The organism is Ruegeria sp. CE12 (assembly GCF_056537525.1).
This window is the reverse complement of the sequence record NZ_JBQFRS010000015.1, coordinates 1-57,671: the sequence shown is the minus strand read 5'-3', so window position 1 is coordinate 57,671 and position 57,671 is coordinate 1. Positions and strand designations below refer to the sequence as shown.

Annotated in this window: 44 protein-coding genes and 2 tRNA genes (1 of these 46 running past the window's edge); 21 read left to right on the top strand and 25 right to left on the bottom strand. The window is 57.2% G+C overall.

Annotation, left to right across the window (positions count from 1 at the left end; all coding sequences use genetic code 11):
* A protein-coding gene (locus ACR0IO_RS21645) for an HU family DNA-binding protein (protein WP_050605937.1) crosses the window boundary here: on the top strand, positions 1-210 show its 3' portion. It extends 78 nt beyond the left edge of the window; 210 of the gene's 288 nt are visible here — the last part of the coding sequence; its start codon lies off the left edge, out of view; the stop codon is at positions 208-210.
* A 97-nt stretch (positions 211-307) separates the two neighbouring features.
* Here the strand turns inward: ACR0IO_RS21645 and ACR0IO_RS21640 are convergent, their stop codons facing one another.
* Positions 308-2,203 (bottom strand): amidohydrolase, encoded by a 1,896-nt coding sequence (locus ACR0IO_RS21640; RefSeq protein WP_480744681.1) that lies wholly within the window; start codon positions 2,201-2,203, stop codon positions 308-310.
* A gap of 180 nt (positions 2,204-2,383) precedes the next feature.
* Complete coding sequence (locus tag ACR0IO_RS21635) at positions 2,384-3,580, bottom strand: BCCT family transporter (RefSeq protein ID WP_480744717.1); 1,197 nt, start codon at positions 3,578-3,580, stop codon at positions 2,384-2,386.
* Between the two features lie 192 nt (positions 3,581-3,772).
* Between ACR0IO_RS21635 and ACR0IO_RS21630 the strand changes: the two genes are divergently transcribed.
* The 3 genes from ACR0IO_RS21630 to msrA all read left to right on the top strand — a co-directional run bounded on the left by ACR0IO_RS21630 (position 3,773) and on the right by msrA (position 5,707).
* On the top strand, positions 3,773-4,651 hold the full coding sequence (locus ACR0IO_RS21630; RefSeq protein WP_155143083.1) for a DMT family transporter: 879 nt from the start codon (positions 3,773-3,775) through the stop codon (positions 4,649-4,651).
* Between the two features lie 97 nt (positions 4,652-4,748).
* On the top strand, positions 4,749-5,198 hold the full coding sequence (gene msrB / locus ACR0IO_RS21625) for a peptide-methionine (R)-S-oxide reductase MsrB (RefSeq protein ID WP_170335875.1): 450 nt from the start codon (positions 4,749-4,751) through the stop codon (positions 5,196-5,198).
* Entirely contained in the window at positions 5,195-5,707 is a 513-nt protein-coding gene (gene msrA, locus ACR0IO_RS21620; RefSeq protein ID WP_480744680.1) for a peptide-methionine (S)-S-oxide reductase MsrA, read from the top strand. Before msrB ends, msrA begins: the two co-directional genes overlap by 4 nt.
* A 30-nt stretch (positions 5,708-5,737) precedes the next feature.
* Here the strand turns inward: msrA and ACR0IO_RS21615 are convergent, their stop codons facing one another.
* From ACR0IO_RS21615 to ACR0IO_RS21575, 9 genes are all read right to left on the bottom strand, one after another.
* On the bottom strand, positions 5,738-7,741 hold the full coding sequence (locus tag ACR0IO_RS21615) for a hydantoinase/oxoprolinase family protein (RefSeq protein ID WP_480744678.1): 2,004 nt from the start codon (positions 7,739-7,741) through the stop codon (positions 5,738-5,740).
* Positions 7,742-7,813: 72 nt separating this feature from the next.
* Positions 7,814-8,845, bottom strand: coding sequence for a tRNA epoxyqueuosine(34) reductase QueG (gene queG / locus ACR0IO_RS21610; RefSeq protein ID WP_480744676.1), 1,032 nt, complete (start codon positions 8,843-8,845; stop codon positions 7,814-7,816).
* Positions 8,846-8,911: 66 nt separating this feature from the next.
* The gene (gene fzlA, locus ACR0IO_RS21605) at positions 8,912-9,577 is read right to left on the bottom strand and encodes an FtsZ-binding protein FzlA (RefSeq protein WP_155143088.1); all 666 of its coding nucleotides are present in this window, start codon (positions 9,575-9,577) and stop codon (positions 8,912-8,914) included.
* Between the two features lie 58 nt (positions 9,578-9,635).
* Positions 9,636-10,376 carry a monofunctional biosynthetic peptidoglycan transglycosylase gene (gene mtgA / locus ACR0IO_RS21600; RefSeq protein ID WP_155143089.1) on the bottom strand — a complete coding sequence of 247 codons (741 nt, stop codon included), beginning with the start codon at positions 10,374-10,376 and terminating at the stop codon, positions 9,636-9,638.
* A gap of 38 nt (positions 10,377-10,414) precedes the next feature.
* Entirely contained in the window at positions 10,415-11,332 is a 918-nt protein-coding gene (locus ACR0IO_RS21595) for a Hint domain-containing protein (RefSeq protein WP_155143090.1), read from the bottom strand.
* A 185-nt stretch (positions 11,333-11,517) separates the two neighbouring features.
* Positions 11,518-16,050 (bottom strand): glutamate synthase large subunit, encoded by a 4,533-nt coding sequence (gene gltB, locus ACR0IO_RS21590; RefSeq protein WP_155143091.1) that lies wholly within the window; start codon positions 16,048-16,050, stop codon positions 11,518-11,520.
* Between the two features lie 2 nt (positions 16,051-16,052).
* Complete coding sequence (locus tag ACR0IO_RS21585) at positions 16,053-16,493, bottom strand: GFA family protein (RefSeq protein WP_209015967.1); 441 nt, start codon at positions 16,491-16,493, stop codon at positions 16,053-16,055.
* Positions 16,490-16,924 carry a GFA family protein gene (locus tag ACR0IO_RS21580; RefSeq protein WP_480744669.1) on the bottom strand — a complete coding sequence of 145 codons (435 nt, stop codon included), beginning with the start codon at positions 16,922-16,924 and terminating at the stop codon, positions 16,490-16,492. Before ACR0IO_RS21580 ends, ACR0IO_RS21585 begins: the two co-directional genes overlap by 4 nt.
* 53 nt (positions 16,925-16,977) lie before the next feature.
* Positions 16,978-18,411, bottom strand: coding sequence for an NAD(P)-dependent oxidoreductase (locus ACR0IO_RS21575; RefSeq protein ID WP_480744666.1), 1,434 nt, complete (start codon positions 18,409-18,411; stop codon positions 16,978-16,980).
* Between the two features lie 231 nt (positions 18,412-18,642).
* On the opposite strand from ACR0IO_RS21575, the gene ACR0IO_RS21570 reads away from it, so the two are divergent.
* On the top strand, positions 18,643-19,446 hold the full coding sequence (locus ACR0IO_RS21570; RefSeq protein ID WP_480744715.1) for an undecaprenyl-diphosphate phosphatase: 804 nt from the start codon (positions 18,643-18,645) through the stop codon (positions 19,444-19,446).
* On the opposite strand, the gene ACR0IO_RS21565 is transcribed toward ACR0IO_RS21570, so the two are convergent.
* Positions 19,437-20,429: a complex I NDUFA9 subunit family protein gene (locus ACR0IO_RS21565; RefSeq protein ID WP_480744664.1), complete on the bottom strand. Its 993-nt coding sequence runs from the start codon at positions 20,427-20,429 to the stop codon at positions 19,437-19,439. The two genes, ACR0IO_RS21570 and ACR0IO_RS21565, sit on opposite strands and share 10 nt — an antisense overlap.
* 210 nt (positions 20,430-20,639) lie before the next feature.
* Between ACR0IO_RS21565 and ACR0IO_RS21560 the strand changes: the two genes are divergently transcribed.
* Positions 20,640-20,726: transfer RNA gene (locus tag ACR0IO_RS21560), tRNA-Leu, on the top strand.
* 126 nt (positions 20,727-20,852) lie between these two features.
* Here ACR0IO_RS21560 and ACR0IO_RS21555 read toward each other — a convergent pair.
* The 4 genes from ACR0IO_RS21555 to ACR0IO_RS21540 all read right to left on the bottom strand — a co-directional run bounded on the left by ACR0IO_RS21555 (position 20,853) and on the right by ACR0IO_RS21540 (position 25,961).
* Complete coding sequence (locus ACR0IO_RS21555) at positions 20,853-22,475, bottom strand: DUF4139 domain-containing protein (protein ID WP_480744662.1); 1,623 nt, start codon at positions 22,473-22,475, stop codon at positions 20,853-20,855.
* 131 nt (positions 22,476-22,606) lie between these two features.
* Complete coding sequence (locus tag ACR0IO_RS21550; protein ID WP_155143096.1) at positions 22,607-23,629, bottom strand: aspartate-semialdehyde dehydrogenase; 1,023 nt, start codon at positions 23,627-23,629, stop codon at positions 22,607-22,609.
* A 103-nt stretch (positions 23,630-23,732) separates the two neighbouring features.
* Positions 23,733-24,785, bottom strand: coding sequence for a glycosyltransferase family 4 protein (locus tag ACR0IO_RS21545; RefSeq protein WP_480744660.1), 1,053 nt, complete (start codon positions 24,783-24,785; stop codon positions 23,733-23,735).
* Between the two features lie 3 nt (positions 24,786-24,788).
* Positions 24,789-25,961: an MFS transporter gene (locus tag ACR0IO_RS21540; protein ID WP_170335899.1), complete on the bottom strand. Its 1,173-nt coding sequence runs from the start codon at positions 25,959-25,961 to the stop codon at positions 24,789-24,791.
* Positions 25,962-26,104: 143 nt separating this feature from the next.
* On the opposite strand from ACR0IO_RS21540, the gene ACR0IO_RS21535 reads away from it, so the two are divergent.
* Complete coding sequence (locus tag ACR0IO_RS21535; protein ID WP_480744657.1) at positions 26,105-27,247, top strand: DUF3095 domain-containing protein; 1,143 nt, start codon at positions 26,105-26,107, stop codon at positions 27,245-27,247.
* Positions 27,248-27,251: 4 nt separating this feature from the next.
* On the opposite strand, the gene ACR0IO_RS21530 is transcribed toward ACR0IO_RS21535, so the two are convergent.
* Together ACR0IO_RS21530 and ACR0IO_RS21525 are read right to left on the bottom strand one after the other, a co-directional pair.
* The gene (locus ACR0IO_RS21530) at positions 27,252-28,022 is read right to left on the bottom strand and encodes an HpcH/HpaI aldolase family protein (protein ID WP_480744655.1); all 771 of its coding nucleotides are present in this window, start codon (positions 28,020-28,022) and stop codon (positions 27,252-27,254) included.
* Positions 28,023-28,039: 17 nt separating this feature from the next.
* Entirely contained in the window at positions 28,040-29,455 is a 1,416-nt protein-coding gene (locus ACR0IO_RS21525) for a pyridoxal phosphate-dependent decarboxylase family protein (protein ID WP_480744652.1), read from the bottom strand.
* Between the two features lie 248 nt (positions 29,456-29,703).
* Between ACR0IO_RS21525 and hpaR the strand changes: the two genes are divergently transcribed.
* The 3 genes from hpaR to ACR0IO_RS21510 all read left to right on the top strand — a co-directional run bounded on the left by hpaR (position 29,704) and on the right by ACR0IO_RS21510 (position 32,651).
* On the top strand, positions 29,704-30,138 hold the full coding sequence (gene hpaR, locus ACR0IO_RS21520) for a homoprotocatechuate degradation operon regulator HpaR (RefSeq protein WP_480744650.1): 435 nt from the start codon (positions 29,704-29,706) through the stop codon (positions 30,136-30,138).
* Between the two features lie 762 nt (positions 30,139-30,900).
* Positions 30,901-31,599 carry a fumarylacetoacetate hydrolase family protein gene (locus ACR0IO_RS21515; protein ID WP_480744646.1) on the top strand — a complete coding sequence of 233 codons (699 nt, stop codon included), beginning with the start codon at positions 30,901-30,903 and terminating at the stop codon, positions 31,597-31,599.
* A gap of 131 nt (positions 31,600-31,730) precedes the next feature.
* Positions 31,731-32,651 (top strand): helix-turn-helix transcriptional regulator, encoded by a 921-nt coding sequence (locus ACR0IO_RS21510; RefSeq protein WP_480744644.1) that lies wholly within the window; start codon positions 31,731-31,733, stop codon positions 32,649-32,651.
* 3 nt (positions 32,652-32,654) lie between these two features.
* Here the strand turns inward: ACR0IO_RS21510 and ACR0IO_RS21505 are convergent, their stop codons facing one another.
* A complete protein-coding gene (locus tag ACR0IO_RS21505) occupies positions 32,655-33,869 on the bottom strand; it encodes a winged helix-turn-helix domain-containing protein (protein ID WP_480744641.1) in 1,215 nt (404 codons plus the stop codon).
* Positions 33,870-33,873: 4 nt separating this feature from the next.
* Positions 33,874-34,899: a LacI family DNA-binding transcriptional regulator gene (locus ACR0IO_RS21500; protein WP_209015968.1), complete on the bottom strand. Its 1,026-nt coding sequence runs from the start codon at positions 34,897-34,899 to the stop codon at positions 33,874-33,876.
* Positions 34,900-35,014: 115 nt separating this feature from the next.
* Between ACR0IO_RS21500 and ACR0IO_RS21495 the strand changes: the two genes are divergently transcribed.
* The 3 genes from ACR0IO_RS21495 (at position 35,015) to ACR0IO_RS21485 (ending at position 39,005) form a co-directional block, all read left to right on the top strand.
* Positions 35,015-35,091, top strand: a tRNA-Arg gene (locus ACR0IO_RS21495).
* Between the two features lie 220 nt (positions 35,092-35,311).
* Positions 35,312-36,562, top strand: a complete 1,251-nt coding sequence (locus tag ACR0IO_RS21490; protein ID WP_480744639.1) for an aminotransferase class V-fold PLP-dependent enzyme — start codon at positions 35,312-35,314, stop codon at positions 36,560-36,562.
* Between the two features lie 25 nt (positions 36,563-36,587).
* Entirely contained in the window at positions 36,588-39,005 is a 2,418-nt protein-coding gene (locus tag ACR0IO_RS21485; protein ID WP_480744637.1) for a GcvT family protein, read from the top strand.
* A gap of 50 nt (positions 39,006-39,055) precedes the next feature.
* On the opposite strand, the gene ACR0IO_RS21480 is transcribed toward ACR0IO_RS21485, so the two are convergent.
* Positions 39,056-39,940 (bottom strand): LysR substrate-binding domain-containing protein, encoded by an 885-nt coding sequence (locus ACR0IO_RS21480; RefSeq protein ID WP_254436913.1) that lies wholly within the window; start codon positions 39,938-39,940, stop codon positions 39,056-39,058.
* A 227-nt stretch (positions 39,941-40,167) separates the two neighbouring features.
* Between ACR0IO_RS21480 and ACR0IO_RS21475 the strand changes: the two genes are divergently transcribed.
* Genes ACR0IO_RS21475 through ACR0IO_RS21445 form a run of 7 tightly spaced genes read left to right on the top strand, consistent with a single transcriptional unit; the run spans position 40,168 to position 48,955 of the window.
* Positions 40,168-41,523 (top strand): MmgE/PrpD family protein, encoded by a 1,356-nt coding sequence (locus ACR0IO_RS21475; protein ID WP_480744635.1) that lies wholly within the window; start codon positions 40,168-40,170, stop codon positions 41,521-41,523.
* Between the two features lie 16 nt (positions 41,524-41,539).
* Positions 41,540-42,781, top strand: a complete 1,242-nt coding sequence (locus tag ACR0IO_RS21470; RefSeq protein WP_480744632.1) for an FAD-dependent oxidoreductase — start codon at positions 41,540-41,542, stop codon at positions 42,779-42,781.
* Position 42,782: 1 nt separating this feature from the next.
* Positions 42,783-43,046 carry a sarcosine oxidase subunit delta gene (locus ACR0IO_RS21465; protein ID WP_480744630.1) on the top strand — a complete coding sequence of 88 codons (264 nt, stop codon included), beginning with the start codon at positions 42,783-42,785 and terminating at the stop codon, positions 43,044-43,046.
* The gene (locus ACR0IO_RS21460) at positions 43,046-45,898 is read left to right on the top strand and encodes an FAD-dependent oxidoreductase (protein WP_480744628.1); all 2,853 of its coding nucleotides are present in this window, start codon (positions 43,046-43,048) and stop codon (positions 45,896-45,898) included. The genes ACR0IO_RS21465 and ACR0IO_RS21460 overlap by 1 nt, the downstream gene beginning before the upstream one ends.
* Positions 45,899-45,901: 3 nt before the next feature.
* Positions 45,902-46,450: a hypothetical protein gene (locus ACR0IO_RS21455; protein WP_480744626.1), complete on the top strand. Its 549-nt coding sequence runs from the start codon at positions 45,902-45,904 to the stop codon at positions 46,448-46,450.
* On the top strand, positions 46,447-47,412 hold the full coding sequence (locus ACR0IO_RS21450; protein WP_480744624.1) for a D-2-hydroxyacid dehydrogenase: 966 nt from the start codon (positions 46,447-46,449) through the stop codon (positions 47,410-47,412). Before ACR0IO_RS21455 ends, ACR0IO_RS21450 begins: the two co-directional genes overlap by 4 nt.
* Before the next feature lie 4 nt (positions 47,413-47,416).
* Positions 47,417-48,955: a trimethylamine methyltransferase family protein gene (locus ACR0IO_RS21445; RefSeq protein ID WP_480744621.1), complete on the top strand. Its 1,539-nt coding sequence runs from the start codon at positions 47,417-47,419 to the stop codon at positions 48,953-48,955.
* 40 nt (positions 48,956-48,995) lie between these two features.
* Here the strand turns inward: ACR0IO_RS21445 and ACR0IO_RS21440 are convergent, their stop codons facing one another.
* Genes ACR0IO_RS21440 through ACR0IO_RS21425 form a run of 4 tightly spaced genes read right to left on the bottom strand, consistent with a single transcriptional unit; the run spans position 48,996 to position 54,545 of the window.
* On the bottom strand, positions 48,996-49,733 hold the full coding sequence (locus ACR0IO_RS21440; protein WP_480744618.1) for a maleate cis-trans isomerase family protein: 738 nt from the start codon (positions 49,731-49,733) through the stop codon (positions 48,996-48,998).
* The gene (locus ACR0IO_RS21435; RefSeq protein ID WP_480744616.1) at positions 49,730-50,797 is read right to left on the bottom strand and encodes a pyridoxal phosphate-dependent aminotransferase; all 1,068 of its coding nucleotides are present in this window, start codon (positions 50,795-50,797) and stop codon (positions 49,730-49,732) included. The genes ACR0IO_RS21440 and ACR0IO_RS21435 overlap by 4 nt, the downstream gene beginning before the upstream one ends.
* Positions 50,794-52,446, bottom strand: coding sequence for a hydantoinase B/oxoprolinase family protein (locus tag ACR0IO_RS21430; protein WP_480744614.1), 1,653 nt, complete (start codon positions 52,444-52,446; stop codon positions 50,794-50,796). The genes ACR0IO_RS21435 and ACR0IO_RS21430 overlap by 4 nt, the downstream gene beginning before the upstream one ends.
* On the bottom strand, positions 52,446-54,545 hold the full coding sequence (locus tag ACR0IO_RS21425; RefSeq protein WP_480744612.1) for a hydantoinase/oxoprolinase family protein: 2,100 nt from the start codon (positions 54,543-54,545) through the stop codon (positions 52,446-52,448). The genes ACR0IO_RS21430 and ACR0IO_RS21425 overlap by 1 nt, the downstream gene beginning before the upstream one ends.
* Before the next feature lie 537 nt (positions 54,546-55,082).
* Between ACR0IO_RS21425 and katG the strand changes: the two genes are divergently transcribed.
* On the top strand, positions 55,083-57,290 hold the full coding sequence (gene katG, locus ACR0IO_RS21420) for a catalase/peroxidase HPI (protein WP_480744610.1): 2,208 nt from the start codon (positions 55,083-55,085) through the stop codon (positions 57,288-57,290).
* Positions 57,291-57,671 lie beyond the last annotated feature (381 nt).

Below are 57,671 nucleotides of genomic sequence, written 5' to 3'. Positions count from 1 at the left end.
GCGGCACTTGAGGCTGTAACCGGCCTGATCACCCGCGAAGTTTCCGCCGGTGGTGCAGTGACCCTGCCCGGCGTCGGCAAAATCTACTGCCGTGAGCGCCCCGAGCGTCAGGTCCGCAACCCGGCCACTGGTGAAACCTTCACCAAAGAAGCCGACAAGGTTGTGAAAATGACCATCGCAAAAGCACTGAAGGACAGCGTGAACGGCTAATCCCAGCCTTCACAACTTCAATAGAAGGGTCGCGATTTCGCGGCCCTTTTTCTTTGATGGAACTCATTCATTCGAACCCAAGGCGCCGGTAGGCCGCTTAGAGATGGGTATGAACAACCTTAAGCGCGTGATTCAGCATCGCGCGATTGATCTCTTCGTCTGCCGGGGGCTTCGGATTCTGAGATGGTGAAAGCGAGGCTTTTCGCTCAGCCTCACCAACCGGTAAAACCCGCCCTTCCATAACTGTGCCCCAGACATTGATGTCGCGGATCGATGTCGGGTCTACGCTCAGGGGGTTTTCATCCAGAATAGTCAGGTTGGCCCGTTTGCCCGGTTCGATGCTCCCGATCTCATCACTCATCCTGAGGGCCTGAGCCGCCTCGATCGTAACCCCGCGAAGAGCCATCTCGGCCGGTACTCTCTGATCCGTGCCAGCGGTACGACCGGAAGAAGTTATCCGATTGACCGCACACCACATCAGAAACAGGGGATCAGCAGGTGCCATTGGCATATCTGAATGCAGTGACCACGGGATACCAGCGAGCGACAAGTCACCCAGGCGAACCATCGAATCCGCGCGTTGCGGGCCAAGACCAACTTTCGAGTACTGATCTGCAAGAGCCGTCACATAGTAGGGATTTCCACTGACGATAGCGCCAAGCGCGCGAATCCGCTCGACCTGATCCGGGGCGCTGACCGCAAAATGCACCAGAACGGTGCGGTGATCATATCGAGGGTTGCGGCGCAGATTGGCCTCGAGCGTATCAAGAACCCGATCAAGCCCGGCGTCGCCATTGACGTGAATATGGATTTGATATCCTGCATCCCAGTAAACGCGGAATGCACGCTCAAACAGATCGCGGTCCATCATCCATTCGCCATCATGATCATCCAGATAAGGATCACGTACCTGCATCAGCAGCGAATAAATTGCGCCATCTGCAAAAAGCTTTGCCTGCTTTGGCGCAAGACTTGTCATGCCACCATACCAAGAGGCCAGCTTTTCGGTTTCAGCAATGACTTGCACATCATCCGAGTAGGTCGCGACCATCGACTTTGCATCCACGATAAATGACCAGCGAAATGGCATATCCGGGTTCGAGAAAACTTCGTTAACGCCATCCTGTACCGGTTTAGACAGAATCCCACCCGGCTCATTGCCGAAGGTAATGCCTTTGGCGTGCATATAGTCGCGCGTGATTTCCAGACCGGAACGCAGGCGTTCGGGGGTTGCGACCATATTCGCGATGTTAGGCAAAACTCCGAACAGACCCTGTTCCCAAAACCGCGCCTCTTCAAAATTGCTTTGCTCTTTTGCCGACGGGCTGAACGTTTCGAACTTGTCCCGGGTAACACCGCCACGTTCCATTGCCGCCGAGTTCAGTACCATCTCGTGACATGAGCGCGCCCAAACAAGAATTGGTCGTGTTTTGCTGATTGTGTCGAGATCGGCACGTGTTAATGGGCCATAGAAGGCGGGGTGATAACCCCAGCTGAGCAGAGGTTCATCCGGATCTGACTTCTCGGCTTCGGCCTTGGCCAGGCGTGTCATGAAGTCTTGCTTGTCTTTAACGCGAGGAACAGTTCCGCTCGGCAGGACCCAATCCTCGATTGCCAGGATTTCAGATGACATCGTAAGCGCGGCAAGCACAGGATGGTCATGCTGGGCGATAAAGCCGGGTACGATTACGTGATCGGCAAAAGTCGTATCGATTTCGTAGGGCTGATCGCCCAAAACACGCTGCACATCTTCCAGCGTTCCGGCCCAGAGGATTCTGTCGCCAACCACTGCAACCGCCTCGGCGGTTGGCCGTGCATCATTGAGCGTGATGATTTCGCGGGCAGTGTAGATCGTCGCCTGAGGTGCTGAGACAATTGATCCACCAATATCCTGCAGTGACCCAGTTTCTGCCAAAGCATGTCTCAATGGTGTCAGTGCTGCAGCAGAAGCTAATCCAGTTCTCACAAATCGCCGGCGATCGATATCTTTCATAATCGAGTTTCCTCAGACAGTTGGGTGGCAATGGTATTCGATTTCAAAAGAGTAATTCCCATCACAATATCTGAATTTTGCACGGTGTCTTGCCCAAGGCCTAAAAAAAACCCCGCAGAACGCGCTGCGGGGTTTGATTTGTCCAAGGCAGAAGGTGCCTGTGGTGTTTTGGTCTCCGGCTTAGTGAACCGTTTCAACCTTGTGGAAATCCAGATCGCGCCCTTCGGGCATGGAGTCGATGCTCAGCACCTCTTTGCGCTTGGCAATCAGGATGTAGACAACGCAGGCCAGATACAGGCCAACCACAACCGCGCCGATCCACTGGATTTGCAGCCACTGGCTCTGGAACAACAGGGTCAGGACAAACAGCAGGACAACGTTTCCTGCGACATATGCCGCCTTGCCGAACCGTTCGACTGTCATGTTCAGGTTGTCGGTGTACAGGCGGATAAGCGAGTCCAGCGAGTTGATCACAAAGGTCACGCCCACGATCACCATCGCGATGTTGGTGATGCCTGCAGTGCTGATGCCGTTCAGGTGATAGTAATAGAGAACGGTGAACCAGATCGCCAGCGGGATCGATGGGAAGATCAACAGCGCGGCCAGCAGTTGCCATGTTTTCAGGCCGCCGACAAAACGCGAGGTGAACTGGCCAATCATGATCGACCATGCAAACCACCAGAACAGATAGAAGGCATGATAGTCAGTCAGCGGCAGGACAAACTTGTGCAGGTTTGCGAAGTACGCGCTGATATTGCTGCCCGTTTCTGCAAATCCGGTCAGACCCATACCAGCTGCAGCCCACATGCCCAGAATCAGAGCAAGGAACAGGAAGGTGGAGCCCACCGACAGGATGCGCACGTATTTCAGATCTGTCGACGAATAAGCCGCCGCCAAGATAACCACGAACACGATGATGTAGAATGTGGTGACAACGGATTCACCGTCTCCGACCTCGGGCAGGTAGCCGGGCAGGTAGATCAGGAACAGGCTGGCGGTAAAGGCACAGGTGCCGATGATCACTACGTTGTTGATCAGCTTGACCAGCGGGATCTCAAAGAACTTCACACGTGGTTCGATGACGCAGAAGTAGAACGCGGTCAGGAAGTAGAACGCCCAGATCAAAAAGCCCCAGAAACCGAACTCGATCGCCAAGGGGTTGGCGAATGCGTAAGCCGGTTCTTCGGCATAGCCGCCGAACTCGGTCAGCGGGAACATGATCAGGCCAACGTCCAAGCCGGATGTGAACAGGATCGCAATGAATGTGAACAGATGGACAGGCGTTACACCAACGCAGCGAAGATTCCACCATTTCACGACGAAGAAAGCGACCAGGCCCAATGCCAACAGGACGCCAAAAGACAGGATGTATTCCAGAAGCACCGACAAACCTCCCTTGATGTGTCAGATCGGGCAGCGGATATCTTTAATTGGCCGGTCAATCAATAAAAACATGCGTAATGACTTTCTTGTATGGCGCATGTGTCTTTTTTGACGAAGTGATGACCTCGCGCTTGAAGCTTTTTACAAAATCGGAAACAGTCCTGCCGATTTGAAAAGGGGATCGTGATGGACCTGCGCGCCATAGCCATGGGGCTGATATTTGCCTTCATCTGGTCATCCGCTTTTACATCGGCACGGATCATAGTTTCCGATGCCTCGCCTCTGTTTTCGTTGGCACTTCGATTTCTGATTTCCGGTGTGATCGGCGTCACGATTGCCAGGGCAATGGGGCAGAGCTGGAGGCTCACCAGATCTCAGTGGTACGCTACCTTCCTATTCGGAATTTGCCAGAATGCCCTTTATTTGGGTCTGAATTTTTATGCGATGCAAACGGTCGAGGCATCGGTCGCCGCCATTATAGCGTCGACTATGCCATTGCTGGTCGCTTTGGCAGGATGGCTGTTGTTTGGCGAAAAACTCCGTCCCTTGGGCGTCATCGGCCTGCTCGCCGGCTTTGCCGGTGTCGCCCTGATCATGAGCAGCCGGATCAGCGCTGGCATTGATATGTTCGGTGTCATGCTCTGCGGTTTGGGTGCTTTGGCGCTCACGCTGGCAACGCTGGCGGTTCGGGGTGCCACCTCGGGGGGCAACTTCATGATGGTTGTCGGACTGCAGATGCTTGTGGGTTCAGCTATTCTCTTCGTCGCTGCACCGCTGTTTGAAACCATCTATATTCATCTGACCGTGCCCTTTGCGCTGGCTTTCACCTATACAACCCTGTTCCCCGGCCTGCTGGCGACATTGATCTGGTTCTTGCTTCTGAACCGCATCGGTGCCACCCGGGCCGCGACATTCCATTTTCTAAATCCTGTGTTTGGCGTCGCCATTGCCGCCATCTTGTTGGGTGAAAGGCTTGGTGCGCTTGATGTGATCGGTGTGCTTGTGACGACAATTGGTATTCTGGCCGTGCAGTTGTCGCGCCAACCCGAGGTTAAAACTGCCTGATCCAACGCACGAGCGCGCGAGGCATCTGAAATATGGCTTTGATTTCCTCTATGATGTGCCCAAATAGTGCATCACGAAAGACAACACCGGAGGAGCCATGACTCGTTACACCAAAGACCCCGAGGCCATCGCCGCCCTCTCTCCCGAAGAGTTTCACGTGACTCAGCGCAGCGGTACCGAACGGCCGGGTACTGGAAAACACCTGAACAACAAAGAGCCGGGTATCTATGTCGATATCGTCTCGGGTGAGCCGCTGTTTGCCTCGACCCATAAATACGAATCCGGCTGTGGCTGGCCTAGTTTTACCAAGCCCATCATCCACGAGCATGTCGAAGAGCTCGAAGATCGCACCCTGGGCATGATCCGCACCGAGGTACGTTCGAAACATGGCGACAGCCATCTGGGCCATGTGTTTCCGGACGGTCCGCGCGAGCATGGCGGGCTGCGCTATTGCATAAACTCTGCCGCGCTTCGGTTTATCCATCGTGACGATATGGAAACCGAAGGTTACGGCGAATTCCTGATCCATGTGGAGGAAATCCAATGACCGAACAACGCGCTGTTCTTGCCGGGGGCTGTTTCTGGGGCATGCAGGATCTGATCCGCAAGTTGCCCGGCGTTTCTCGCACTCGTGTCGGATACACTGGCGGAGACGTACCAAACGCAACCTATCGCAACCATGGTACCCACGCAGAAGGGATTGAGATCTGGTTTGATCCTACCAGGATCACCTATCGCGAGTTGCTGGAGTTCTTCTTTCAGATTCACGACCCGACCACAGTGAACCGCCAAGGCAACGACGTCGGGATGAGCTATCGCTCTGCCATCTACCACGTCGATGAGGCGCAGAAACAGGTCGCAGTGGACACAATCGCCGATGTGGATGCCAGCGGAATTTGGCCGGGTAAGGTCGTGACCGAGGTGGAACCTGTGAGTGACTTCTGGGAAGCCGAGCCCGAGCATCAGGACTACCTGGAGCGTATCCCAAACGGGTATACCTGCCACTTCCCGCGTCAGGACTGGGTGCTGCCAAAGCGCACCGACGCCGCAGAATAGTAAACCCGCCTCCTCCGTTCGCGGAGGAGGCTAGCCCACGGCAACCCTAGGTCGGCCGCTGGCCTCGACGGTCACAAGCGCCTCGACAAACACGTCCCTGCCTTCGACCTGCGCAGTGCGAATATCGCGATCTATAATCACTCGGATATCTTCTGCTCCGGCCTCGCGTACTGATTTTTCGGTTTCGTCCCGTAGAACCGATTCCAACAGGCCCAGCGCCGCATCCGGTTCTGAGAAATCCTGTGGCCCATCCTCGAGATGCACGCGAAAGAGCCCTTCGGAAGGTGACGTCACCGTACCGGCACGCCGCAATGTAAGGCGACCAACCACTGCACCAATGGCATTGGCGACGCCGGCATGTTCTGGCAGGACCATCGCGCAATGTAGCCGCTCACCAACCGCCGGATAATAGCTGGGGGCCGAAGCGCCCAGCCCGACCACATCCACATTCAGCGCGGCATCCAGAGCCATCAGACCCCGGTGTCGAGACAATCCGCGCTGCGTCAGAACATGCCGCGCCAAGTCTTGTGCTGGTAGGCCCAATCCATCGGTCTCTTCTGCAAATGCAGTCTCTAACAAGGTCAAAGCTGTCTGTTCCGTCAGTTGATCAATGATCATCTGGGCAAGCGCCTCGGGGGATTTTGCCAACAGGTCACCAGACCCAACCCGCCTGCGCGCGATCAGCTCCAACGCTTTACAGGCAGCCTCGCCGTCCCAATCCGTAAGCCTGCCAAGTACATGGCTGGCATCTGATGGAGTAATGCCAGATACCTGCACAACGCCGCGGTCCACCAGACGGTTCAGCGCACCGTTTTCCATCCGGGTTCGCAGCAGTGAAGACAGGGGTAATACGGTGTCGCCAAGCCGATCCAGCAGAACCTCTTCGCGTTCACCAACACCATCCGCGCGGATACCCGGCACGCGGCGGGCAAAACGTGTGTCATGCTCTCCGACCGTCGTGGCCCGTAGTTGTTCATCCAGAACCGCATGGACGATTTCTGGCGCTTCTGCTGCGATCAGTGAAACTGGCAAGACACGTCTTGGTCCAAGAAACACACCGCCGCCCAGGCCTTCGGTCACGACATGCACCTGGCTGTCCCCACCCAGACCATGGGTTCGCATTGCAACGGCTTCGACCATGGTTCGGAATCCACCAACTTGCGCACCGGCTGGATCGATCGCTGGCTTGCCATCGCGGATCAACGCCACATCCGTCGTCGTGCCGCCTATATCCGAGACCAAAGCGTTTTCGGCCCCGGTTAACCAGCGTGCACCCACGATCGAGGCAGCAGGTCCGCTGAGGATTGTTTCGATCGGCCGTTCACGGGCCTGCTCTGCGCTCATCAAGGCACCATCACCACGCACGACCATCATTGGGGCGTGGATGTCGAGTTCGCGCAATCGGTCCTGAGCACGTCCGATCAACCGGTCTATCATCCCGATCAAACGGGCGTTCAGCACTGCTGTTACTGCCCGTTTCGGACCGTTCAGCTTGGCTGACAACTGATGTGAGCAGGTGACAGGGGCGCCCGTCTTTTCGGTAATGGTCTGCGCTGCCTTTAACTCATGTGCCGGGTTACGCGTGGCGAATTGTGCTGCGACCGCAAAGCCCGAAATGCCTTTGTGAGAGTCTAGAAATGCCTCAAGCGCTTGGATGTCCAGCGGTGCAACCTCGCCTCCGGCATGGCTGTGGCCGCCCGAAATCACCAACGCAGGGTCACCCTTCAGGGCATCCTTCAACCCATGCTTTTCCAGATCGCTTTCCCGAAAGCCGATATAGATCAGAGCGACACGGCCACCTTGCCCTTCAACCAGCGCGTTGGTGGCAAGCGTTGTCGACAACGAGGCAAGTGAGATCTGATCCGGTGACACCTGCGCCTCGTCCAGAACGGCCGAGATTGCCTTGCCCACACCAATCGCCAAATCTGCGCGAGTGGTCAGGGATTTGGCCGAGGCGATGACCTCTTTCTCATCCCGGATCAATACCGCATCAGTATAGGTTCCGCCCGTATCGACACCCAAAGCCAAGGCCATCGGGTCCTCCTTATTGTTCGCTGGTGACGGGTGTAGCGAATTGAAACGACGCGTCCAGCCTGTTTGCGGCACTTATGACAATCGTTTCACCGCCCATCGCGCCGCATCAGCGACGGTGGCATCCGGATCATGAATCAATGCCTGTGCTGCAGACCGCAGCGAAGCGGTGCCAGAGTTTCCGATGGCATAGAGGACATTGCGCACAAAGCGATCACGACCAATCCGCTTGATCGGTGAGCCAGAGAATTTCTGACGGAAACCCGCATCGTTCAACGCAACAAGCTCGGCCAGCTTTGGTGCCTTGAGGTCCTCGCGCGCCGCATAGCGTATGTCGCTTGCTGCCACAGCAAACTTGTTCCAGGGGCAGGCCGCCAGGCAATCATCGCAGCCGTAGATGCGGTTGCCCAGTTTCTGGCGCAGCTCTTCGTCTACAGGCCCTTTGTGTTCAATCGTCAGGTACGAAATGCAGCGACGTGCATCCAGTTGATAGGGGGCGGGAAACGCATCGGTCGGACAGCTGTCCAGACAGGCTCGGCAGGATCCGCAATGGTCCACTTCGGCTGGGTCAGCCGGTAGCTCAATGGTGGTAAAAACAGACCCTATGAAGGACCAATTACCCCAATCCCGACTGACCAGATTGGTGTGCTTGCCTTGCCATCCAAGCCCGGCTGCATGGCCCAGCGCCTTTTCAGGAACCGGCGCTGTATCGACAAATACCTTCACCTCTCCGCCGGCCTCGGCAATCAGCCAGCGTGCAAGGCGTTTTAGCCGTTTCTTGACGAGATCGTGGTAATCCTTGTTCTGGGCGTAAACCGAGATCGCACCCCGGTCCGGGTGGTTCAGAACTTCGGTCGGATCATGATCGGGCGTGTAGCTTTCGGCCAGCATGATGACCGAGCGAGCCTCGGGCCACAAAGCGGACGGATCGCCCCGCCATTGAGTCCGTTCGGCCATCCAAGCCATCTGACCGTGATATCCGGCTTGCAGAAAGGCATCCAGCCGAGCCGGAACTTCGGGAATGTCCCACGGTCGGCAGATGCGACAGGATACAAACCCTTCGGAAAGAGCTTGCGATATCAACCGCTCTTTGAGTGTTTGAGTCATCGTTATTGAGCCGAGCCGTTCCCTGAGCCTTTGGGGTTGGATGCGTCCCACCCCTTGTTCTGGATATCAGAAATCCAGATCGGCGTAATGGGCTGGTGGCCGGAAACCCGGGACCTGATCCGCAAGGATCGAGCGGAAGGCCGGTCTGGATTTGATCTTTGCATACCAATCCTTGACCACCTGACTGCGGTTCCAGTCCACGTCCGAGATGTAGTCCAAAGCTGACAAATGCGCAGCAGCGGCAAAATCAGCCAATGTCATCTGATCCCCCGCCAGCCAGCGGCGGTGATCCAGCAACCAGGTCATGTAGTCCAGGTGATACTTGATCGCCCGCGCACCTTCCTTGACGTTTTTACTGTCCGGATACCCCTGACCTGTCACCTTCTTGTTCACGCGCTCATAAAGAAGTTTCGAAGTCACTTCGTGGTGAAACTTGTCATCGAACCAGCCAACAATTCGCCGGACTTCGTAACGGGCCTCGGGCTTTTTGGGCATCAGAGGCGGTTCAGGGCGGGTTTCTTCGATGTATTCACAGATCGCAGCGCTTTCGGCCAACACCAATCCGTCCAGCCGTAGCACTGGTACCTTGCCCGCTGGATTACGCCGAAGAAAATCTGGATCCTGTTCCCAATATCGTTCTTCGACCAGTTCGACTTCGATCTTCTTTTCCGCCAGCGACAGACGGACCTTGCGACAGTAGGGGGACAGGGGAACGTGAAACAAACGCGCCATGGACTTCCAATCGAACCAGTGAATACTTCCAAGCTTTAGCCTTGGCAGGGTAGTGGTTTCAATCCTCGAAACAATCTGCGCGACCATCTGCGCGGATGGTAGCCGCCCCATCAAGGATCGAAGCCGCCCGGCGACGTGTCCGAACCGAAGGGTCTGTAACCGACCTGTTGCGGGGAGAGGGCAGGATTGCCGCCAGTCGGGCAGCCTGTACCGGCGACAGCTTGGCGGCGCTGACACCGTAGTAACGTTGTGCAGCCGCTTCGACCCCAAAGACCCCTTGTCCGGTCTCAGCGACGTTCAGATAAACCTCAAGAATCCTCTGCTTGCTCCAGAAGATCTCGACAACAGGTGTCATCGACGTTTCCAGCGCCTTGCGGACCCAGCTGCGGCCCTGCCAAAGGAAGACGTTCTTGACCACCTGCTGGGTGATGGTTGATGCGCCACGTGATCCACCATCCTCAAGCGCATCGCGGATCGCTTCGACATCAAATCCCCAATGAAGGCAGAAATTCGCGTCTTCTGCAGCCACGGCTGAGCGCGCCATAATGGGCGAAATCTCTTCAATCGGAACCCATTCCCGGTCAACACGTCCCAACCGGCGCCATTCAGACCAGATTGTGTGGGTGACCGGTGGGTTCACAACCGAATAAATCAGAACAAGGGCTACAAAGAACGCAGCCAACCCCAAGGCACCCCGTATCGCCCATCGCCTGATCCGGGCGAAGAGTGAGGGCTGATTTTTGGCTTTGGTTGCCTTGTTTTTCTTACCGCCTGATTTGCGGACTGCTTGCTTTGCCATACCTCGCTATACGCTGCGCAACCGTTATTTGAAACGGTCTATATCGCGATGAGCCGACCATCGCGCGGGCGAACCACCGGGCGCACGGTCTTCTGAGCATGCAGCTCGCGGCTGGTAAGCTCAGGAAACAATGCCAGAATTTCAGCCTGTGTCTCGCGTTCGGATTGCGAGACTGCATGTCCGGGATAGTAGCTTTCGCTTTTTGCACCGTTTGCTGTCACAATTTCATGCTGACCGAACAAAAGGTGGATGTAATCTATTTCTCCACCTTCGACCCGCGTTACGGTATCGCCGTTAACCAGAGAATGTGCTGCGATCAGAACCTCTGTATGTCCAAACAGATATGGTGCCCGCCAGTCAGCAATCAGCATCCGATGTTGGGGTGACACCAGGGTCTCGCGATCCAACTCCAAAACACCGGCCTCAAATCGGATCGGCGCAGTGTCCCCGGTGGCGGCCACCGTGGTACGACCAACCCAGAGCAAGGGTTGTGGACCATTGTCCATAGTATTTACCAGATCACCCGGCTTCAGATCTTCAACTGCGCGTGGTCCATCAGGCGTTTCGATCATGGTGCCCGGTGTAAAACATGGTGGACCAAGCTGGCCGGGTACATTCAACGGTCCTTGCGTATTTACGAATGTAGTTGAAACAAGCGTCCCTTCTTCAAGGACCTTGCCGTCGGTTGGGGTAAATACCCGCGTCCCGTCAGCCAGGTAGAACGTGATGCCGGTATATGTCACCGGGCCAGTTCCGGGGACGTTTATAACAACTGTATCGCCGGGCCACGAAGAGGTTACATCCTGACCGTTTACTGTGTCGCCGCCAGGAGCCTCAATCTCACCATCGTCGTTTTGATCGACAAGATTGTAGTTCTCAACGGTCAGCAAAGTTCCTGCGGGGGGCGGGTTCGCCGGGTCCATTGCAAAGAACTGATCAAAGTAAGTTGTTGGCATCGAACTGCTCCACTACGCGTACCAAACCAAGCCTCAGTATTGTGTCAATTCCTGAAGAAACTTTGACCAATGCTAGGCGTTTTTTCTGCAAATACGCAATGAATCAGGTGAAATTGTTGCCAAACAGCAAAACCCCGCACGTCGCAAGCGACACGCGGGGCTCTGATTTTCAACTGTTCGTAAACCTATTCTGCCGGAACAGCCGTCGCCTCCAGGCTAAGCGGGTGAGCCAGCTTGTTCAGCATCTCTTTGGGACAAACCTGCAGGAAGTTGGTCTTTTCAACCTCCCAATGCTGCAGAATATCAATGGCCTTGCGGCTGTTGGTTTCTGCAACATGACGCTCGATCAAAGATTTCAGCTGATCTTCCCAGTGATCAACAGTGACCGGGCAGGTGACCAGGGTCTCCAGGTTCATCAGCAGCTCTGCCTTGCCTTCCGGGTCGTAAAGGTAGGCCATGCCCCCCGTCATCCCCGCACCAAAGTTCGCGCCGATATCACCAAGGATCACCGCAACGCCACCAGTCATGTATTCACACCCGTTCGAGCCACAGCCCTCGATCACCACCTTGGCACCCGAGTTTCTGACGGCGAAACGTTCACCCGCACGGCCAGCAGCAAACAAGTGACCATCGGTGGCACCATACAGCACCGTATTGCCGATAATGGTGTTGTCATCCGCCTTGAGCGGGCTGACCTGCGGCGGTCGCACCACAATGGTGCCACCGGACAGGCCTTTGCCGACATAGTCATTGGCATCGCCCGACACCTCGAGCTTCAGGCCCGGAGCTGCAAAGGCTCCCAGAGACTGACCGGCCGAACCCTGCAGTTTCACGTGCAGATGATCGTCCTGGAAGGTGTTCCGCATACCAAAATTCTGCACGATGTGGCTGGAAACGCGAGTGCCCACGGTGCGATGCGTGTTTTGGATCGCATAGGACAGCTGCATCTTTTCGCCGTCTTTCAGGAACCGTGCCGCGTCGCGAACAATCTCGGCATCCAGAGTATCCGGCACCGCATTCCGATCCTTGTCGCGGTTGTAGACGATGTTGTGCGCACCATCGACCGTGATCAGCAGGGGGTTGAGGTCCAGATCGTCCAGATGCGCCGAACCACGGCTGACCTGCGCCAGCAAATCCGCCCGACCGATGATCTCATCCACCGAACGCGCACCGAGGCTGGCCAGAACCTCCCGCACTTCCTGTGCGTAGAAGGTGATCAGGTTTACAACCTTGTCTGCGTTGCCGGTGAATTTGGCACGCAGGGATTCATCCTGCGTACACACGCCAACCGGACAGGTGTTGGACTGGCACTGACGCACCATGATGCAACCCATTGCGATCAGGGCGGCGGTTCCGATGCCGTATTCCTCGGCCCCCATCATCGCAGCCATGACGATGTCTCGACCTGTGCGAAGCCCACCATCGGTCCGCAGCGTGATGCGATCCCGCAGGTTGTTCATCGCGAGGACCTGATGTGCTTCGGTCAGGCCCATTTCCCACGGCAAACCGGCGTATTTGATGGACGTAGCGGGCGACGCCCCGGTGCCGCCATTGTGACCCGAAATAAGGATAACGTCCGCTTTCGCCTTGGCCACACCGGCAGCAATCGTGCCAACACCCGAAGACGCCACCAGTTTGACCGTCACCTTGCAGCGCGGGTTGATCTGCTTCAGGTCATAGATCAGCTGCGCCAGGTCTTCGATCGAGTAGATATCGTGGTGCGGCGGCGGCGAAATCAGCGTCACGCCCTTGGTCGAATGCCGCAGACGCGCAATCAGGTCGGTGACCTTCATGCCTGGAAGCTGACCACCCTCACCGGGTTTCGCGCCTTGGGCGACCTTGATCTCCAGTTCTTCACACTGATTCAGGTATTCGGCGGTTACACCAAACCGACCCGAAGCAACTTGTTTGATCTTGGCCGACGGGTTGTCACCATTGGGCTCCGGTACGAAATGCGCCGGATCTTCGCCACCCTCGCCCGAGTCGGACTTGGCACCGATCCGGTTCATCGCCACGTTCAGCGTTTTGTGCGCCTCAGGGCTCAGCGCGCCCAGCGACATACCCGGCGTCACGAACCGTTTGCGGATCGAAGTGATCGACTCGACCTCTTCAATCGGCACCGGCTTGCCCAGCGGTTTGAAATCCATCAGGTCGCGCAGGTGGATCGGCGGGTTCGATTGCATCTTGGCCGAGTATTGCTTCCACAGCTCATATGAGGCGCGGTTACAGGCCATTTGCATCATGTGCATCGAGGTTGCTTCCCACGCGTGGGTCTCACCCGATTTACGCGCTTTGTAGAAACCACCGATGGGCAGAACATCCAGACCGCTGTCCCACGCTTTGGCATGGATTTCTTCGACTTTGGTCTGAATGCCCGTGACACCGATGCCGGAAATTCGGCTGGTCATACCCGGGAAGTACTCGGCCACCATCGCGCGGCTGAGACCAACGGCTTCGAAATTCAGACCTCCGCGATAAGATGAGATCACCGAAATACCCATCTTGGCCATGATTTTTAGCAGACCCTGGTCGATGGCTTCGCGATAGCGCGCAACGTTTTCAGTCAGGGTGCCGTCCAGCAGACCACGATCAATGCGGTCGGCCAGCGAATCTTCGGCCAGATAGGCGTTCACAACAGTCGCGCCACAGCCGATCAGAACCGCAAAGTAATGCGGATCGACACATTCTGCTGAGCGAACGTTCAGCGAGCAGAAAGTCCGTAGGCCCTGACGGGTCAGGTGCGAGTGCACTGCGCTGGTGGCAAGGATCATCGGCATCGCCACACGACCTTCACCAGAGTTCATGTCGGACAGAACCAGGTGCCCGGCGCCCGAACGAACCGCTTCCTCAGCTTCAGCTCTAACACGGGCCAAAGCAGCGCTCAGCGCACCCTGACCGGGCTCAAAGCTACAATCAATCTCAGCCAGCGGAGCATTGAGGTGCCCAACCAGTTCATCCCATTGCGCGTTGCCGACAAAGGGGCTTTCCAGAACAATGATCTCGGTCTGGCTACTGTCCTCGTCCAATACGTTCTTCAGGTTCCCGAACCGTGTTTTCAGCGACATGACGCGGTACTCGCGCAAACTGTCGATCGGCGGGTTGGTGACCTGGCTAAAGTTCTGCCGGAAAAAATGGCTGAGCGGGCGGTATTGCTTGGACAGAACCGCTGAGGGCGTATCGTCGCCCATGGATGCCAGCGCCTCTTTGCCGTCTTCGGCCATGGGCGCCAGAATTTGCTCCAGCTCCTCGACCGAATAGCCTGCTGCGATCTGGCGCTTGCGCAGGTCTTCACCCGAGAACATCGGCTTTTCGGTCACACCTGCCAACGCTTCGTCCAGATCATTGATCTTTCCGACCCACTCGCCAAACGGCAGTGCAGCGGCCAGTTTGTTCTTGATCTGCGTGTCGCGGAACAGTTTGCCCTTCTTCATGTCGACGGCCAGCATCTGTCCCGGGCCAAGCGCGCCCTTTTCGGTCACGGTTGCCTCGTCAATCGGCACCATGCCGGCCTCGGATCCCGCAATCACAAGACCGTCGCCTGTCACCACATAACGCATGGGGCGCAGACCATTGCGGTCCAGACCGGCACAAACCCAGCGACCGTCAGTCATGGCCAGTGCGGCCGGACCGTCCCACGGCTCCATCACTGAGTTGCAGTAGGAATACATGTCGCGCCATGCCTGCGGCAGTTCCACTGCCTGCTTGGACCAGCTTTCCGGCACCAGCATGGTTTTTGCCATCGGGGCCGAACGACCCGCGCGCACAAGAACTTCGAAAACCGAGTCTAATGCGGCCGAATCCGACGACCCCCCTGCGATGATAGGTTTGATATCTTCGGCATAGTCGCCAAAGGTGGCTGATGCCATGCGGATCTCATGGCTTTTCATCCAGTTGACGTTGCCCTTCAGCGTGTTGATCTCGCCGTTATGGGCTAGCATGCGGAAAGGTTGCGCCAGCCACCACTGCGGGAAGGTGTTGGTTGAATAACGCTGGTGGTAGATCGCAAAGGCGGATTCGAATCGTTCGTCCATCAGATCGGGGTAGAAGACCGCGACCTGCTCGGCCAGCATCATGCCCTTATAGATGATTGATCGGCAGCTGAGCGAGGCCAGGTACAAGCCCGAGATACCCGCGGCCATTGCCGCCTTTTCGATGCGACGACGGATCACATAAAGTTCACGCTCGAACGTATCCTCATCCACACCTTTCGAGTTCGAGATCAGAATTTGCTCGATCTCTGGTCGGGTGGCGTTGGCTTTTTCGCCCAGACAGGTCACATCAACTGGCACATGACGCCAGCCATAGATGTAATAGCCCATACGCAGAACTTCGGTTTCCACGATGGTTCGGCAGCTTTCCTGCGCGCCAAAATCAGTGCGGGGCAGGAAGACCTGACCAACCGCAATCAGCTCGTCCAGTTTCGGTTCATGGCCGGTACGACGGATCTGATCATAGAAGAACGGAACCGGAATCTGCACGTGGATGCCAGCGCCATCGCCGGTCTTGCCATCCGCGTCCACCGCGCCACGGTGCCAGATCGCCTTAAGGGCATCGATGCCCGCATCCACGACCTTGCGGCTTTTCTTTCCGTCAATGGAAACAACAAGGCCAACACCACAGGAAGAATGCTCTTCTTCCTCAGAATAGAGACCATTTTCGGCCATCCATTTGCGCTTGGTTTCTTCGTTTTTGACCCAGTTTTCGTCATATACGCTCATGGTCAGGCTCCTTCCGTGGTCGGCCCGTACAGCGCAAATACTTGCGCTTCGGTCAGCAGTTCATGTTCACCCTGAAAGGCGAACGCATCCGGTTTGCGGTCGATAAAGATCTCGCGCGTCATCTTGAATCCTTCAGCATCGTCAAAAATGCCGATCGGTATCTCGTAATTGCCATTGAGAGGGCCATCAGCGGTCACCCGGTACCAAAGCCCGGTGCCACATTTGCTGCACCAGGCCCGTTCCGCCCAGCCCGAGCTTTGCAGCGTCGCGATGTTATCCTCACCTTGCCAGCTCAGGTTTTTTTCGGCGATGGTAACACCCAGAAACGCTGACCCAAGCCACCGCTGGCACATCTTGCAGTGGCAGGTGCCGAATTCCTGAGGCACGTTCTGTGCCGTGAACCGGACCTCACCGCACATGCATTGACCTGCGCGTGCGCTCATGCGTTGCCCTCCGATTCAGGGGAATAGGCAGCGATCACTTCGGCTTCGGTCATCTGGCGGCGTTCACCTTCAAAAGTGTAACCTTCTGGCTTCTTGTCGATGTAAAGCTCCAGCTTGATCTCGCTGTTTGCGGCATTGTCGAACAGTCCGGCAGCCATCTGGGTCTGCCCATGCATTTCGCCCGGCAGGGTGATGCGGTACCAGAGCGCGGATCCGCATTCCTCGCAAAAGGCACGTTCCGCCCAGTCTGACGATGTGTATGTCCGAACCGGTCCCAGCGCGGCATAGCCCGGCTCGGCCGGAAAGCTGACGAATGCGCTGCTGCTCCAGCGGCGGCACATGTCGCAATGACATGCACCCAGCGCATCGCGCGCAGGGGTGGCGGTTACGGTAACCGCGCCGCACATACACTGGCCTTGCAATTCGGGCATGACATCCCTCCTGTCGCTGGGCTCATGGCTGTGTCGCCATGCTGGGTTGAAGATTATTCAGCTGCTACGGCAGCCTTGCTGTTGAACCGGTCGATAATTGCATCTGCGCAATCGCGCCCGTCACGGATCGCCCACACCACCAGAGAGGCACCGCGTACGATGTCACCGATTGCATAGACGCCGTCCATCTCGGTCTCACCGGTTTGGAACGCGGCTTTGACGGTGCCCCACCGAGTGACTGGCAGGTCGGGCTGACCGAACAACGCAGGCAGGTCTTCGGGTTCGAAACCCAGTGCCTTGATCACCAGATCGGCCTCTTCGACATAATCTGCACCTTCGATCACTTCGGGTGCCTGGCGACCCGACGCGTCGGGCTGACCCAGGCGCATCTTCTGCACCATCACACCGGACACTTTTTCATCACCGGTAAAGCCCTTGGGTGCGCTGAGCCACTCAAACACAACGCCTTCTTCCTCGGCATTCTGTGTTTCACGCTGCGAGCCAGGCATGTTGGCCTTGTCACGGCGATACAGACATTTGACCGAGGTAGCACCCTGACGGATCGAGGTCCGTACACAGTCCATCGCAGTGTCGCCACCACCGATGACAACCACTTTTTTGCCTTCGGCATTCAGGCGGCCGTTGTCGAAATCCTCAACCGCGTCACCAAAGCTTTTGCGGTTCGAAGCGGTCAGGAAGTCGATGGCTTTTTCGATTCCGGCCAGACCGCTGCCTGGCATGGTCAGATCGCGGGATTTGTATACGCCGGTTGCGATGATAACCGCGTCGTGCTTGGCGCGGATTTCTTCGAACTTCGCAGCATCCACATCGCAGTTCAACACGAACTCAACTCCGCCGTCAGCGAGCAAATCGTTCCGGCGCTGCACGATGTCTTTCTCAAGCTTGAAACCGGGGATGCCATACATCAGCAGACCGCCCGCGCGGTCATAGCGGTCATAAACCGTTACCTGAATTCCTGCACGGCGCAGCATGTCAGCTGCCGCCAGACCGCCGGGTCCTCCACCAATGATGCCGACGCTTTCAGATCGCTCGCTATTGGGAGCTGCGGGTTGAACCCAGCCCTTATCCCACGCGGTATCGGTAATGTACTTCTCGATCGTTCCGATGGTGACCGTGCCATGGCCTGACTGTTCGATCACGCAATTGCCTTCACACAAGCGGTCCTGCGGGCAGATGCGGCCGCAGATTTCGGGGAAGGTATTGGTGGCCTGGCTGGTCTGATAGGCCTCTTCCAAACGCCCGGTTGCTGTCAGATTCAGCCAATCCGGGATGTTGTTGTGCAGCGGGCAGTGCGACTGACAGTATGGCACACCACACTGGCTGCACCGGCTGGCCTGCTCAGCAGCTTTTTCAGCTGCGAACTCTGCATAGATCTCGTCAAAGTCTTCTTTGCGGTCATTAGCGGCACGCTTTTCCGGCATGACGCGGTCGATCTGCACAAATTTCAGCATCGGTTGCTTGGCCACGGGTCAGACTCCATGAATTGGCTTGGTCGGAACTCTTTACGGGATGGTATTTCAGATGAAAAGTCAATTGTACTGACCTATTTTGGAAAAAAAAGAACTCAAAACCCAAATCCGCGAAATTTATTGCAATTTTTAGTTCCGATACGGACCTATTTGTTCACTTTCTTTTCCGACACCACAGTAATACCCATTGAACGCAAACAACGCGTGATGGCAGCACGGGCAGAGCAGATGAGTCTTCTTCAGTTGATTCTAGTGGCGGTAATTCAGGGTATCACCGAATTCCTGCCGATATCATCTTCCGGGCATCTGATCCTGCTGCCTAGTCTGACGGGTATGGATGATCAGGGGTTGGCGATCGATGTGGCCGTGCATGTCGGAACGTTGGGAGCAGTGATCCTCTATTTCTGGGCTGACGTGAAACAGGCCTTGGCGGGTCTGCCACGTGCCCTGACCGGGCATGTTGATACCCCACAGTCTCGTCTGGCCTTTGGATTGATCATTGCCACCATCCCAACCGTCATCGTGGGAGCGATTCTGCATCTGACAGGCCTCAGCAGCGCAATGCGTTCTGTGGCTGTGATCGGTTGGACAATGTTGGGATTTGGTCTGTTGCTGTATTGGATGGACCAAAAAGGTGCTCAAACCAAACATGCCGCCGACTGGGGTGTTCGAGACGCTTTGATCATGGGGTTATGGCAGGTGCTGGCCCTGATCCCGGGTACATCCCGTTCAGGCATCACGATAACCGGTGCAAGACAGCTGGGGTATTCGAGAGAAGACGGTGCACGGATCGCGATGCTGATGTCGATCCCAACAATCATCGCATCCGGGGTACTGTTGTCGGTGGATGTAATCCAGCAGGCTGATGCTCAGCTTGCCAGAGATGGTGCAATCGCAGCTGTGTTCGCCTTTTTCTCGGCATTGCTGGCGCTTAGCCTGATGATGCGCCTGCTGCGCAGCATCAGCTTTACGCCATACGTGATCTACCGCGTTATTTTGGGTGTAGTGCTGCTGTTCGTTGCCTACAGCTGATCAGTCCGCAGGTTCTTAGCCGAGTTCTGAATGTCATCATACTGACCCGAGGGGCGGAATTTCCACAGGTATTCGGGCAGGATCGATTCCAGGGCCGCCGGTTCAATGCCCAAATCCGCAAAGGTCTTGGCACTATCTGACACAACATTGTCCCGGCGCAGGTTTTTAACCTGATCACGGGTCAGGATATGGTTCGGAAACAGCTGGAAGCTTACGAATTTGATGATGTCCAGAACGCCCGCCATGATCCGCGCTGCCAAGAAGGGCATACCGATAATGATCCGGCGTCGATGAATGACCTCAAGCATCTGCTGCATCAAAGCGCGGAAGCTTTTGACCTCGGGGCCGCCAAGCTCGTAAACGCCGGGTTGCGCATGACCCAGAACGCCCAGAACGGCAGCCTGCGCAACATCGTCGACATAAACCGGCTGAAAGCGCGTATCGGCACCAACCAAAGGCAGGAATGGCGACATACGTGTCATTCCGGCGAACCGGTTGAAGAACTGATCTTCGGTACCAAAAATGACCGAGGGGCGCAGAATGACGGCATCCGGCATATGCGCCAGAACGCCCGCTTCGCCATGAGCTTTGGTCCGGGAATACTCGCTGTCTGATTCTGCATCTGCCCCGATGGCAGAGATATGAACCATACGTGTGATTCCCTGCTCGGCCGCAAGGCGCGCGATCCGTTCGGCGCCCTCGGCCTGCACTGCGCTGAATTCATTTTTGCCAAGCTCATTGAGGACACCAACGCAGTTGACCACCGCATCCGCCCCATGCATCGCCATGGCAACCGAAGCGTCGTTGCGGATGTTGCATAGGATCGGCTCGACCTGGCCTACGACACCGTAGGTTTTGACAAACATCGCCTCATTGGGACGCCGTACGGCAACCCGAACACGCCAGCCTTCGCTTGCCAGTCGCCGAGTGATGTAGCGACCGACAAAACCCGATCCACCGTAAATCGTAACCATTTTGGTCATGGGCTGGCTCCTGAAACATGGCTGCGAAAATATCTAGCGCTCGAAGGCACCTCAAACAAGGCGCAATAACGCCGCGACGTTATGAAAAACGGGGGCTTAGCAGTGCAGTGTCAGGCAGTGTCGAAGACGCTGTAAAAAATCTTTCAAAAAACTATCCGAATCCTGTTGACGCTCCCGGCGACTAGGCTTAAACGCCCCCTCACGACACCTGCCCAGGTGGCGGAATTGGTAGACGCGCTAGCTTCAGGTGCTAGTGTCCGTATGGACGTGGAGGTTCGAGTCCTCTCCTGGGCACCAAATCTTCTGGAAAATATGGTTGTGAACGCTCGGGCAAAAGGCTTGGAGAATCATGCCTGATGCGTGAAGACGCATTCCAACGAGTCTGAAAGAAGAGGGACCGGAAACGATCCCTCGTCCCAAGGCTCAGTCCAGCGCCATACCTTCTGGCCAGCTAAGCTCAAGATTCAGTTTGATAATCTCGGTCTGGCCGGGTTCCATCCGAGTTTCCCAGGCCAAGATGCCGCGCTCGTCGCCGACGTTTTCCTCATTCGGGTGTGGTTCTGCAGTCCACACAATCTGCAGATCGTCCTGTTCTGAGTAAGGCATCCGGTCGATGATCCGTAAGGGCCAGGTTTGATCTGTCCGGTTGGCAATGCGAATTTCGGCCGTTTCAACCCGCTGGTTCGAGCGTGAAATTATACCGGCATCACCGCTGCTGCGGTCCAAAACAATGCTGGAAACGGATAGGCCAAAGATAGGTCCAAATCCCATTTCGACTTCTTCCCGCGGCCCGATCTTCGTGGAATCGCCGACTGCGACCAGAATGTCATCGACGAACCATTTTGCCAGTTCGGAGGGCAAAAGGTTTTGATCCAGAGGATTTGTAAAGCGGACCGTGCGGAACGCGACGTCGTCCTTCAATGGCACTGCCATTGCAAAGACTTCAGCGGGCTGACTAAATTGATCGATTGAGACCTCGGTATAATCCGATCCGGCAGAGACCGAAATTGGCGTCGGAACCGTATAGCTGACCCCTGTTCCCTCTACTGACGCGGTTTGGAGCGTATAGGCACCCATAGTTTCTTCAACGACAACAGGCGCTTCCACCGCGGGTTCTTCAAGACTGTTGTAGGTGTCGGCTATCTCGCTGATGGTTCTCAGCCTCGGATATAACCGAGATGCGGAATTCTGACTTGTCGGTGCAAGGGGCGATACATTCATCGTTATGTCATGCCAGCTTTCACCGGTGTGCTGAGAAACCAGAACGCTGCGGCTGATTTGAACCTGCGGATCGGCTCCGGTTTTCAGGTGAAACTCATAACTGGGCATCCATTCTGCCGCGTATGCATCGAGGTATGAAACTGTCAGATTGCCTGCTGTCGCGACTTCAGCGCTCACATCCACAGCCACGAACAGGTGGCCTTCGATATCAGGTATCAACGCATCACGTTTGTCTTTCGCGATTTCGAGTTCCTTGTGAAGCTGATCTAGCTTTGCTTCGATCTTGCGGGCTTCCAGTTCCGAACCGTGGGCAGTTTGTTGAGCTCGCAGGGTTTCATCGCCGATCATGCGGGCAAGATCGCGCAATTCGTCAGGTCCTGAACCTGCCAATCCTTCGTTGTGGCCGAGACTGCCTAAGAAGCCGATTGTCTGCTGCGCAGCCTCGGCAATCAGCCGGGCGGCCCGTGCCTCATCTTCAACAGCTGCAATTTGTTCCTCGACAGCTTTTACTTTGTCTTCGGCTTGTCGAAATGCTTCGTTTTCATGATCATACTTGGATACGTTGTCGACCCGCCGTATAAGGGACAACTGGCTTAGCCCATCTGCCGTTACCTGTAATGTAGTGAACTGTGTACCGGGATCACCTGCGGGTATTCCCGGCAGGATCAGGCGATGATTTCCGGCAGGAACATTGAATGTACCGGACCGGATAATCTCTGCGCCTTCGGGATATATCGTTGCTTCGGTTACCTTGGTTTCGATCGTGAAAGTTTCAGCAAAGGCCAAAGCTGGCGCAAAAGCCAGAAAGGAAATCAGAGCTTTCATAATGTCTCGCTTGAATGCGGTTTTGAGATGGCCTGAACGTTGCAGGTCACCGCCGCGATAGCAAGACAGCTCAAAAGCAAAGGGCCGCTTCCTTCGAAACGGCCCTTGTCGATTTGTGTCACTTGAAAGGCTTAGCCCTTCTTCAGAACCTCACGGCCCAACAGTTCGGCAATCTGCACTGCGTTCAGAGCAGCACCTTTGCGCAGGTTGTCCGAAACGCACCACAGGTTGATGCCATTCTCAACCGTCGAATCCTGACGGATGCGGCTGATGAACGTGGCGAAATCGCCCGCGCATTCAATTGGTGAGACGTATCCACCCGGTTCACGCTTGTCGATTACCATGATGCCCGGTGCTTCGCGCAGGATGTCGCGGGCTTCGTCTTCGTCGAGGAACTCTTCGAACTCGATGTTCACGGCCTCAGAATGGCCAACGAATACCGGAACGCGAACACAGGTTGCGGTGACCTTGATCGACGGATCGACGATCTTTTTGGTCTCGACAACCATCTTCCACTCTTCCTTGGTTGAACCGTCTTCCATGAAGACGTCGATCTGCGGAATCACGTTGAAAGCGATCTGCTTCTGGAACTTCTTCGGCTCAACTTCGGTCGTCGGGTTGTAGATGGCCTTGGTCTGATCCCAAAGCTCATCCATGCCTTCCTTACCGGCACCCGACACCGATTGATACGTCGAGACAACCACGCGCTTAATGCGTGCACGGTCATGCAGCGGCTTCAGCGCGACGACCATCTGCGCCGTCGAGCAGTTGGGGTTGGCGATGATGTTCTTGTTTTTATAGTCGTGAATCGCCTCGGGGTTACATTCCGGCACGATCAGCGGAATGTCCGGGTCATAGCGATACAGCGACGAGTTATCGATCACCACGCAGCCAGCCGCCGCCGCCTTGGGGGCGTATACCTTGGTTGCCTCGGAACCCACGGCAAACAGCGCCATGTCCCAGCCGGTAAAATCAAAAGTATCCAGGTCCTTGGTCGTGAGTGTCGTGTCGCCAAAGCTTACCTCGGTGCCCAACGAACGACGGCTTGCCAGTGCAGCAAGTTCATCGACGGGGAACTGGCGTTCAGCCAGAATGTTCAGCATTTCGCGGCCCACATTTCCTGTGGCGCCGACGACTACGACGCGATAGCCCATTTTTAGTCTCCTGAATAAAGGACGCGCGTTCATAGCCGCGTTGCAGAAAAGAAAAAAGAGCTTTCGCAGATGAATTGACCGAATGACGTCGAATTGAGGCGGTTCAGTCGTTCAGAAGGCGCTCATACAGTGCCACCAGCGTCTTTGCCTCGCTGTTGATGTCGAAATTCTGTTCGACATGGGCGCGGGCCGCGAGGCCTGACTGAGACAGGGAATCACGGTCTTCCAGCATCTCAGCCGCCGCATCCGCAAGGGCAGGGATATCATCCGGTGCAACGACGCGGCCAAGTGACGGGTGGGTGACGATTTCGGAAAACGCACCCACATCGGTTGCAACAACCGGAACGCCGCAGGCCATCGCCTCAAGCGGGGTGAGGCCGAAGCCTTCCCAGCGTTGCGGTGCAATGAACAGGTCCAGCACCTGGTACCATTCGGCGATCTGGTCGACGGTCACTTCGGGCATGAACAGGATGCGGTCGGACAAGCCAGCGGCGGCGACTTTTGCTTTCAGATCGCTCAGGAAACCGGTGTGATGCTCTGTGGCCCGCCCCATGACGATGCCAGAAACATCATCGAAACGACCACACAGCTCAATCATCGCATCGACAAATGCATCGGTGCCTTTCTGGTGGCGGATACGGCCATAGCAGCCCAGCAACAGACCGTCTGGCAGGCCAAGTTTTTGTCGCAGCGCCGCCTTGTCATCGGGTGGGGTGAAGTCCTGCAGGTTGATGCCATGCATGATCACCTGAGATTCACGTTCCAGATATCCGGCTGTTTTGCGCGACGTCGAAACAACCGCATCCATTTTGCCGATCAGCCACTTGGTATAGCCGGTATGGGCACGTTGGGAGGCGCTCGTGAACAACAGTTTGAGTTTCAGACGAAAGAGACCACGCAGGATCAGGCCCAACAACATCTCTGTATTCCGCCGCGCGTGCCAGACGCGCAATCTGCGGCGTGAGAGAAATGGCAGGCGGCCCAAGGGAATATGCGGAATATCCTCGGGCAATCCGGGACCGGTGGCGGCGATGTCGATCCATTGTACCTGCAACGGGACCAACCGTGCGATGGTCGCCGTAACGCCGGACAGCCTGCGTTTCAGATTTGGGGCAATGACGACAGGGTCTTTCACTTGGATCTCCCGACAGGTCATGTCTCAGTCCATACTGTCCCGGCTGAACAGGTAGATGACGCAACCGATGGCAACAGTGATGGCAAAAAAGCCGAATATCGCTGTGTAGGGTGCCGTTGGTCCCATGTCCACAGTTGCAGCATGGATGCGACCGGTTGCGAACTGCGCCAGTCCAACACCACCGACACCGAATAGATTCAGCAAGGTTACGCCCCGGCCAACCAGATGTGGCGGAATGAATGCGCGCCCATGCGCCATGATGACCGGGAATGCCGCACCCGAGAATCCGATCAACGCCATCAAGAGGACCGAGAGCCAGACGGAATCGCTTATCCACAGACACAACAACAGAAGGAACAGGCTGCTTATCAGGTTGCCACCCAAAATCACCCATTTTCGTGTGCCCAGCAGGCGATCCAGCGGGCCATACGCGAAGGTGCCTGCGATCATCGCGGCCCCCATGATCAGGGTTGCCTGACCCACCTGCGTGATACTCAGACCAAATATATCCAGCAGATAGGGCCCCGCCCACAGTCCGCGCAACGCTCCGGATGGGGCATAAGCCACCAACATCAGCGGCAGGATTGTCCACAGTGCCGGTTCCTTGAGCAGATCAAGCAGGGAGCCTTTGTGCTCGGTCTCTACGCGTTTGGGATCATTCACAGTGAACCAGATCCCGGCGGCAACACCGGCCGAGATGATTGCCAAGCCCGCCAGCGTCGCGCGCCACCCAACCCATTCGACGGCCAGCGCGGTTGGATAAGAGGCCACGAGGTTCCCAACCGAACCAACACCCAGCATGACAGCTGCAAGGGTCGCAAATTTAGCCGGGGGGAACTCTCGGGCAAAGATGAAATATGAGGCCATCAAAACCGGCGAACACCCGATTCCAATCAACGCCATGGCAAGGGCCACGTGAAGCGGTGTGGTGGCCACCGCGAACAATGCCGCGCCTCCAGCCCCGCCGATCATCAGCAAAATGGCAGCGGTGCGCCGCGGTCCGACCTGATCTAATGCCCAGCCCACGGGGATCTGCATAGCGGCAAAGATCAAGAACCAAAGGCCCGAGGCAAAGGCCAGATCTTCAGGTGTAGCGCCGATATCGCGCCCCAGATCAGCGGTCAGAACCGCGAGAAAAGCGCGAAAAAACTGACTGAGGACATAGGCCAGACATAAGATTACCAAGCCTGCCTGCATGTTCGTTATCCTCGCCTCAAAACCTTGAGCGGATGCTTGGCATGTCTCTGTCCCGTGCACAAGCGCGTGTGCTATGTTGCAGAGGGCGGACAACGTTCACGATTGAGCTATTTTCGCCTGAAAGCAAAGATTTGGGAGGGATGATGACAACCGCTGGCGCTGCGTTTTATGACACCGTCCCGATCTCGCATGAGTTTCTGAATCTGACAGAACCCTCCCGGTTCACTCCGGTGCCCGACAACTGGATCGTTGGTGTGGCGGATATTGTGGATTCTACCGGTGAGATTGCGCGAGGGCGCTATAAGACGGTGAACATGGTCGGGGCCGCGGTGATTTCGGCCATGATCAATGCGCTGGGCGGGCAGGTCTTTCCATATGTGTTTGGTGGTGATGGCGCGGCTTTTGCCATATCCGGGACAGATGCCAATAAAGCCCGTTCAGCTCTTTCTGCCTTGCGCAGTTGGGCCGCATCCGAGTTTTCCATCTCTCTGCGCGCTGCATTGGTTCCGGTTTCTGACATTCGCGCCTCAAATCGCGATCTTCGTGTCGCGCGCTATGCCCCGTCCAGCGGAGTGGACTATGCCATGTTCACTGGCGGTGGACTTGCCTGGGCCGAGGCACAGATGAAGGCCGGAGAGTATCTGGTACAGCCAGCGGACCCCGATGCGCAGCCTGATCTGACGGGGCTTTCGTGTCGTTGGTCTAACAGCCCTGCGCGACATGGTCAGATTGTCTCTCTGGTTATCCAGCCAACAACAAATGCCACCGAACAGGACTTTGCTGATCTGGCCCAATCGGTCCTGTCAGCGTCCGAAGCGTTGGACCGCGCTGGTCATCCGGTTCCGGCAAACGGCCCCCCGATTAACTGGCCACCCCCGGGCCTGACATTGGATGCGCATGTGTCCCGCGAGGGACGGAATTTGACTCTACAAAAGGCCAAATTGCTGATTCAGAATCTGCTGATCTGGCTTTTGTTCAAATCGGGCAAACGGCTGGGAAACTTTGAACCTGAGCACTACAAGCATATGGTCAGCCGCAATGCGGATTACCGTAAGTTTGATGACGGATTGAAAATGACGCTGGATTGCGATCAGACGACCCTGTCCCACATCACACAAACGCTGAACGACGCCCAGTCACGTGGAAAGGTCCGATTTGGATTGCACACTCAGCAAGAGGCGATGATGACCTGTTTTGTCCCCTCGGCTACACGCGACGATCATGTGCATTTCGTAGACGGGGCCTCGGGTGGGTATGCCCGTGCTGCTGCTGCAATGCGGGCATAAGGGTTCATTTCGCCTTCCACTCCTCGGCTAATGCGCGCGCACTTTGGGCCAGCAACATTACGTCGATGCCAACGGCCAGGAATTGCGCGCCCATATCCAGATAGGCCTGCGTGGCCTCTTCCTTGGTGCCCAGAATGCCGGGCGCTTTGCCGGCAGCCCTGATCCGGGCCAAAGCGTCTGAGATCACCTCTCGCACCTCAGGTGCGGCGCTGTTGCCCTGATATCCCATATCGGTGGACAAGTCCGCGGGGCCAATGAACACACCATCAATCCCGTCTACCTGCAGGATTTCATCCAATGCAGCCATACCAGCGCGGTTTTCGACCTGAACCAGCAGACAAATCTCTTGATCAGCAGTTTGGATATAGTCGCTTGCAGTTCCATACATCGTGGCACGTGATGCGGTTGCGCCAACCCCGCGAACGCCTTCGGGCGGATAGCGGCAGGCCCGCACCAGTTCCCGTGCCTGCTCGGCACTTTCGACGATAGGCACCAGTACGGTCTGAGCGCCCGCATCCAGAACCATCTTGATCATCCAGGTTTCGCCAACTGGCACCCGGACAACCGGATGCGACGGGCTGTTCGACAAAGCCAGCAACTGGTCCCGGATCGAGCGGATGTCATTCGGGGCGTGTTCACCATCGATCACCAGCCAGTCGAAACCGGCCGTTCCCATGATTTCGGCAGTGACAGATTCCGCAAAGCTCATCCAGCAGCCAATCTGTCTTTCGCCGTTGGTTAGAGCCTGTTTGAAAGTGTTCTTTGGAGCAGGCATTCGTTCACCTCTCTGGGTCAGGGGGTCAGTTCACGGGCGATTTCAGTGATTACGTCAAACGCCATTTTGACGTCGTCCTCGGTTGTTTCAAATTGACCGGCCTGAAAACGTATGACCAGATCACCGTCCACGCGCGTCTGTGTCAGATAGATGCGGCCGTCATCATTGATGGCATTCACCAGCCGCAAATTCAGATCGTCGAGGTCAGAAGCTTCAGTCGGAACATACCGAAATGTCCACAAAGACCACATCGGCGGCGTAACGATTTCAAAGTCAGGCTCAGCCGCCAGACGATCGTGCAGGTCAACCGACCAATTGACGTGATTGCGCAGCCGCTCCCTGAGCCCTTCCAAACCATAGGCGCGGATGACGAACCACAGTTTCAGCGCCCGGAACCTGCGGCCTAGTGGAACTGACCATTCTGAATAGTTGATGATGCCGTCTTTACCGTGGGTCTTCAGGTATTCAGGGCTGATCGCCAGAGTCTGCACCAGATCGTCAGGATTTTTGAGGAAATGCGCACAGCAGTCGAACTGCACACCCAACCACTTGTGCGGATTGAACACGATACTGTCGGCCTGATCGATCCCGGGCCAGTAGTGCCGATAATCCGGACAGATCATCGCGGACCCGGCCCAGGCGGCGTCGACATGGGTGTAGAGCCCGTATTTTTGCGCAATCTCCAGACAGCGATCGACCGGATCCGTCGCACCGGTTCCGGTGCCACCTACACAAAGGATTACGCCTGCGGGTTGTAAGCCGGCCTCCAAATCTGCCTGAATCGCAGTTTCCAGAGCCTCTGGATCCATACCCCGCCAGTCGCCTTTGATCGGTATGCGCACCAAATTGTCCTGGCCGATACCGGCAACCCAGATTGCACGGTCGATCGACGTATGAACCTCGGACGAACAATAAATGCGCAGTGGTTTCTGTCCGAACAGTCCCTGTTGGTTGCCCTGCCAGTTCAAGGCCTTTTCCCGCATCGTCAGAACAGCCGCCAACGTTGCCGAAGAGGCAGAGTCCTGAATCACTCCGGCGAAGCCGTCTGGCAGGTCCAGTGCCTGACGCAGCCAGTCCATCATCCGGGTTTCTATCTCGGTCGCTGCCGGAGAGGTTTGCCACAGCATGCATTGCGGTGCGATCGCGCTGGCCAAGAACTCTGCCAGAACCGATGGCGCCGAGGCATTCGAGTTGAAATAGGCGAAGAACCTTGGGTGCTGCCAGTGTGTGATGCCGGGCATCACGATCTGCTCGAAGTCCTGAAAGATGTCTTCCATCATCTCAGGATCTTCGGGCGGCGAAACGGGTAGGGCGTTCAGAATGTCACCGGGTTCTGTCCGCGCACGAACAGGCTTGTCCCCGACGGTCTGATGATAAGCCTGCGTCCAGTCCGAGACTTTTTTGCCCCAATCTGAAAATTCATCCCAGTTCATCTTAGCCCCCATTTTGTCCGGCAGCTTGCCGAACGCGCGTTGTCATAATCTGAGTGTCAGTGATGGTCATTGGATTACAATGGTCAACGCTATTTGGCAATTAATTAACACGTTAATTTAATTGTTGCAGTAAAGATCACACAAACATCGCGCAAAAAAGAGTCTAACAAGGGAAGATTTCGGAAACTTCAAATCACGTAGAACTTTTGACCTGTTGCGACAACGCAGGAATTCGGCAAAGATTTCACATGACTGATGACATTCCGCTGACATCCCGTTCGCTTCCGATTGCATTGTTAAGGGCACGTGAGAAACTCATGGGACCAATCCGCCAGATTCTGGCGGATGCAGGCGTAACCGAGCAGCAGTGGCGCGTGCTACGTGTTCTTGACGAAGAAGGACCTCAGGAACCGACCCGGATTGCCAATCGGGCCTGTTTGCTGCTGCCAAGCCTCACACGTATTTTACAGAAGCTTGAGGAAAAAGGTCTGATTGCTCGACGCCCAGATCCGCGGGATGGGCGAAGACAGATTGTCGAGATTACGCGGGAGGGGCTGCAGATAATCAAAGACAACCTGCCTGCCAGCCTTGAAGCCACCGAGAGCATTCGTTCGCGTTTTGGTGCGGACAAACACGAAAAGCTGTTGGATTTGCTGAACGAATTGCACGAACTGGACGATTGAAGCACGCGCCTGCTGGTGGATACCCGTCAAAAACGGTGACCCCGCCGGAGAAAAAGGGGGGTATCTCCGACGGGGATGGCCAGACCCGGACTGATTTATGTGCCTGGCCCGCGACCGGTTGCGCCATGTGTTATCCGACGATCCGGCCCAAGCTTCGGAGTGTTGGTTGGACTGAAAATACAATCCTGCCTGGCCAAACCGTCCAGGGGGGCGGATTGTCTGGCCGGGATCTCCGAAACGTTAACTGTCAGTTGCCGACTGTCCCAACAGCCTGCAAGAGGTGCCCTCGAGTCACTATGGTGATTTATTGGTTGCCGCACATTTTGCTCTGGCGAGGCGTGGGTGGTGACTAACGAATGATTACTTTTCACTCTCGTCCGAACAGCATTGATGCTGATCCGGTGCATTGCACTTTCAGGTTGATAACTAGGACGATCACCACATTTTCCAAGTTGCGATTTCGTGAGGGTGCAGAAATCGCTCTCACAGCCGAAAACTGCAGGAAATTTCGATAATCCGACCATGAAAGGCTCCCTCTCAGGAGTTGGATAAGATTTTCAGCCGTGAGTCGTTCGCCATAAAGGCGGATCAGACACGCACTTGGAATGACTCAGTGAGCAGCCGAGATAATTGAGCAGGTTCGTGCCGAAACAATTTTCAGTTGTTGGCAGAAAACAGCGTGTATGAATGGCAAAAGTAACGGCTTGCCCACAGGGTCTACCCTCCTAAGATGCGCCGGAACGCAATACCTGAGGACTTGTCATGTCGGATAACCTGTTTTCTCTTCCTGAACCTATTGGAATCCCTGTTCAGGGCGAGACGGGAACCTATCCGGTTGGTCGTATATTCTGTGTTGGTCGCAACTATGCGGCGCATGCCGCGGAAATGGGAAATGAAGTCGACCGCGAGGCACCGTTCTACTTTACCAAAACACCCGAAAATGCAGTTTCGACGGGTGTGAGCGTTCCGTATCCGCCAGGAACCGAAAACTATCATCACGAGATGGAACTGGCTCTTGCGATCGGAAAACCTGTATTTCGGGCCACGTCGGCCGAAGCGTGGGATGCGGTTTACGCCTATGGATGCGCATTGGATATGACCCGTCGTGACTTGCAGATACGAGAGCGCAACAAGCAGAGACCATGGGATTTGGGTAAGGATGTCGAGAATGGAGCGGTATTTGCACCGCTGACCAAGGCAACGGACTGGGCACCTGATAGTCACAAGCGCATTCACCTGAGTGTAAACGGGGAAATCAGACAAGATGCGACGCTGGACGAACTGATCTGGAAAATCGATGAAATTGTCAGCCACCTGTCCGGGTTCTATCACCTACGCCCCGGAGATTTGATCCTGACCGGAACACCCGCCGGCGTTGGTCCGGTTGTCGCTGGGGACAAGATTACCGGCGGTATCGATGGGCTGGCGCCGATTGAGCTGGAGCTGACAGCAGCAGAATAGATACTAAACAAGGGAAATCTTATTGAATTTCAAGGGCGAGGCGACGCCACTTTTGCCATTTGCAAACAGCGTTGCCCGGTTTCATCGGCTGTTGTAAATTGTGCACTATTTCGCACGAACAACCAGATGGCATGACCGACTCTCAAAGAATACCCGAAGGGGATGCATCAACGGAAAAGGCCGCGCTTGACGGCTCATCACAGGATCTGAGCCGCCTTGTTGGTGCCCGTGTACGCAAGGCCCGCCAGATTCGAGGCATCTCAAGGCGAATTCTATCTGAAATGTCAGGTGTTTCGCCCAGATACCTTGCCCAGCTTGAGGCAGGTGAAGGAAATATCTCGATCGGGTTGCTGCAAAGGGTTGCCAATGCGCTGGATCACCGGATTGAGTGGCTGATCAGCGATGACGACCCGTGGGAGTCAGATACGCTGCGTGTAGCAGATATGTTCCGCTCGGCCAGTGATGAGGTAAAGGAATCTGTCCTGCGTGTACTTCGCCCTTATCCGGTCACCGGGCCGCGCGCTGCTCGTATCTGCATGGTTGGTCTCAGAGGGGCAGGTAAATCCACACTGGGCGCTTTGCTGGGAAAGGAACTTGGGCTGCCCTTTGTGGAATTGACGCGCATGATCGAAGACAAGGCGGGAATGCCTCTGTCTGAAATCATGGCGTTCTATGGTCAGGAAGGCTATCGGCAACTGGAAGCACAGGCTTTGGATCGTGTGATCGCCAGTCATGACCGGTTGGTTCTGGCTGTAGCAGGTGGCATCGTCGCCGAGCCTACGACTTATGACACGCTGCTCAACCGGTTTCACACAGTGTGGCTACGAGCGTCTCCGCAAGAGCATATGGACCGCGTTCGTGCGCAGGGGGACGAACGTCCAATGGCCGGAAATCCGGAGGCGATGGAGCAGCTCAAGTGCATCCTGGCCAGCCGCGAAGCCCTTTATGGGCGTGCCATGGCTGAACTCGATACCTCGGGGCAAACAGAAGAAACGTCTCTTCAGCAATTGCGCGAATTGGTAGAAACACAAGGATTCCTGGCAGAAAACTAGACCTTATTTCGGGTCTTTCAGCCAATCTCGGGCGAATACGACCCGATCCAGTTCGGCAAATCTGCGAACGCGGTCAAGTTCAGCTTCCAATCTGCGCGTGCGCGCGTCGGACCATTTAACCGATCGCTCGGGCCAGAGCGCTTTGATGCGCAACTCACTGCAATCACGATGTGCCTTCATATCGATCCGGCCCACCAACCGGTCGCCTTCCAGCAGTGGAAACACATAGTACCCATAGGTCCGCTTTGGTTCCGGAACAAATACCTCAATCCGATAATAGAATCCGAACAGCCGCTCTGCCCGTTGCCGATCACGCAGCATGGGATCAAACGGGCTCAGCACTCTCATCCGACCCGGTGCGGTGGGCACGGTATCGGCTTGTTCCAATAAACCCGGCCGCGCCAGAACTTTGCGCAAGCGCCCATCTGCGCATTCGACGCAGATTTCTTCCAACACACCCCTTGTTAGAGCCTGATTGCACCAGTCCTTAGCTTCCGCTGCGCTGACCGTGTCCCAGAACGCTGCCAGTTCACCCGACGTGGCAAACCCCAGCCGGTCAAGCGCCGCATTACACAACCAATCCACGGTTGCACTGGCGTCGCAGGGTGAATTGCCGGGGCACAAATGGGTTTCAATAACGCGCTCGGTCAGATCATAGCGTTTTTGAAAACCTTCGCGCCCGATCACGGTCAACGCACCGGATCTCCATAGATATTCCAACGCGGTTTTTGAGGGATGCCAGTCCCACCAACCGCCTGATCCCTTCTTTTCGTCTTTACCAACGTCCGAAGAGCCAACAGGACCATGATCCCGGATATGTTGCAGTACGGTTTCGAATTGTTGCTCAAATCCATCCCTGCGCCAGTTTTTCCAACGAGATTTCAGCAGGTCCGCATCGCGCTGAAAGCGTAAATGCCAGTGCTGATAAAAATCCATCGGAATAACGGCCGCGTCGTGAGTCCAATGTTCGAACAAGGCCTGATCCCGCTCATACAGCCGCTTGAGATTGCTTGAACGATAGGTCGGCCTGCGCGAAAACAGGATCATGTCATGCGCGCGGGCAACGGTATTGATGCTGTCCAGTTGAACGAAGCCGAGCCTGCGGATTAGGTCAAGAAGGTCGGCGCCTTTGGCATTACCGGCAGGCGGTTCAGCCAGAGCGTGGCGATCCATGAAGATGGCGCGCGCCGATCTGTTGTCCAGTTGTGGAAGGCTCACAAACTCAGCGCCGTTTCAGCGTATCGCCATAGCTGATCTTGGGGGTCAGCGTGACACGCGTTTCGATCTCTTCTGCGGGATTCTGCAGCTGCTCCGCGATAATCTCGGCCGCTTTACGGCCGATCTCAAGACGGCAGGCATCCATCGTGGCCAGCTTACGCGGCAATCCTTGCAGCAGTTCCACATTGTTAAAGCCAGCAAGGCCGATTTGGCCGGGCACGTCGATGCCCTGATCCAGCAAGTACAACAGCCCGCCCGCGCCGATCATGTCGTTGGAGTAATACAGGAAATCCAGATCGGGAGAGCGATCCAACATCGCTTTGGTCATTTCCCGCCCTTTGGCCAACGCCGACCCACCAGAATAAAACTCCCGGTCTTCAATTTCGATGCCTTGCTTGCCCAGAACTTCGGTGAAGCCTTCGAACCGTTTCCGGGCGCGATGGTCCAGCGGCATCTTTGTACCCATGAAACCAATATGCTGATATCCGGCTTTCAGGATCGCCTGCGCCATCTCGCGCCCGGCGCGGCGGTGCGAGATGCCGACCATCGCATCCACCGGCTTACCATCGGTATCCATGATCTCGACCACCGGGATGCCGGCCGAATCCAGCATGGCTCGGGCGGCGTCGGTATGTTCCAGCCCCGCGATGATCACGCCAGACGGGCGCCACGAGAGCATCTCGTACAGCACCTTTTCCTCTTTCTCGGGAAGATAGTCCGTGACACCGACCACAGGCTGCAATTCAGTATCTTCAAGCACCTGATTGATGCCGGTCAGCACTTCGGGAAAGACCATGTTCGACAGCGAAGGGATGATCACTGCCACAAGGTTCACCCGGCTTGAGGCCAGCGCTCCTGCGATTTTGTTGGGCACATATCCCAGCTCTTTGGCGGCAGCCAGAACGCGGGTGCGGGTGGCGTCTGAGACGTCGCCACGATTGCGCAAAACCCGGCTGACCGTCATTTCGGATACCCCCGACGCTTCCGAGACATCACGAAGGGTTAGCGGGCGTTTTGTTTCTGTGGTCACCGAGGATACCTGCGTCGTTGTTTTGTCCGATGGTAGCGTGAACAGGGCAAACTGTTCAACTGTTGTGCAAAGGCGATGACAAGGTCAAAAAAGCCGGATACAGAAGGCGAAGCGCGGCTCCGTGGCTCAACTGGATAGAGCAGCCCCCTCCTAAGGGGCAGGTTGCAGGTTCGAATCCTGCCGGGGTCGCCATTTTCTTGCCCAAGGATTCGCTTGCACTTCGCTACATGAAGCAGCCCGCGTATCATTGGCCCGAAACTGCGATCTGAGAGATACTTGGCCGTTCAAGTGCCCTTAGCGCAAAGTGGCAAGTTGATTATTCCGGCAATGCCCTCGTTTTTTTTGCGGGAAATTGTGACGCGCGGCGAATATATCTGCAGTTTGAATGACACATCTGCACGAGTGAGTCCCTATGCCCGAGATCAACACACCTCTGCTAGAGCAGATCCGCGATCACTTTGCCCAGATTGACCATTGCCCTCAACAGGGACCCCGAATCTTTTTCGAGAACGCCGGCGGTGCGCTGACGCTGAATTCGGTGGTGAAAACCTCGCAGGATTATGCGGCCATTCCCGATAATCAGGGCCGTGACAATCCGGGCAGTCACGAGCTGGTGCGCGTGATCAACAAGGCCAAGGAAGACATGGCCGTGTTTATGAATGCGCCTGGCGGGCAGTTTTTTGTGGGTGAAAGCGGCACAGAGTTGCTGTTCCGCCTGATCATGAACGCCTGTCTGGGCACCGGGGCCGGTAAGGTTCTGGGCACCACTCTGGAGCATCCCGCCACCCGCAGCGCCTGCGACCGCTGGGCACGCGTCGCCGGGCAAAGCCATGTTCTTGTCGAGCATGATGACGCCACCGGCACCGTGACTGCCGAAAGCTATGCGGCAAAGGTCACTCCTGACACCAAAGTGGCGACCATCGTTCACACCTCGCCCGTCACAGGCATGGGGGTCGACGTTGAGGCCGTGGCGGCCGCCATCCGGGCGGTTGCGCCCGAATGCTACATAATCGTCGACGGCATCCAGCACGCCGCTCATGGTCGGATCGACCTGACGGCCTATGACGTGGATGGCTATGTGATTTCGCCCTACAAGGTGTTCTCGCGCCATGGTTACGGAGTTGCCTGGATCTCGGACCGGCTGACCGCGCTGCCGCATAACAGCCTGCTTGATGGTCCTGCCGACAACTGGGAGATGGGGACTCGCGACACCGGCTCTTACGCCACCATGTCCGACGTGGTCAGCTATTTCGAATGGCTGGGCGAGCAGGTCAGCGACGCCACCGACCGCCGGGCCAAATTCGTTGCCGCGGGCGAGGCGATCCACGCGCAGGAAAAGGCGCTGACCGATGCGATGATCCACGGCACCGGCAACTTGCCGGGACTGGCCGAGATGGAGAAGGTGACCATCTTGGGCGGCGTCGACAACCCGGCGCGCGAAGGTCTGGTGTCGCTGCGGGTCGAGGGTGTGCCCTCGGTCGATGTTGTACGCCTGCTGAACGAGCAAGGCATCCGAACGCATTTGCGCAAGGCGGATCATTACTCTGGCAATATCCTGACACCGCTTGGCATGGACAGCTGTGTGCGGGTGTCGATGTGCCACTACAACAGCGTTGCTGAAGTCGCCCAGTTTCTGGGTGCCATGAAAACGATTGCCGCCTGAGGCATCTGTAGGGAAGGAATCCTCCATGAAAACGCATGCTCAGGCAGTGGTGATCGGCGGTGGTCTGGCCGGTTGTTCGATCCTGTACCATCTCGCCAAGCTCGGCTGGACAGATGTTGTCCTGTTGGAACGGGACGAACTGACCAGCGGTTCGACCTGGCACGCGGCAGCGAATATTCACGGGCTGCACGACAACAACAACATCACGCGCATCCAGCACTATACGATGAACCTGTATAAAGAGCTGGAGAAAGAAACCGACCAAAGCTGTGGCGTATTCCAGCCCGGTTCGCTGTATCTGGCGCAGACCGAAGAACGTGAGCATCAGCTGCGCCTGCAGGAAGCCAAGGCAAGATTTTACGGTCTGAACTTCTATGAGGTCAGCCGCGAAGAAGCCAAGGAACTGCACCCGCTAGCGCAGTTCGACGATATTCGCTGCATCATGTACGAACCCGACGGTGGCAATGTGGATCCATCGGGCGTGCCGCATGCCTATGCCGCAGGTGCGCGCGCGATGGGCGCGACGATCGAGCGGTTTTGCCCTGTGTTAGGCACAGATCAGCAACCTGATGGGTCCTGGATCGTGCGCACGGAGAAGGGTGACATCCACACGCAATGGGTTGTGAATGCTGCCGGTCTTTGGGGCCGCGAAGTGGCAGCGCTGGCGGGGCTGACGTTGCCGCTGCAGCCGACCGAGCACCAGTATTTCGTGACCGAATCCATTGATGAGGTGGCCAATCTGGGTCGTCGTCTGCCCTCGATTGCCGACCGGGATGGCGAATACTACTTCCGGCAGGAAGGCAACGGTCTGCTGATCGGCGCTTATGAAAAGGACATGAAGTTCTGGGCCGAAGAGGGCACGCCGCTGGACTTTGCCCATGACCTGTTCCCCGACGATCTGGACCGGATCATGGAGAACGTGATCCGCGCCACCGAACGTGTGCCGGTGGCCGCCACCGCCGGGGTCAAGCGGGTGATCAACGGACCGATGATCTGGTCTCCGGACTCCAGCGCCTTGTGGGGGCCGGTGCCTGAGCTGAAGAACTATTTCCTCTGCGGCGGTCTGATCCCCGGCTTCTCGCAATCGGGCGGTCTGGGCCTGCTTGCGGCGCAATGGATGATCGAGGGCGAGCCGCAATACGACATGTTCGCCTGGGATCTGGCCCGGTTTGGCGACTGGGCGGACAAAAAGTTCACCAAAGCGCGGGTCGAGGATCAGTATACCCATCGTTTCGCCATCCATTTCCCGAACGAGGAACGCAGCGCTGGCCGTCCGGCCCGCGTGCGTCCAGCCTATGAAATGCAAAAAGAAATGGGCTGCGTCTTTGGTCTGAACTGCGGCTGGGAACACCCGCTGTGGTTTGCAGATCAGCCGGGCACGGAAGAATCGATCGGCTTTACCCGTCAGAACTGGTGGGACCCGGTGGGCCGCGAAGTGAAGATGCTGCGCGAAAACGTGGGCGTGATCGATATCTCGAACTTTGCCAACTACGTGATCAAGGGGCCGGGCGCCTATGAGTGGCTGGACCAGCTGGTTGCCAACCGGGTACCGACCGAGGTCGGGCGATCCTGTCTGACACCGCTGATCTCAGTACGCGGCGGCGTGGCTGGTGACTTTACCATCACCAAGGTAGCTGATGATGAATACATGATGGTGGGCTCGGGCATGGCCGAGCGTTATCACCAGCGTTTTTTCAACATGATCGACCTGCCCGCAGGCACTACGTTCGAGGTCGCAACGAACCGCATCGCCGGGTTCAATATCGCAGGGCCAAAATCGCGAGATCTGTTGCAGCGGTTGACCAATACAGATTTGTCGAACGAAGCATTCCGTTTTATGCGATCGCAGACCATTGATGTGGCAGGCCTGTCCTGTCTGGCGATCCGGGTCAGCTTTACCGGCGATCTGGGATGGGAATTGCATTGCGCCGAAGAGGACCAGGTCAGGCTCTATTCAGCATTGCTGGAAGCGGCGAAAGAGCTTGGGGGCGGTCCGGTGGGCGGTCGTGCGCTGGGCTCGCTCAGAATCGAAAAGGGCTATGGGTCATGGGGCCGTGAGTATTCGCAGGAGTACTGGCCGCAAGAGGTCGGGCTGGCGGGCCTCATCAAGCTGGACAAAGACTTCCTGCACAAAGAGGCTTATCTGTCCGTCAAGGACAATGCCCCGCGTGAGATCCTCTCGATCTTCGAAGTTGAGGTGACCGAAGACGCTGACGCAACCGGGGGTGAGCCGATCTTTACGCCGGATGGCACTCCGGTAGGCCGGGTAACTTCAGGGGCTTACGGATATTCCGTCGGCAAGTCTCTGGCCATCGGCTATGCAAATCCCAACGTGGCCAAACCGGGCGATACCGTTGAGGTCTTTATCCTAGGCAAGCCACACAAGGCCACATTGCTGGCTGAACCGCCATTCGATCCGGCAGGTGCGCGGTTGCGGGGATAACTGAATTCGGCGCAGCGCTCTTTTAGGGGCGTTGCGCTGCATCCGTCCGGTCAGGTGTTCATCTCGGCGGCAGCCTGCATCAACCAATCCTGAAACAGTCGAACCGGTGGCGCGAGCGGTTTCTCTTTCACCTTGATGAAGTAGGCCCACGGGCTTTCCAGATCGAAATCAAAGGGTTCGATCACCAGTCCACGATCAACATAAGAACGCGCAAGCGATCGTGGCAATGCTACGCACCCCAGAGATTTTGCGGCCAGTTCCATGGCAAAGTTCGAGGCGTTCGTACGTGGTCCATCCTCAAGATTGAGGCCGGTCAGGCCGTAGTGGCGAGCAACGTATTCCCAATAGGCCGGTCGGCCCAGAATATGTATCAGCCGGGCCTGCTGCAGCTGCTCCGGCTCGGTCAGCGGTTCCCCTTCAACCAGAAACCCGGGTGCGCAGACGATCGACAGTTTCTCGACCCATAGTCGGGTCATGTCTGGTGTGACATCATCGACGTGGTTGATCGTCACCGAAATGTCCGAGACATTGGCTTCGACATCGCTCCAGACTGTACCATGTACCGTCAGATCGATATCCGGATGAACCGCGTTGAATCCCTGAATGACATCCGGCAACCAGTTCTCAGCCAAGCTGAACGGACAAGACACGACCACTTTACGCGTGTGCGTTCGGAGGATGACAGACTGGGTGGCGACGTTGATTTCCTGCAGGGCATGGCGCACCGACGGCAAGTAAGCTTCGCCCACGTCAGTCAACGACAACGAACGTGGATGTCGGACGAATAATGGCCGTTGAATGAACTCTTCAAGAGAACGCACGTGATTGCTGACTGCAGATTGGGTGCAGTTCAGCTCATCTGCCGCACTGGTAAAGCTCAGGTGCCGCGCAGCGGCTTCGAATGAGCGCAGGAAGGTTAGGTGGGGCAGATTCATCATGATCAGTGTTTCCCAGAGTGGCCATCGGCTAAAATAAGTGTGGTTCCGGATCGGTATCTTGCCCTGAAGCGACGCGCCTCCGGCCACGTTTGCGACACCTCCAAAGCAGCGGCCACAAAATTTCCAGTACCATTGCCCCAATATTGTTTTCGTGCCGCTCCGACCAAATACCCCTATTTTTCGATCGATATCCAGAGCCCGCCAAAGGTCAAAGCAGGATGCCCGTGACAGATACCTTCGACAAAGTCGCAAATTTTACCCTTGATTCCCGGGCGCAGGATTTTCCGGACAGCACGCTCAGGGCGGCGGCGTTGATGACGCTGGATACGCTGGGCATCGCGATCGGATCCGGTCCGATGGATGCCGGCAGGATTGCGCGCGAGAGTGCCCTGGCCCTGTACGGCGCAGGTGAGCCGAGTCTGAGCGCCCGGATGATGTTTGACGGCAGACGTGTCAGTGTTGCTGGCGCAGCCTATGCCGCCGCCACGCAAACCGACAATCTGGACGGTCATGACGGGTACAATCCCACCAAGGGGCACATTGGGGTGGCTGTCATTCCTGCACTTGCGGCGCTTGCGGAAACTGTAGGTGATTTTTCCGGACCTGAGGCGCTGGCCGCTGTCACAATTGGTTATGAGGTCGCCGGGCGCGCAGGGATTTCGCTGCACGACACGGTCAGCGATTATCATACATCCGGCGCATGGAACGCATTGGGCGTGGTCGCCGTCGCGGCCCGTCTGCGCGGGCTAAGCGCGGAACCGATGCGCCAAGCCATGGGCATCGCCGAATATCACGGCCCCCGTAGCCAGATGATGCGCGAGATTGCCAACCCAACCATGCTGCATGACGGCTCGGGCTGGGGCGCGTTGGTGGGGGTGTCTTCGACTGTATTGGCCGAGAAAGGTTTTACCGGCGCTCCGGCCATCACGATCGAGGCGGAGGATGTGGCGCAGCACTGGCAGGATCTGGGCCTGTTCTGGCAGATGGAACACCAGTATGTGAAACCCTATCCGATCTGTCGCTGGGCTCATGCCGCAATTGACGCGACGCGGGCTTTGATCCGAGAGCACAACCTGACCCACCAAGATATCTCCGCGATCCACGTCAACACATTCCGTGAAAGCGCCTGCCTGTTTCAGGGCATGCCGGATGACACATCCAAGGCGCAATACTCGCTGCCCTTCGCGGTCGCCACAATGGCAGCGCATGGCCGGATCGGTGTCGAACACATTACTGGCGCGGGTCTGTCCGATCCGTTGGTGGCCAGCATTGTCGAGCGTATCACCGTTGCCGAGACTGCCCGTCATTCCGACCGTTTCCCTGAATGTCGCATTGCCGATGTCAGCCTGACACTGGCCGATGGGCGGGTTTTGGACTCGGGCGACGTACATGCACGCGGCGGCCCCGAAGCGCCGATGGATCAGGACGAGGTTGTCGGCAAGTTCATGGAGTTTGCCACACCTTCACTGGGCGCAGACCGTGCCGGTGCCATTCGCGATGCAACTCTCGGGCTGACAGAAACCGGTTCAAAATTCTCGGATCTTGGCGCGTTGCTCTACGACGCCCCGGACCAGCCATAACGTCAGGATCACCACAATGCCGCTGAGGCTGCTGAAATATGGGCTTTCCGGCTCCTATCCCGTTACGGGCGACATTCCTGCCACCCCCGATCTCAAGCCCAGCTACGATGTTGTGATCGTGGGCGGTGGCGGGCATGGATTGGCCTGCGCCCACTATCTGTCAAAGTATCACGGCATCACCGATGTGGCGGTGCTGGAGAAAGGATATCTCGCCGGCGGCAATACTGCGCGAAACACGACGACCATCCGGTCTAACTACATCACCAAAGAGGGGATCGCTTTCTACAAGGAAGGCGTGCAGCTCTATGAAGAGATGAGCGAGGAGCTGGACTTCAACGTGATGTTCAGCCAGCGCGGTCAGCTGACCCTTGCGCATTCCGAGGCTACGTTGCGCTCGTTCCATCTGCGCGCCGAGATGGGTAAGCACGCGGGCACCAATATCGAGGTGGTGGATGCGCAGACCGTCAGGGAACTCAGCCCGCACCTGAACATGGATGAAGGCGGTCCGCTGGAAATCATCGGTGGGCTCTGGCATGCCGATGGTGGCACCGCGCGCCACGATGCGGTGGCTTGGGGCTATGCCGCGCAGGCCAGCAGGCGCGGTGTGGAAATTCATCAGCGCACCGAGGTCGAGGGCTTTGACGTCGAAGGTGGCAAGATCGCCCGTGTGCGGACCAATCGCGGCACGGTCACCGCCGGACAGGTGATGATCGCCGTGGGCGGCATGAACTACGACATAGCCATGAAGGCCGGGATCGAGTTGCCAATCCGGTGTTTTCCGTTGCAGGCAATGGTCACCCAACCGCTAAAGCCTTGGCTGCATACGCTGGTTAGTTCTGTCAGCTTGCACACCTACCTCGTACAATCCTCGCGTGGTGAGATCGTGATTGGCGGGGGGGCGGACCCTTACCAACTCTATTCCACCCGCTCGACGCTGGACATGAAGGAACATCTGGCTGAGGGCGCGGTGCACCTGTTCCCGTTCCTGCATGGCGTGCGCCTGTTGCGGCAATGGGCTGGGATCACCGACATGACGCCCGACTATTCGCCGATCATGGGGGCCAGCCCGCTGAATAACCTTTGGCTGGATTGCGGCTGGGGTACGTGGGGCTTCAAGGCCACTCCGGTTGCCGGAAAATACATGGCGCAGACCATCGCCAATCAAAAGGTCGCGCCGATCCTGGAGCCTTTCACGATGGAACGGTTCGCCACGTTCGATCTGCTGAACGAAATGGGCGCCACCGCAGCGAGTCACTGATATGAAGATCCTGACCTGCCCGATGAATGGGCCTCGCAACATCAACGAATTCCAGAGCTTTGGACCAATAAAAGCGAACCCCGACCCGGATGCGACCAGCGACGCGGACTGGGCCCGCCATCTGTTCCGCGCCAACAATTCACGTGGGACCATTGTGGAGTGGTGGCGGCACGTGCCCTCGAACTATTTCTTTCTGGCCGAGCGCAACGCCACCACCAACGAGGTGATCCGCACCTTTGATCCTTCAGAACTGGAACAGATGTGATGAGCCGACTTCCCGCACCCTGGGGCAACAGGATCAACCGCGACGCTCCGGTCACGTTCAGTTTCGAAGGCAGGACCTATCAGGGGTTTGCAGGCGATGTGATCGCCTCAGCTCTGGCTGCGAATGGTCAATGGATGCTGTCGCGTTCGTTCAAGTATCATCGTCCGCGCGGTCTGATGTCGATGGCGGGGGCCGAGGCCGATACGTTGGTGCAGCTGCCTGCGGATCCGAACGTGCAGGCTGATCGCCACCCGATCTCGCAGGGATTGCGGGTTAGCGCGCAGAACGTAAACGGCTCGCTGGCGCGAGATCGCGATGCCTATATGGACAAGCTGGGCCGGTTTCTGCCGGTTGGGTTCTATTACCGCACGTTCATAGGCCCCACCCGCAACAGCTGGCTGAAGATGTGGGAGCCGCTGATCCGCAAGAAGGCGGGACTGGGGATTGTCGATCTGAAGGCACCGCATGCCGATTACGAAAAGGCCAACCTGTTCTGCGACCTTCTGGTCGTGGGTGGTGGGCTGGCGGGTCTGACCGCCGCGATTGAGGCTGCCAAGGCCGGGGCCGATGTCCTTCTGGCGGAGATGGAGCCCGAATTGGGCGGCGCATTGACCTACGGCCGTGACAGTGCGGACAGGCTGCATAGCCTGCTGGAGAAATCCGCTGCGCTACCTAACCTGCGGATCATGACGGGCACTGTGGTCAACGGCTGGTTTGAAGATAACTGGCTGCCATTGATCTGCGGTAGCGAGCTGTTCAAGACCCGTGCGCGAGAAGTTCTGCTGGCCACCGGCGGCGTCGAGCAGCCCGCGGTATTTCGCAACAACGACCTGCCCGGCATCATGCTGGGCGGCGGCGCGCAACGTCTGATGCGCCACTACGCGGTCAAACCGGGACAACGGGCCGTTGTGATGGCCGCAAACATTGACGGCTATCGCGTCGCACTGGATCTGCTTGAGGCCGGTGTCGAACTGGCTGCGCTGGTCGACCCCCGACCGGGTGGCAGTGGCGGGGCGCTCGCGTCGGAACTGGCGGCCACGGGCACCAAGGTTATTCAGGGGGTTGTGGAAGAGGCGCGCGGCAAGACCCATGTGAAAGCTGTAAAGGTCGGAGACGATTGGCTGGACTGCGATCTGGCGGTGATCTCGGTGGGATATGCCCCGATGTGGCAATTGCCCTGCCATGCCGGTGCCAAGCTGGGCTATGACGAAGCCTCAGCACGCTTCTCGCTGACCTTGCCGGATGCGCCCTTGGGAATCGCGGGCGGTCTGGCGGGTGTCTTTGGCGCGGATGCCGTTGTGGCGGATGCTCAGCGGGCGGCTCAGGTCGCAGTGCAACGGCTGGGCCTGCCAACGCGTGAGGTCGCCCCGGTCGCGGATGACGAAGCCTCGCTGACCAATTTCGAACCGGTGATCGCAGCCCATCCCAAGGGCAAGGATTTTGTCGATCGGGACGAGGATATTCAGGTCAAGGACCTGCAAAACGCAGTCAAGGAAGGGTATCGCGAGCTTGAACTGATCAAGCGGTTCACCACCGTGGGTATGGGACCTAGTCAGGGAAGGCATTCCGCACTAGCCACGGCGCGGGTCGTGGCCAGGGCCACGGATCGCAGCGTGGATCAGATCGGCGTGACCACGGCGCGCCCGCCTTTTGGTCCGGAAACGCTGGGTGTTCTGTCCGGCCATCACCACCCAGCTGAACGACGCACAGCGCTGCACCGCGAACATATCCGGCTGGGGGCCGACATGCGCCCGGTCGGGGCCTGGCGACGTCCTTATTTCTATGGCCCCAAGGTGGATGCCAGACGTCTGATCGAAGAAGAGGTCCACGCCGTCCGCAACGGGGTTGGCATTCTTGACGTCTCGACCCTCGGCGGGCTCGAGGTGCGCGGGCCGGATGCGGGGGAATTCCTGAATCGTATTTACACAATGGCGTACAAGAAACAGCCTGTGGGCCGCTGCCGCTATTGCCTGATGACCAACGAGATGGGGACAGTCATCGATGATGGGGTGGCCTATCGTCTGGCCGAAGACCTCTATTACATCACTGCCACCACTGGGGCCGTGGCGCGGGTCTATGCCGACATGCTGTTCTGGAACGCACAGTGGCGGCTGGATGTTGATGTATTGAACGTGACCTCGGCCTTTTCGGGCTTTAACATCACCGGCCCGAAGGCTCGCGATGTGGTGGCAGCATTGGACGGCGACATCGACTTTTCGCGCGAGGGGTTTGCCTATCTCGACGGGCGTAGCGGGACCGTGGCCGGCGTGCCGGTGCGCGTCATGCGGATCGGTTTCACCGGTGAACTGAGCTATGAACTGCACTGTCCGTCGACCTATGCCAAAACACTGTGGGATGCGGTGATCAAGGCTGGTGAGCCGGTGGGTATGCGCCCTTACGGGCTCGAGACCAGCCGTATTCTCAGGCTGGAGAAAGGTCACATCCTGATCGGTCAGGATACCGACGCGCTGACCTCTCCGGACGAGCTTGGATTTGCATGGGCGATTTCGAAAACCAAACCGTTCTTTGTTGGCAAGCGCTCGATCGAGATGCGCCGGAACAAAGGATTGTCTCGCAAACTGGTCGGGCTGAGTTTCGATGCACCGCAGGGTGATCCCAACGTGCCAGGCGAAAGTTGTCTGGTTCTAAAGGATGATGTTCCGGTGGGTCACGTCACTTCGGTTCTGTGGTCACCCACGCTCAGCACTCATATTGCACTTGCCTATGTGCACGGTGACGACGCCGAAAAGGGCTCGGTTGTGACAGTGAAATGCCGCAATGGCGTGCGTTTGAACGTACCGGTGCGCGGCCATGCCTTCTTTGACCCTGAAAACAAACGGCAGGAGCTTTGATTCATGCGTATCTACCCGCTTGACCCTCAGGGCGCTGCCGAAGGCACACCGCTTGTCACTGGCGCCGTTAACTTGCGCGATCTCAGCCACACACCGCGCTTTGGGCTCAAGGGCAGGGGCACGGTGGCATTCCTGCAATCGCAGGGGGTTTCGGTTCCCGGGGTGAATGAAGTGGCGAACGGAGTGCTACGCCTCGGAAGTGAGGAAGTGGTCGTTTTGGATGGACCAACCGAGCTGCGCGCTAGTTGGGAAGCCGCGCAAGCCCCAAAGGGGTATTATGCGTGGCGCGAGGAAACCTGGGCCATGATGCATCTGAGCGGTGAGCACCTGTTCGATTTGATGGCCAAGATCTGTCCCGTCGATCTGTCTGTGTCAGCATTTGCTGTGGGGCGGATTGCGCAAACACGGGTGGGTTATGTCGAGGCGATCACCTGGCGGAACGATCGTGACGGTATTGGCTTTGATCTGCTATTCGACATTGCCGCAACTGCTTTCTTTGCTGACGCTGTGGCAACGGCAAGCGCTGAATTCAATCGAGAGGTAACACCATGACATCCCCTGTCGTGATCCTGCACACCGACAATCCCGACGCATCGCGTGAGGTACTGGCCAAGGGCCATCCTGATCTCGAAATTCACACCTGTAGCACCTATGATGGACTGCCTGATCTAATCGCACAAACAGGGGCCGAGGTGGTATATTCGGTGCGCTTTGCCAGCACACCCGGTTTTCCGCGAGAGGCTTTGACAGAGGCACCAACTGTGAAATGGGTATCGGTTGGCGGGTCCGGGACGGATCACATTATTCCGTGGAACCCCGAGGAGCTGACCGTCACCAACGCCGCCGGGGTCGCGGCCGATATGATGGCACAGTATGCGCTGGGCGCGATGCTGCATTTCTCGCTGGACTTGCCGGGTTTTCGCGCAGCACAGGCCCGGCGCGAATGGGTTTCAGGCAAGGTTGAACCGATTGACGGCAAGACCGTTTTGATCGTTGGTCTCGGAAAGACCGGAGAGGCGGTTGCCGCCCGCGCCAAAGCAATGGACATGAACACGATTGGCGTCCGGGCGCGCCCCAAAGCCACGCCCAACGTGGATGAGGTACATGGGATCGAGGCGCTGCCGGACCTCTGGTCGCGTGCTGATTTCATTGTTGTCTGTGTGCCCCTTCTGGATTCAACACTCGGCCTTGTGGGCGCGGACGCATTCGACGCCATGAAGAAAACTGCGGTGCTTGTCGATGTGTCGCGCGGTGGCGTGATTGAAGAGGCCCCGTTGATGGCCGCTCTGGCCGAGAACCGGATCAGGGGTGCTGCACTGGACGTGTTCGCGACCGAACCTCTGCCTGCTGAGCATGATGTCTGGGGGTTGGACAACGTGATCGTCACGCCCCATTGCAGCTCGGTCTACGACGGTTGGGATTTGAAATCGGTTGAGATGTTTTCCGAAAACCTGAAGCGCTATCGCAATGGCGAAGCGCTGAGCAATATCGTTAATCCAGAACGGGGATACTAGGACAATGGCACGAGAAAAACGCGCAGGTGGTCGTCGCGGAAAATCCGGACGCAGCGCGGCGGGAATCGAGCAGCTACCCTGGACGCAAGTGCGTAACGAATACCCGGCGTATGAGCTGCTGAACCCCGAGCAGATGGATCAGCTGCACGCCACCTCGATGCGGATTCTGTCCGAGGCGGGCATTCGCGTGATGGGCGACAATGTCATGGACATTTTCGAGCGCGCCGGGGCCATCGTCGACCGCGACACCAAGACCATCCGCATGGATGAGAGCATCGTTGCCGAGGCGCTGAAAACGGTTCCGCGCGAATTCACTCTGACCTCGCGCAATCGCGCCAAGCAGATCACGCTGGGCGGCAATCACGTGAATTTCGGCCTGGTGGCGGGGCCGCCAAACGTCCATGACCGCATCAACGGGCGTCGGCAGGGCAATTACGAGGATTACTGCAACTTCATCCGTCTGGCGCATCATTTCAACGCGATCCACCTGATCGGCAATCAGGTGATGGCCCCGATCGAGATGCCCGCGAACAACCGCCACCTAGATACTTATAACGCCAACCTGACCTATAGCGACCTGAGCTTTCACTGCACCGCCATCGGGCGCGGTCGGGCGATGGACGGCATAAATATGATGGCGATTTCGCGCGGGCAAACGCCCGAGGATATGCGCGGCGATCCGGGCGTGATCACCATCATCTCGGTCAACTCGCCGCGTCTGTTCGACGATGCGATGGGGGATGGCCTGATTGCGATGGCGGAGTACGGCCAGCCGGTGACGGTGACGCCGTTCACTCTGATGGGGGCGATGACGCCGGTCACTTTGCCAGCTGCGCTGGCGCAGCAGAATGCCGAGGCGTTGTTTGGTGTTGTTCTGACGCAGCTGGTCAGTCCTGGTGCGCCCGTCATGTATGGCTCATTCACGTCCAATGTGGATATGAAATCCGGCGCCCCGGTCTTTGGTACGCCCGAAAATGCCAAGGCCAACATCGTGGGTGGCCAGTTGGCGCGGCGCTATGGCATTCCGTATCGGACATCAAACGCCAACGCCTCGAACGTGGTGGATTTGCAGGCGGCTTATGAAACGATGATGGCGACCTGGGGCGCGGTTCTGGGTGGGGCAAACATCGTGTATCACGCCGCTGGATGGCTTGAGGGCGGTCTGACTGCCTCGTACGAGAAATTCATCATGGATGTCGAGATCATCCAGAACATGATGGAATTCCTCAAGCCGATGAAGTTCGACACCGATGAACTTGGTTTTGACACGATCAGTTCCGTGCCGACCGGTGGCCATTTTTTTGGTACCGAGCACACGATGGCCCGCTATGAGACCGCGTTCTACAAGCCGATGCTGTCAGATTGGCAGAACTATGAAAACTGGGAGGCTGCGGGGGCAAAAGACGCGCTGCAACGGTCGACAGACACTTGGCAGCAGGCCTTGCGCGAATATCAGGCACCAGAAATGGACCCGGCTGTGCGAGAAGAGCTGGACGCCTATATCGCCAAACGGCGCGAGGAAATCGGCAGCGGCGAACCCTAGGATAGATCGAGGCAGGGAGCGTTCCTTGCCCCGCTGATTTTCAGAGATTGTCGAACAGACGTCCCGGAAGCGCGTCGTGTTGCGGCAAGTTCAGGGCTTTCATCAGACCGAACATCATGGCCTGATTTGATGTGACCACCGGTTTGTCCAATGCCGCCTCGATGCATTCTATGGCCTCGACCGATCGCATGTCAGTGCAGCTGAGCACGATGGCCTGCGCATCCGGATGATCAGCCTGACACGCCAAGTCGAACACTTCACCCGGAGTAAGTTCCCCTTGTCCGTAATTTCCAAGCTCACGACCCACATCCGCGCGCTTGACGGTTTCAATGCCGTTTTGGGCCATGAAATCGATGGCCTGTGCGTTGATCTCACCCAGATAAGGGGAGGAGAAGCCAACCTTCGTTGCGCCAAGCGCCTTGATACCGGCGATTAGCGCCCCGGCTGCGGTTAGGGACGCAGCACCAGATCCTGCTTTGATCTGTTGCGCCAGATCAGCGTCAAAGGATGGACCGTGAGTCAGTGTTGCAGAGGTACATCCGTACAGCACCACATCAGGACGCACGCCCGAAATCATTCGCAGGTCGTGGCTGATATCGGATGCACCTAACCCGGCCATCTGGTCTGATCCGGGGATTTCATCCACATCATAGCCCCCCATACGCTGGAAATGGACCGTGGTGTTCGGTGGGCGCAGCAGCTCCATGTCCGGTTCCAGATTGGTGTTGGTAAAGGGCACCAGAACACCGATCTTGGCAGCGGTTCGGGTCTCGGTCATGTCAGAACCCCTTTCAGGACCGTCAGGCAGCGGTCCATTACGGATGCTTCGCAGATGGTGGCGCGCAGGCAGTCACTCAGGCCATAGCCACCCATGCCACGCATCAGCAGGTTTTCAGCACGCAGGGCCGCGTCCGCGCGTTGCGCATCCTCGACCGAGGCAAAGCGCAACAGCACGAAATTCGTATGGCTCTCGGGAGCCGTCAAACCCAAGGCTCGGCAGTCTTCAGCAAACCGGTCGCGAATATGGGCAGTTCGAGCAACCACATCCTGCATATGCGCCTGATCCCGCATGGCGGCTGCGGCGGCTGCCTGCGAAGCGATCGAGATGTTGTTGGGGTTGAGCAGCTTGCGTAGCTCACCAGCAATTTCGGGCGGGAAGTAACCCCATCCGGCGCGCGCACCTGCCAAGCCGTAGGCCTTTGAGAATGTACGCATGACGACGGTATCCCCCCTGTCTGTCAGGGCAAATATCTCGGTGGGATCATTGGCTTCATCAGAAAATTCGGCATAGGCTTGATCGACAACCAACAGAACATCTGCTGGCAGCCCCTCCCGAAGACGGATGATCTCGGAGTTCGGAATAAGTGTTCCGGTCGGGTTACCGGGATTACACACAAAAACGATCCGAGTGTCGGGCGTCATCGCAGCAAGGATGTCGTCGACGGAAACGGTCAGGTCGACCTCGTGCGCTTTGACATAGTCGGCTTGCACCTGCGCTGCGGCAGACGAGACAAATGCGTACCCGTAGTCTGTACCCAGAACCCGGTCACCGGGTCCGGCATAAGCTCGGATCAGGCAACCGATCAGTTCCATCGAACCTGCGCCGCATAACACCCGTGCCTGGTCGAGCCCATGCACATCAGCAATTGCGGCGCGCAGTTCGGGCCATTCCGGATCGGGATAGAGCGGCAGATCGCCCATAGCCGCCTGTCCTGCTGCGATGGCAGAAGGGCTTGCGGCAAAGGCGCTTTCATTCTGGGCCAGAGAGATGGTGCTTTCGCCGCCAAGATCGGCCAGCGCATAAGCCGCCATCGCGCCTACATGGGGAACCGGACGGATCATGACTCGACTCCGTAAGTTTTAGCGCCGTCCTCGCTGATCAATCCGCGCTTCAGATCCAGCGCAAGTGCCTGTGCGTCGCGTTCGGACGGATCGCCGAAACCACCTCCGCCGGGCGTTTCGAAGATCAGGTAATCGCCACCTTCAACCCGCAGTTCGCCTTTGCCCGGAATGTCGCTTTCACCATCGCGGAAACGGATACGGCCCGGCGCACCGGGTTGCCCGCCCATTCGCCCGAGGGCGGGGAATTTCAGACGTTCAACCGACAGGAATACAATGAAGGGTGCATCATTGGCCGAGGTCATCTCGATCCTCTGGCCCAGCCCACCGCGATACTTGCCCGCACCACCGGAATCAGGCCGCAACTCTCGTTTCCATATGGTGACGGGTGCAACGCTTTCGGTGATCTCTACCTGTGATCCAAACACGCCGGACGGGTAAGCAGTGGCAGACAGACCATCCGCATAAGGCCGCGCACCCGTTCCTCCGTTGTGTACCGGTTCGACGGCGAATTCCCGACCGCCATCGCGGGCCACTTCGGGTGCATGCCGCATCGGCAGATCGAACATGCAGGATGCACCCTCTGCCGGAACCTGTTCCGGCAGTGCCTGATGCAGGCAGCCCAGAACCAGATCTGGTGTGACCTGTCCCAGTGTATGCCGCATCGCAACCGGAACCGGGCGCTGGGCATTTAGGATACAGCCCTTTGGTCCGTCCACTGTGAAGGGCTCCAGCGAACCGGCATTGTTGGGAATATCGGGACCCACGATGCAGCGCAGTGCAAACACGGTATAGGCCGTCGCATAGTTGAGCGGCACGTTGATACCCTTGCGCGAACAGCCAGAAGTGCCGGTGAAATCCACATGCATGCCCGATTTGCTGACAGTCAGGGTCGCGTGCAGTTCCAACTCGTTTTCATAGCCATCCATTTTCAGGGCGTTCTTGTAGACCCCTTCCGGCACCTCAGAGATTGCCTCGAGTGTGCCGCGGCGCGAGGTGTCGATAATGTAGCTGCCCAGCCTGTCCAGATCGTCAATTCCGAACTCGTCCATCATGTCGACCAGACGGGTCACGCCTGCTTCGCAACAGGCGATCAGCGCATATATGTCACCCTCATTTGCAATGGGCTCGCGGCTGTTGGCGCGGACAATGTCGAGCAGCAGCGCGTTCGGCACGCCTTCTTCGACCAGTTTGCAGGGTGGGATCAGCAGACCTTCGTCATAGATGTCCGAGCCCTCTGGCCCCATGCCGAGGCCACCCAGATCGACAAGATGCGAAGTGCATGAGGTAAAGCCCACAACCTTACCGTTCTTGAACGCAGGCATCATCAGCAGAAAATCGTTCAGATGCCCCGAGGCGAGCCAGGGATCATTGGTCATATAGATGTCGCCGGGCTTCATGTTCTGCACAGGGAAACGGTCGCGCAGATGCATCACCGCTTCGGCCATGGTGTTGATATGGCCCGGTGTGCCGGTGACGGCCTGTGCCAACATCCGACCATGTACATCGAAAATCCCGGCAGAGATGTCGCCACATTCTCGCACGATGGGGGAAAATGCTGCGCGGATCAGGGTCTGGCCCTGCTCTTCAACCACAGCCAACAGGCGGTTCCACATCACTTGCAAGCGGGCAGGGGACAGATCGGCGGTCATCATGCGCCTCCTTTCTGGTCCTGGATCAGGACAAGGTTTCCAATGGCGTCCACATGCGCCGAGAAATCAGCCGAGACCAGTGTTGTGGTTTGCGGTTCGGTGATCAGTGCCGGGCCGTGTATCCGGTCGCCGGGTTTCAGGCTGTCGCGGGGGACAAAGCCTGCCTGCTTTTTCTGCCCGTCAACATCGCAGGTGATGGGTCGTGTCTCGGAAGGGGTGATCGTGGTCAGATCAGGGGTTGTCGGTATATCCGGCACCTCGGCATCCGGCGTGGCAACGCGCACGGCCCAGTTCAGGATCTCGATCTGCATCCCCGGCACCGGGCGCGAGAACTGTTTGCGGTATTCTGTCTCGAACGCCGTTGTCAGCGGGCCAATGTCATCCGCGGTCAGGGCGCGGTCGGGCAGGGGAATTTCGATCTCGTGACCCTGACCGTTGTAACGCATAAAGGCAGTGCGTTGCGTTTCGGTGGGGGCATCGCCCGCACCTTGCGCGACAACACCACTGGCCTCGGCAATCATGTCAGCGAACAGACTGTTGATCCCGTCAAGGTCCAGCGTCTCCAGCAGCGAGTAGCGCGAGCGCACGATTTCGAAGCTGACCGGTGCGAACAGGAAACCCACCGCCGAGCCGACGCCCGGGTTGGGCGGGATCACGATCCTGCTAACCCCGGCCGAACGCGCCACACGGCTGGCATGCAGCGGGCCGTTGCCACCAAAGGCGATCATAGTGCGTGGACCGAGGTCTTTGCCCGATTCCACGGCATGCATCCGGCCAGCGCTGGCCATGCTTTCATCGACGATCCGGCTGACCCCATCGGCCGATCCCGTCGCACCGGTGTCCAGACGTGATCCGATCACACGGGTCAGGGCCTCTTTTGAGGCTTCGGGATCGAGCTTGATATACCCTTCGGCAAACGTGTCCGGCACGATGTAACCCAGCGTGATATCACTGTCGGTCACGGTTGGTTCTGTGCCGCCCCGACCAAACGCTACGGGACCGGGTTCCGATCCCGCCGATTTCGGGCCAACGGTTAACCGACCCAGACGATCGACACCGGCGATAGAACCACCGCCCGCGCCAATCTCAATCATCTCGATCACCGGAATGCGCACGGGCATACCCGATCCCTTGATGAACCGTGCTGCGCGCGCGATTTCGAACTGGCGCGAGGTTTGGGGCCTGGCATTGTCAATCAGACACAGCTTGGCGGTCGTGCCGCCCACATCAAAGGACAGAACATCACCGATCCCGGCCCGCGCCGCGATTCGCGCGGCAAGGATGGCACCGCCCGCAGGTCCGCTTTCCACCAGTCGGATCGGGAAACGTGCAGCGGTTCGGACCGTGCACATGCCACCCCCTGCAGTCATCATCAGGATCGGACAAGTCACGCCCGAAGCCTCGAACCGGGTGACGAACCGCCTTAGATAGCTTTCCATCAGCGGTTGGATATAGGCGTTTGCAACGGTGGTGCAGAGCCGGTCGAACTCACGTGCTTCGGGGCTGACCTCGGACGAAATCGAAACGGTCAGCTCTGGCCGTTTCTCTGCCAACGCGTCGCGCAGCCTGCGCTCATGTTCGGGGTTGGCATACGCGTGCATCAGACAGATGGCGACGGCTTCGGCACCGCTGGCGTCGATATCAGCCAGCAGCGCATCGATCGCGTTGTCCTCAAGCGCAATCAGCACGCTGCCATCTGCAGACATACGCTCGCGTACGGTCAGCGCACGTTCACGCGGAACCAAAAGATCAGGTTTTTCCAGCGTGATGTCATATTGTGAATAGCGCCGCTCATAGGCGATTTCCAGAATGTCGCGGAACCCTTCGGTGGTGACCGTTGCGACTACTGCACCGCGCCGTTCGATCAGTGCGTTGGTTGCAAGCGTGGTCCCATGAATGAACCCGGTCACTTCGCTCAGCGAATGGCCGGACTGCTCCATGACGCGGATCGCGCCTTCCATGGCACCATCGGCGGGGTTCTGATGGGTGGTGAGGGTCTTGGTCGAGGCGAGAATGGTCTCTTCGCCGGACACAAGAACGGTGTCGGTAAAGGTGCCACCGATATCGATGGCCAAACGCAAAGGCTGAGCGGTTGTCATAGGTATTCCAAATGTCGTCTGAAGTCGTGCAGGCAGAGCGCCCTAAAAGGCGATTACGCTCGTTGCGGCACGAGATTGCAGCCGGTTGCGCGGCGATCCAGACGTTTTGCAATACGATTACGATCCATGGCTCACTACTTCTACAGCTTTTCGGAACGCACAAGCGCGTTCGCGACAAAAAGGCCTGCAAGCGACAAGTTTCATCGTTGAGGTTCGAAATCTGCCGGTTGCCTATTTATCAGGGGCGTATTCTGCGCAGTTTAACCTACTAGGGCCACGATGACAGTCTGATAGCTTTATCTTATCAATTTCATCAACAAACAAAATTTTTTCGCATGGCTTTGTTCTGCTAAACCTTGTTTCAGGCAAGACAGAATAGCCGCCAATACCATGCTGCCGCGTGACATCTTCAAAGTTACGGCACCTGTAACCATTTTGTTCAGGGTAAGCAGGCATTGACGACATTTTCCTGTCATCTTGCTCACCTCAAAATAGACCTGCCTAGCAGACGGGCCTCAGCCAGGATTGGAGAATAAAATGGATGGAAGCGACAACCCGAACATGGGCGGATGCCCGGTAATGCATGGCGCGGGTTCCCGGTCGAACCGGGACTGGTGGCCAAACCAACTGAACCTGTCCATCCTGCATCAGCATGGGCCCGCGTCGAACCCAATGGGCGAAGCGTTCAACTATGCAGAAGAGTTCAAGAAGCTGGATCTTGAGGCCCTCAAGCAGGATCTGTACGCGCTGATGACGGATTCGCAGGACTGGTGGCCTGCAGACTATGGTCACTATGGCGGTCTGTTCATTCGCATGGCCTGGCACAGCGCCGGCACCTATCGTACAGCCGATGGGCGCGGTGGCGGATCTACCGGAACACAGCGTTTTGCTCCGCTCAACAGTTGGCCGGATAATGGCAACCTCGACAAGGCGCGTCGCCTGCTGTGGCCGATCAAGCAGAAATACGGGAACCAGATTTCCTGGGCCGACCTGATGATCCTGGCCGGCAACTGCGCGATCGAATCCATGGGCGGCAAGACATTTGGATTTGCCGGAGGCCGCGAAGACGTCTGGGCACCAGAAGAAGACATCTACTGGGGTGCCGAAACAGACTGGCTGGCACCGACTGATAACCCGCACAGCAGATATTCAGGCGAACGCGATCTGGAAAACCCACTGGCTGCGGTTCAGATGGGACTGATCTACGTGAACCCGGAAGGTCCTGATGGTGAACCGAACGTGCTGGCGTCTGGCCGGGACATTCGCGATACCTTTGGCCGGATGGCGATGAATGATGAGGAAACGGTCGCTCTGGTCGCAGGCGGGCACACTTTTGGTAAGGCGCACGGTGCGGGCGACCCTGAGCTGGTCGGACCCGAGCCCGAGGCAGCGCCCATCGAAGACATGGGACTGGGCTGGATCAACGAGTTCGGCAGCGGCAAAGGTGACGACACCACCACCAGCGGTATCGAGGGTGCATGGACCGCCAATCCGACCAAATGGGACAATGGCTATTTCGACCTGCTGTTCGGATATGACTGGAACCTGACCAAAAGCCCGTCGGGCGCGTGGATATGGGAGCCGATCGGCGTTAAGGAAGAAGATATGGCACCGGCGGCACATGATCCGTCGAAGAAGGTCAAAACCATGATGACCACCGCCGACATGGCGATGCGGATGGATCCGATCTACGGCCCGATCTCGAAACGGTTCCACGAGAACCCCGAAGAGCTGGCCGATGCCTTTGCCCGCGCGTGGTTCAAGCTGACACACCGCGACATGGGTCCGCGCTCGCGTTATCTGGGTTCGGAAGTTCCGACTGAAGAGCTGATCTGGCAGGATAATGTTCCGGCTGTTGATCATGACCTGATCGATGAAGCGGATACTGCAGACCTGAAGTCCAAAATCCTGGCGACCGGACTGTCTGTTTCGGAACTGGTTTCCACGGCGTGGGCCTCGGCCTCGACATTCCGCGGCTCGGATATGCGTGGCGGCGCCAACGGTGCCCGTGTTCGCCTTGCGCCGCAAAAGGACTGGGATGTTAACGAACCGCTGAAACTGTCCAAGGCGCTCGCTGCGCTCGAGGGTGTACAGAAGGCCTTTAACGATGCGCAATCCGGCAACAAGAAAGTCTCGCTTGCGGATGTGATCGTTCTGGGTGGTGCTGCAGCCATCGAACAAGCGGCCAAAGCTGCCGGGCACGACGTAGAGGTTCCATTTGCCCCTGGGCGCACTGATGCGTCGCAGGACCAGACGGATGTGGACTCTGTCGCCGTGCTGGAGCCGATCGCAGATGGCTTCCGGAACTACCAGCGCAAAGAATACAGTGTTTCGCCGGAAGAGTTGTTGGTCGACAAAGCGCAGTTGCTGACACTGTCCGCGCCTGAGATGACTGTGCTTGTCGGTGGTATGCGTGTATTGGGTGGTAACTTTGGTGACAGCAATCATGGCGTGTTCACGGATCGTGTCGGAGCATTGAGCAACGACTTCTTCCTGAACCTGCTTGATATGGGTACCGAGTGGAAACCGTCTGCAGATGGCAATGGAGTATACGAAGGTCGGGATCGTGCGACCGGTGACGTCAAGTGGACCGGAACGCGTGTTGATCTGGTTTTTGGATCAAACTCGCAGCTGCGGGCTCTGGCTGAAGTCTATGGTCAGAACGATGCGGGTGGTAAATTCGTCTGCGACTTTGTCAGTGCCTGGAACAAGGTGATGAACGCTGATCGATTTGACCTGAGCTGATCGGTTAAAAGAAACTGAAGCTTCTTAGCCGCCCCGAAGTGAATCTCGGGGCGGTTTCTGTCTAAGGATTCTGTCTGAAAACCGAGTTCGGGGCCATCTTCCGTATCCGATTCCGATAATAAGCCGAGTATATGGCTTGAAAGCAGTGGTATGAGCCCGGCGCTACAGCCTTAATGAATTGCTAATCATAACTTAATGCATTGTATTTGTTGGGTAATGTCAAAATATGGCAGGAAATGTGAAGTTTTTTCAAAATGGGGGTTGCAGGTCCCGAACCTAATCCGTAAATACCCCTTCACCGGCGCTGCTGAGGCGGTGCTGACGGGTCGGAGAGACGGCCTGACGGACTGGAAAGACGGTTGAGACGCTCGGGAGAGACCG

What these genes read in the sequence shown, in the direction of transcription:
- ACR0IO_RS21640 (WP_480744681.1), bottom strand. Translation starts at nt 2,203, where the DNA reads ATGAAAGATATCGATCGCCGGCGATTTGTGAGAACTGGATTAGCTTCT.
- ACR0IO_RS21630 (WP_155143083.1), top strand. Translation starts at nt 3,773, where the DNA reads ATGGACCTGCGCGCCATAGCCATGGGGCTGATATTTGCCTTCATCTGG.
- msrB (WP_170335875.1), top strand. Translation starts at nt 4,749, where the DNA reads ATGACTCGTTACACCAAAGACCCCGAGGCCATCGCCGCCCTCTCTCCC.
- msrA (WP_480744680.1), top strand. Translation starts at nt 5,195, where the DNA reads ATGACCGAACAACGCGCTGTTCTTGCCGGGGGCTGTTTCTGGGGCATG.
- ACR0IO_RS21615 (WP_480744678.1), bottom strand. Translation starts at nt 7,741, where the DNA reads ATGGCCTTGGCTTTGGGTGTCGATACGGGCGGAACCTATACTGATGCG.
- queG (WP_480744676.1), bottom strand. Translation starts at nt 8,845, where the DNA reads ATGACTCAAACACTCAAAGAGCGGTTGATATCGCAAGCTCTTTCCGAA.
- fzlA (WP_155143088.1), bottom strand. Translation starts at nt 9,577, where the DNA reads ATGGCGCGTTTGTTTCACGTTCCCCTGTCCCCCTACTGTCGCAAGGTC.
- mtgA (WP_155143089.1), bottom strand. Translation starts at nt 10,376, where the DNA reads ATGGCAAAGCAAGCAGTCCGCAAATCAGGCGGTAAGAAAAACAAGGCA.
- ACR0IO_RS21595 (WP_155143090.1), bottom strand. Translation starts at nt 11,332, where the DNA reads ATGCCAACAACTTACTTTGATCAGTTCTTTGCAATGGACCCGGCGAAC.
- gltB (WP_155143091.1), bottom strand. Translation starts at nt 16,050, where the DNA reads ATGAGCGTATATGACGAAAACTGGGTCAAAAACGAAGAAACCAAGCGC.
- ACR0IO_RS21585 (WP_209015967.1), bottom strand. Translation starts at nt 16,493, where the DNA reads ATGAGCGCACGCGCAGGTCAATGCATGTGCGGTGAGGTCCGGTTCACG.
- ACR0IO_RS21580 (WP_480744669.1), bottom strand. Translation starts at nt 16,924, where the DNA reads ATGCCCGAATTGCAAGGCCAGTGTATGTGCGGCGCGGTTACCGTAACC.
- ACR0IO_RS21570 (WP_480744715.1), top strand. Translation starts at nt 18,643, where the DNA reads ATGAGTCTTCTTCAGTTGATTCTAGTGGCGGTAATTCAGGGTATCACC.
- ACR0IO_RS21565 (WP_480744664.1), bottom strand. Translation starts at nt 20,429, where the DNA reads ATGACCAAAATGGTTACGATTTACGGTGGATCGGGTTTTGTCGGTCGC.
- ACR0IO_RS21555 (WP_480744662.1), bottom strand. Translation starts at nt 22,475, where the DNA reads ATGAAAGCTCTGATTTCCTTTCTGGCTTTTGCGCCAGCTTTGGCCTTT.
- ACR0IO_RS21550 (WP_155143096.1), bottom strand. Translation starts at nt 23,629, where the DNA reads ATGGGCTATCGCGTCGTAGTCGTCGGCGCCACAGGAAATGTGGGCCGC.
- ACR0IO_RS21545 (WP_480744660.1), bottom strand. Translation starts at nt 24,785, where the DNA reads ATGACCTGTCGGGAGATCCAAGTGAAAGACCCTGTCGTCATTGCCCCA.
- ACR0IO_RS21540 (WP_170335899.1), bottom strand. Translation starts at nt 25,961, where the DNA reads ATGCAGGCAGGCTTGGTAATCTTATGTCTGGCCTATGTCCTCAGTCAG.
- ACR0IO_RS21535 (WP_480744657.1), top strand. Translation starts at nt 26,105, where the DNA reads ATGACAACCGCTGGCGCTGCGTTTTATGACACCGTCCCGATCTCGCAT.
- ACR0IO_RS21530 (WP_480744655.1), bottom strand. Translation starts at nt 28,022, where the DNA reads ATGCCTGCTCCAAAGAACACTTTCAAACAGGCTCTAACCAACGGCGAA.
- ACR0IO_RS21525 (WP_480744652.1), bottom strand. Translation starts at nt 29,455, where the DNA reads ATGAACTGGGATGAATTTTCAGATTGGGGCAAAAAAGTCTCGGACTGG.
- hpaR (WP_480744650.1), top strand. Translation starts at nt 29,704, where the DNA reads ATGACTGATGACATTCCGCTGACATCCCGTTCGCTTCCGATTGCATTG.
- ACR0IO_RS21515 (WP_480744646.1), top strand. Translation starts at nt 30,901, where the DNA reads ATGTCGGATAACCTGTTTTCTCTTCCTGAACCTATTGGAATCCCTGTT.
- ACR0IO_RS21510 (WP_480744644.1), top strand. Translation starts at nt 31,731, where the DNA reads ATGACCGACTCTCAAAGAATACCCGAAGGGGATGCATCAACGGAAAAG.
- ACR0IO_RS21490 (WP_480744639.1), top strand. Translation starts at nt 35,312, where the DNA reads ATGCCCGAGATCAACACACCTCTGCTAGAGCAGATCCGCGATCACTTT.
- ACR0IO_RS21485 (WP_480744637.1), top strand. Translation starts at nt 36,588, where the DNA reads ATGAAAACGCATGCTCAGGCAGTGGTGATCGGCGGTGGTCTGGCCGGT.
- ACR0IO_RS21480 (WP_254436913.1), bottom strand. Translation starts at nt 39,940, where the DNA reads ATGAATCTGCCCCACCTAACCTTCCTGCGCTCATTCGAAGCCGCTGCG.
- ACR0IO_RS21470 (WP_480744632.1), top strand. Translation starts at nt 41,540, where the DNA reads ATGCCGCTGAGGCTGCTGAAATATGGGCTTTCCGGCTCCTATCCCGTT.
- ACR0IO_RS21465 (WP_480744630.1), top strand. Translation starts at nt 42,783, where the DNA reads ATGAAGATCCTGACCTGCCCGATGAATGGGCCTCGCAACATCAACGAA.
- ACR0IO_RS21460 (WP_480744628.1), top strand. Translation starts at nt 43,046, where the DNA reads ATGAGCCGACTTCCCGCACCCTGGGGCAACAGGATCAACCGCGACGCT.
- ACR0IO_RS21455 (WP_480744626.1), top strand. Translation starts at nt 45,902, where the DNA reads ATGCGTATCTACCCGCTTGACCCTCAGGGCGCTGCCGAAGGCACACCG.
- ACR0IO_RS21450 (WP_480744624.1), top strand. Translation starts at nt 46,447, where the DNA reads ATGACATCCCCTGTCGTGATCCTGCACACCGACAATCCCGACGCATCG.
- ACR0IO_RS21445 (WP_480744621.1), top strand. Translation starts at nt 47,417, where the DNA reads ATGGCACGAGAAAAACGCGCAGGTGGTCGTCGCGGAAAATCCGGACGC.
- ACR0IO_RS21440 (WP_480744618.1), bottom strand. Translation starts at nt 49,733, where the DNA reads ATGACCGAGACCCGAACCGCTGCCAAGATCGGTGTTCTGGTGCCCTTT.
- ACR0IO_RS21435 (WP_480744616.1), bottom strand. Translation starts at nt 50,797, where the DNA reads ATGATCCGTCCGGTTCCCCATGTAGGCGCGATGGCGGCTTATGCGCTG.
- ACR0IO_RS21430 (WP_480744614.1), bottom strand. Translation starts at nt 52,446, where the DNA reads ATGACCGCCGATCTGTCCCCTGCCCGCTTGCAAGTGATGTGGAACCGC.
- ACR0IO_RS21425 (WP_480744612.1), bottom strand. Translation starts at nt 54,545, where the DNA reads ATGACAACCGCTCAGCCTTTGCGTTTGGCCATCGATATCGGTGGCACC.
- katG (WP_480744610.1), top strand. Translation starts at nt 55,083, where the DNA reads ATGGATGGAAGCGACAACCCGAACATGGGCGGATGCCCGGTAATGCAT.